Consider the following 50,872-nt stretch of genomic DNA (forward strand, 5'->3'; position numbering starts at 1 on the left):
TTCAATTTTTTGTCAAGTGTTCCAATTACCCTGTTAAATTCATGGCTTTCACACAAGAACTTCAAGTGATTTTGTTTAAACCCCAAGGAAGCATAGATTTGGAAGGCGGTAAGGCTTTGAGCGAACAGATGGCTGGAGTAGTCCCTCAAGCTTATCAACTCTGGGTTATCGACCTAGCAGAAGTTAACTTCATGGACAGTTCTGGGTTAGTTCCTTTAGTAAAAGGCTTAAAAGCTGCACGTCAGAGTGGTTGCCGCTTGGTTCTATGCAATGTACAAGCTCCTGTACGGTTGATTTTGGAACTTACCCAACTCGATACAGTGTTTGAAATTTTTCACACTTACCAAGATATTTTTACCACCGTCAAAGATAACAGTCTGGTGCTAGCAGACTAACTAATAAATCTACCTATAGAAGGATGGCGGAGTCAAGCAATATTTGCATTTTTTCACATTCTCTTAAGATAACAGTCTGGTGCTAGCAGGCTGATATTCTTTATTGTCTAGAGAAGAATGTTGAGGGAAACTCATGGCTTTGAGCTAGGCAGTATAAATTACAGATGAATGAATCTGCTTATTGGATAATCATCTACCTAAAGCAGTCAAGTTCAGAAATGACTAAAATTGGTCAAAGCAAATGCAACTGTTTGTGATACTCCCCAGCCTTTTAAAGACAGGGTTTTTCAAATTACTCTAAGCTAATTGTTTTATATACGGCGTAACTAGTGAAAGGAAGCAGGAGGTAAGAAAGGTTAGAATATGAGCTTTGACGTTATTTCTAACTCTATAGTTATTTTTGCCTCGATCTACTACTTGGATGCCTCCAAGATGCTTCGATACACCAATTTCTTACCTCTTAGATTCCACCATAATGGTAACTTTAGGCATTCTGGGGAGTTGAAATATTAGTTTGTTCGGATGCTGGGCGGGGAAAATTTGGTAAATCAATACCGCTGTGACTAGCATTGCGAGTTTTGAGTGCTAAACGGTAACTCACACTTTGCAGTTCTGCTTGCAGTTGGCGGTTTTCCCGTTGTAGCGTTGCTACCTTTTCTCTCACTGGCGTCATCCGCTCCTCAAACTTCCGACGGTAAATTTGAGGCAACTCTTGTACTACTTGCTCCAACATCCGAGTGCGATCGGTAAGTTCTTGAACTGACTGTCGCAATTGATAAATTTCGGAGTCACGAGTTGTAATTTGCTCTTGGTAAAATGCCACCTGCTGTTCTACAGCTTGCAGTTGTTCTTGTAAAGCGTGTAACTGGGTCAGATCGCGCTCAAATTCCGGCTGCTGAGGCATAAAACTAGTGTTACCCTTTACCAGCCGGAAGAGTTCTTGAGAAAGTTGTTGCACTAATTGATCGCGAAGTTGCAACTCCTGGCGTAGCTGCGATACTTCCGTCGAGAGAACTTGAATATTAGGTGTATCAGATTGGCTCACAGTAGCTTAAAGCTCCCATTCAGAATCTTGTCCACTCTTAGGTATAACTGCGGGAGTACTACCTTTGGCAAGTATTTGTTAATTTAGCATTCCCAAACAAGTCACGAAAAAAGAAAAAGACAAAATTTTATTGAATAGGGATCGGGAATTGGGGATTAGGGATTAATTATTTCTCCCTCATCTCCCTCATCTCCTCATTTCCTAAACTGTTGCAGTTGCAGGTGCAGGTGCAGCTACTTTAGTGGGCTTTTCTTTTTCCTCTTTAGGGGGTTTTTCTTCTTCAATGTCCTGCTTAATTGTCAAATAGCGAATTACTTCTTCACTCAGACGCATGGCGCGTTCAAAAGGAGCGATCGCAGTTGCAGGCGCACTGTAGTTTAATTGGATGTAAATGCCATCCCGGTGTTTTTTGATTTCGTAAGCCAGACGGCGCTTACCACGATTTTGAATTTGGATCTCCTGGGCGCCTTGATCGCGAAGCAAATTCTGATATTTTGTAACCGCTTGCTCTACCTGTTCCTCTCCGAGGTCAGGACGGAGGATGTACATTGTTTCGTAATTTGTAGTCATATTTTTCAGTTTCCTCATGGACAAAAGTGGCTGCCGATATTAATTTATACCTGACTTTTATTTAAAATGCCAGTATTAATCAACATCTGAAGCAACAAGGAACTATAATCTTACCAGTTTTCAATTTTGTTTCATTAGCCAAATCGCCAAAGTTTAGATTTTTTGGATGTCCCTAATGAAAACTAGGTTAGGAGGCAACCCCGATATTTCTTTCACAATATCTATGCTAAGGGGTATCTTTCTTTAAGGACATCTTATAGCGATCGCTTTTTTGCTCAAGGCTCAATCGGTTCGCTAAACAGCTAACTGACGATTGCTATCGGCTCACAGTTTCTAATCGCAGAAGGATATTCATCAAGATTATGGCGCAGCGCTACGTGCGAATTCAAAATCCAGAAGGACAGATTTACTATGGGTTACTACAGCTATCCCTGAATGTGCAGGTGCTAGATGCTCCACCCTGGTTACATGGACAACCCACTGATTTAACTTTGACACCAGAAAATTACCAAATTCTGGCTCCCTGCGCTCCCTCAAAAATTGTGGCAGTGGGTAAGAATTATGCAGATCATGCAGCCGAAATGGGAACTCCAGTACCTTCTGAGCCACTAATCTTTCTTAAGCCACCTACGTCGATCATTCCATCGGAAAGGGAAATTAAGTATCCTCCCCAGTCACATAGAGTTGACTACGAAGGAGAGTTAGCTTTAGTGATTGGCGATTATGCCTTTGAATGTACGCCAGAGGTAGCTCAAACCAAAATTTGGGGCTACACCATCGCCAATGACGTAACAGCGCGGGATTTACAAAAACAGGATGGTCAATGGACGCGAGCCAAAGGTTTTGATACTTTCTGTCCCTTGGGGCCTTGGATTGTCCGAGAATTAAATCCAGGAGCAAGATTGCAGACTTTTGTAAATGACGACGCTAATCCAGTCCAATCTGCCTGTATCGATCAGATGGTATTTTCCCCCGATGTTTTAGTTTCCTATATCAGTCAGGTGATGACGCTACTCCCTGGTGATTTGGTGCTTACAGGTACGCCGGAGGGTGTAAGTGCTTTGCATCCAGGCGATCGCGTCCGCGTAGAAATTGAAGGTATCGGGCGCCTGGAAAACACCGTAGCAACCCGTTAACTTCTAACGCACTTGCATATACACTGCATCGGAAATCGCTGGAATTTCTGCATAACGTCCACTCACAGACTGGATGACTGAATATGCGACTGCTCCCACTATGCCGATAAAAATGGTTGTGGATAGGGTTTGGATGGCAAAACCACCGGAGGGAACTAGTCCCACAACATCAGTTAGAATGCTAAACAAAAAGATAATGATGTCCAAAAGGATTGCTTGCATAGTGTTGAAACGAATAAAGTGACTGATTTTTTCGTTTCTTACTACCAGCAAAAATAAAGCAAAGAAAATAATCATTCCTGCATAACGCACGCCGTAGTAAATTCTTAACAATGGCAGAAGCGGTAGAAACAGTAGTTGTAATGGTGGAAACTCTGAGAGCAAATATCTACCAAATACAAAAACTTCAATTAGAGGAAGCAAATAAGGTAAGGAAGCAAAAATCCGATCTGAAACTGTTGTAGACCCGCGCCAAGACATTATGCGTTCTCCTGTGGTTAAATTTTAATAGTTACTTGAGCTTAGGATAACGCAGTTGCAGGTCTTGCTGAGAAATTCAACTATTCTATATGGGCGATGCGAAAGCCCATCATGCACTCATACTGGTCTGGCTGCTGTTGAGTAAGTTTGCGAATGGCTTGACCACAGCGCAGTCGACCCCCACGCCAACGGGGTTGACCGCTCCCGTCAGCGAGTAAACAAGACTGGCAAACTTGCTCAGGGGCAAGGATTTGCTCGTCCATTAAAATGACTAGCATCGAATCCCTCCTGTAAATCCTCATTGTCAACCCACATTTGATTCAGGGGAAGACGTGTTTTGTAGCGGTTTAAAGAGCCACTTCAGATAGATTGGATGCGTTTTGCGTGGTTAAGTGTTGTGATTTGCGATGGGCTTTGCGCCTAACTTGGGCGATCGCAGAGAACACTTAAGAGCCACATCCTACCTCTTTGTAGCAAAAATGTGGGCAATTACAATTCAATAACAATTCTCAAGTGAATTTAAATTTATTGTACGTTGTGTCTATTGCAAAATGGAAATCTTAGTAAAAAATAATACAAAATTTGTTGCACTAAGTTGAGCAAAGACAACTAACGGTATCCATTGCATCCCTGTTAATTTAGCACTAGGATGTGTCAAACTTAATATTCAGAAAACAACAAAAGCTTTACACACAAGCAACACGGCGACTTATTGAAATTCCCTTGAGGTGAGTAGTTAAAGGGTGGGAAGTCAAGTCAGTAAAATTGAGTTAACTTGATAGCCATTTAAGTGAGGCATTTCTAAAATACTGAGGTAAACTTGCAAGCAAGTTAATACACAATATTACTCAGCGGCTCGTCGGTCTGGGCATCACTTACAATGGAACACTGGCAATTTCTGATACAGAAACAAGGCGCTCGCTCGTGGCATATCCTAGAATCGCCAAATTTGGAAATTTTGGAAGGACAGTATAGAGTTTTGGCTCGTTCTAACCTTCTTAATACAGACGTGGAAGTGCGGGTAACTCACTCTTCAACTGAGGAAGTTCAACCAACGCGGCGAATTTTCAAGCGATCGCGTCGCACTAATTCAGAAGGCATAATGGCGGTAATTCCTTTTACTTACTTCCAACCGGGAGTTTGGGAGTTGCGGTGTTCCGGCGATTTGATGTCGGATTTGCTCGGTAAATCTTGGCAATACAGCGTGCAAGTTCAAGTCTTCTCGCTGTTAGCAGAGAGAGAGCCGAGGAAAAATTTAGGATCGAGTTCACCCAACGATCGCCTAGATACTGTTTCTGAAAACTTGGAATCTAATGCCCCAGCAGAAACGGCAATTACGTTATTTACGTTTGAGAAAGCGATCGCAGTTTCTGAAGGACTGGCAATTACTACAGATGGCAACCTCACTGTTGCGCCAGATGAAGAAAACCTGGAATCTCATGTCCCACCAGAAACTGTAATTGAGCTAGATAATGCGATCGCAGTTTCTGAAGGACTGGCAATTACTACAGATGGCAACCTCACTGTTGCGCCAGATGAAGAAAACCTGGAATCTCATGTCCCACCAGAAACTGTAATTGAGCTAGATAATGCGATCGCAGTTTCTGAAGAACTGGCAATTACTACAGATGGCAACCTCACTGTTGCGCCAGATGAAGAGAACTTGGAATCTAATGCCCCAGCAGAAGCTGTAATTGAGCTAGATAATGCGATCGCAGTTTCTGAAGAACTGGCAATTACTACAGATGGCAACCTTGTTACCACTGTTGCACTAGATGAAACGGAAGAAGATGAAGATATAGTTATCGATCAGCCTGTAAGTCCTGTATGGCTCAAAGGAGAGACGGCAGAGCATATTTTACAAAATTTAATAGATTTAGCTTTACCCACCTCTGAACTGTTGCCCAAAGATGAAAAGGTTACAGATTCTTCGGCAACACAACTACCGCCACCATTACTGCTAACTTTAAGTCAGGATAATTATATTGCTCGTTGGGGACAAGCTCTTATAATCAACGGGTACATAGAATTCCAAGAAAAGACAAATCTAGATTGGGATGAAACATCATCTTCAAAAAGCTTGCGGGCGCTTGAACTAGAAATTGAACTGCGATCGCCCAAAAACTTGAAAATCTTGACCAAAGTACGGCAACCCTTATCAGATAAGGAGTTGCCCTTTAGCATCAATACCTCAATTGATATTCCTGCTGATTGTGAATCCAAGCTAATTTTGGCAGATATCAGTTTGTATGGTAAATTCGCCGATGGCGGTGAAGTCATGCCGTTAGCCACCCAGTCCTTCACCATTACAGCAGATGTAACAGAATTACTGGCAATCACAGCCGCAGCAAAATCCAGTACATATTTAAATGACCTCATAGCAACATCGGACTCATCTGCTGCTTTCACAGAAACAGAGACACCTGTTAGGCTCGATTTGAAACTATTAAATCTGGTCAAGACTCCAAAAACAGACCAGTCTCAGATAGTTCATCTATCTCCAAACACACCTTTACCAGCGCAAATTAACCTGCAAGTTCTGCGAGAAGCCAACCTGCGGACATCTAAGTTCAAGAATTCAAGTATTTCGTTGCCTCAATTACCAAAACTGCCCCCTATTCAAAGTGATGCCAACATCCCCTCAGATGTTGTCGCAGAACTACAGACACCGGAGGAGCTTGTAGAAAAGGATGCTACTATAGCCGCCATCAACTTAGAGCAGTTGGTCATCAAGCAACGTCGAATGCCAATACTTGAGACTACTTTGCCATACTTGAAACGGCTACAAGCTTCGCTAGATGATGCTGAAGAAAAAGTAAAAAACAATGTTCCTCCAGATGCATTAGAAGTTCAAGCGGCTGAAGACTTGCCAAAGTTGGACGCAGGTGTGGCTGAAGATGAAAATATACCTGAATTAGTAGTAGGTGATGCACAATTCCAGGAAGAATCTGTTGCTGAAGGCGAAGCCCCACAAAATTTACAATTCCAGGAAGAATCTGTTTCTGAAGTAATAGCCTCGCAAAACGCACAATTCCAGGAAGAATCTATTGCTGAAGTAGTAGCCACCCAAAATGCACAATTAATTACAACAGGAAACCTTTATTCATCTCCTCTGCTCAGGAAGTGGATGCAGAGCCAAGGATACTCTTTGCCTGAATCTATTAACGATCTGCAACCTCAAGATGACAATAACTATGTTCCACCACAGCAGATACCCCTTCCTCCTAGTGCAGAAAATGCGAATAATGCGAATGTTGATGTTAACTTGCTGTTAGACCTAGATGCCAACCCAGAGAATAATCTGAACGAAGGTTTGAGCAGTTCACAACTTCTCCTGACTGAAACGCGCCAGGGACAAGAGACATGGGAAGAAGGTGAAGAGTTGGCTCCTGAACTGGAGAACTTTAGGGAAGATATAGACACAGCGCAGGAAATGGAACTAGGGATTGGAGAAGATACGGAAATAGAAAAATTACTAGAAGAACCAACAATCTCATCGGCTCTGTTAACACAAGTACCGCCCCCTCCCCCTCCAATAAAAATAAATATAGCGTCAGCTTGGTTGGCGCAAGAAATCGTTGTAGATGATACAGATAGCGAACTGGAAGGCGATACAACTGGAAGTTACACCTTTGAAGAAAAGGAGCAACCACTGTTATATTCATCTTCTTCCTTACCTATAATTGCGGCAGCCACTGAGCCTTTGCCAACTCCACATTTGTATGTACCAGAAGGCGAATTAATTGCTGGCAAGTCTATCATAGTGCGCGTAGTACTGCCAGAAGTACCTCTGCAAGTTGTTGTCAAGTTATGGCTTGAAGATTATCAAACTCGCTACTTACTAGATGGCCCCCATTTATTGACAAATTTACTTCCTAATGCATCAGGAGATTTGGAAGTGATGACACAATTAAACATTCCCTTTGGCTGTTTGGAAATTCGCTTAGGAGCGATCGCACTCGATCTAACAACCCAACAGGAGAGTCACAAAGTCACAATAGTGCGAACCGTGATTCCTCCAGACTTGCCAAGCTTGCAACTAGATGAACTCCTGGGTATGTAACTCAGGTATGAGGGGTATTGGGTATTGGGCACAAGAGGCAGAGGTGCAGGGGGGCAGAGGTGCAGAGGGGCAGAGGAGAAAGAACTTGGTATTTGAACTCTCCCCTGCTCCCCTGCTCCCCTGCTCCCCATCTCCCTGTGTTAAAAATATGAAAGAATTTCAAAAATTTGGCAGGAATTGCAGTAAGCTCATCTTGAATTGTAGTGTGATTTCATAGGAACCTTTACTATGGCAACTTCTTTTTTACCTACTGTCTTGGCTAGTACTTCGTACTTGTCTGCTATCTTCGTGCCCATAATTGGTTGGGTTTTGCCAGGAGCGATCTTCGCGTTTCTGTTTTTATACATTGAAAGCGATGATATCAGCGATATCAACTGATACTGATGTAGTGATTAGTCATATCATGTCCGCCAAATTACCCATAATAAAATAACCCCACCCCCAACCCCCTCCCCGCCTGCGGGGAGGGGAGACAAAGCACAGCTTTGGCGGAGTGCGGTTCTTCGGGTTTAATAAGCAATCAAGCGGACATGATATCATTAGTCATTTGCAAAAAACAAAGGACAAATGACAAATGACCAAAATTAATACCGCCCATCTCATAGAGACAGGCGGTTTTTTTAACGTTGATTTCTCAACAAATGCTAGAAAGTTCTAACTTATAGTATTCGGTTCAAACTAACTAATGTTAAATCGAAGAACCGAGTCCGGCGTAGGCACCATAAAAGAAAATGCCCAAGACTGTAATTATACCTAAACCTGCGATCGTAGCGACGACCCACAGGGGAATTCTCCCACTTCCAGACACAGCTTCTCTCCTCCCTTAACAACAAATCAACACACGTTCAATAAACAAAGACTAACAACAAGTAGTTCCAATTAGTTAAAGAAGTAACTGGAAAACAGAATCCCCAGAACGAAAACTAGTAGTAGTCCCAGGTATAGCGAAGTCCGGTTTAATTCAACCGGCTGATTATTGGGATTGGGCGATCTTTCTGCCATAGTTGCTCCTAACGTTGAATAAATTGCATTGCGGCGATCGCGCCCAAAAAGAATACAGTTGGTACACCTAAAGTGTGTACTGCCAGCCATCTAACGGTAAAAATTGGATAGGTAACTGGTTGATTGATGTTGTTTCCGCTAGTCATGATCTCAAACTACTTTCCAATAAATTCTTCAACTTGTTTTTTAGCTTCAAAACGGTTCTTCACAATGGGCACTTCCTGCCGCGCTGGTGTGAAATACTCGTTGGGACGGGGTGTACCAAAAGCATCATAAGCCAGTCCGGTGCTAACAAATAGCCAACCAGCAATAAATAATGCCGGGATGGTGATGCTGTGAATTACCCAGTAACGAACGCTAGTAATAATGTCCGAAAACGGACGTTCTCCAGTGGTACCTGACATTTAGATCCCTACCTTATACATAGAGTGTTATTGAGTTTATTATCCTACAAAGTTAAGAAAGAGTTACAAGTTGCAACGTTCTTCTCAGAAATTAGGTATGGGGCATTGGGCATTAAGCATTCTTCCCCTGCCTCCCCTGCTCCCCTGCTCCCCTGCTCCTCTGCCTCACTAAACCTAAGCCGCCTCTGGGGAAGTTGTTTCAGGGTTTGGTAGATATTTGAGTAAAACGCCGCGATCGCCAATTATAAATCCCCGCTCTGGCTCTAAGAACACAATCTTGTACAAATTAGCCGCAACTTCTTCTATGTCACGGTCTTTTTCCCAGGTTTTGCCACCGTCGGCACTGCGTAGCAAATTACCGCTACCGCCACCTACCCAAATTTCATTGGGTGTACGATATGCCAAATCCAGTAAACCCCAACTGGTCGATAACTCTGGATATTGTGCCTTTTGCCATTCTTCAGGTTTAGTTGGATCGCTAAACTGAACTTGACCTCCTCTAGCTAGCAACCACAATTGCCCATTCTCCGTAAAACCCATGTTTTCTAACCGCCGAGAACTATTGCGGTTATGAGGTACCCAAGCATCTTGCCCTGGTTCCCAAGTCGAGTAGAAACTACCCTTAGCAGAAACCGCAATATATTTACCATCAGCAGAACGTTCCAAGTTACGTACTACACCCACTGCTGATTCCACCTGGGCTTTCCAGTTTTTACCGCCGTCTGTGGTCTTATATATGGCTCCGACATTAGTAGCCATTTCAGCTGTATTATCTGCCAGTGCCTTAACTGCGATCGGACTACCTGGTAACTTTTCGCTCAGGGGGATACGCGACCAAGAAGCACCTTCATCGGTAGTGTGTAGTAACAGTCCAGGCTCTCCGGCAATCCAGCCTTCTTTGCCTGCAAAACTTACTGAGTCAAAGCGATACTTCTGCTCATCCAGTTGCAGTGTTATTGGTTTCCAGGTATTACCACCGTCATTAGTTTCCAATAGGGTGGCATTGCTACCGACTAAGTAGCCATGCTCAAGGTTATCAGTAAAGGCAATATCCAATAAATTCGAGTCTGTTGGCACAGAAATTACTTTCCAAGGGTTGTAGCTAACAGAGGGAACTTGGCTACAGCCTATGCACATCACGACTACTATTAACAAGGCAAATATTCGTTGCCAACCTTTCACAATTGAATGCATCAGTATTTCTTAGTTATTTCTAAATTTTTGTAGAAGTTGGCAGCCAGGATGCTGTAAAGTCCTGGCTTTTTCATTTTGAATTTTGTTAGCGCAGTGTAAAGCCTTTGGTAGAGAGCGTTATTTGGAATTGCTTAAAGGCTGTCATTGTAAGCCGTAAAGACTGATAAAAAACAAGAACCCAAGAGCCAAAGCACCAAAAATTAGGATATTCTTTTGGGTTGGCGTTAGGTTGTTAACACCCAAACCATAACCGAGATTTTCTTTAAAGCCGGATGCAGTACCGGCAGGGCCGATGTTAGCAAAAGCGGTCTTTTTAGCAGAACAAACTGGACAGCGCCAATTTATAGGGAGTTCTGCAAAGAGTGTCCCGGAAGGAATATCATGCTTGTCATCTCCCTTCTCAGGTTCGTAAACATAACCGCAGGCGCGACACTCGTAGCGGTCTAACACCGGAGTCTCAACAGCTGGTTCGCTCATGGCTAAGGCCTCGCAGAGAAGAAATCTTAAATATACGTTAAAAATTATGACATAATTGTTAGACTTTTCTATCACTAGCAAAAGTGAATCAAATACTTGAAGTCCGTCTGTTTCCCAGATTTCAGAAAAACCAAACAGATATAATGTAAAAGAAAGTTACGCAGTTAAGGGATTGGGCGTTGAGTAAAACAGTTCCGAGTTCCGAAAGTTCTGAGTAAAGGAGTGAGATTCCCTACTCAGCACTCAGCACTCAGCACTCAGCACTCAGCACTCAGCACTCAAAACTCACTACTTAAAATACTCCATAAGCGGTAGATACTCATTGTGTTTGTCCTCAGCGGTTACGAGTACCTTCTAGGCTTTTTCATCATCTGTAGCCTAGTACCTGCCTTAGCGCTCTCAGCTTCCAAGCTCCTACGACCCAGTGGTTACGCCCCAGAACGTCGCACCACTTATGAATCTGGTATGGAACCTATCGGGGGAGCCTGGATTCAGTTCAACATTCGCTACTACATGTTTGCTCTGGTCTTCGTCGTCTTTGATGTGGAGACTGTTTTCTTGTATCCTTGGGCGGTAGCTTTCCACCGTTTGGGGCTATTGGCTTTTATTGAAGCGCTAGTCTTTATTGCAATTCTTGTAGTCGCTTTAGTTTACGCATGGCGTAAAGGAGCTTTGGAATGGTCTTGAATTCTAACTTAACAACCCAGGGTAAAGAACGAATCATCAACCCCATTGAGCGTACCAATGTCACTCAAGACCTTTCAGAAAACGTCATTTTGACGACGGTTGATGACCTCTACGACTGGGCGCGGCTTTCTAGTTTGTGGCCGTTGTTATTTGGTACTGCTTGCTGCTTTATTGAGTTTGCAGCTTTAATTGGTTCCCGATTTGACTTTGATCGTTTTGGACTAATTCCCCGTTCTAGCCCCCGCCAAGCCGATTTAATTATTACGGCAGGGACTATTACGATGAAGATGGCTCCGCAACTGGTGCGTCTTTATGAACAAATGCCAGAACCAAAGTATGTAATTGCGATGGGTGCTTGCACAATTACTGGCGGGATGTTCAGCGTTGATTCCCCTACAGCCGTGCGCGGAGTCGATAAACTGATTCCTGTGGATGTGTACTTACCTGGTTGTCCTCCCCGTCCCGAAGCAATTATTGACGCAATCATTAAGCTGCGGAAGAAAATCTCCAATGAGTCGATGCAAGAGCGGGATAAAATTAAGCAAACTCACCGCTATTACAGCACGACTCATAATTTGAAGCCAGTAGAAGAAATCTTAACTGGTAAGTATTTGCAGTCAGCAACTCGCTCTGCACCACCGAAGGAATTGGCAGAAGCGATTGGTATGCCAATACCACCTGCACTGCTGACAGAAAAGGCGCAAAAGGAGGAACAAACCCGTGGCTGAAGAAGAATCTAAACCAGTACCAGCAGCGAAAGAAGAGGCATTGGTACAAGCGGGTAAAGTTTCCCAATGGTTAACGGAAAATGGTTTTGACCATGAGTTTTTAGCACCAGATAAGAATGGTGTAGAGATAATTAAGGTGCCGGCAGATTTCTTGCTTCCCACCGCTACAGCCCTTTATGCTTATGGGTTTAATTATCTCCAGTGTCAAGGTGGTATTGACCTTGGCCCAGGACAAGAATTGGTGAGTATGTATCACTTGATTAAAGTCGGTGATAATAGCGATCGCCCCGAAGAAGTTCGAGTTAAGGTGTTCTTACCACGGGAAAATCCTGTAGTGCCTTCTGTGTACTGGATTTGGAAAACCGCAGATTGGCAAGAGCGCGAGTCTTACGATATGTACGGCATTATCTACGAAGGACACCCAAATCTCAAGCGGCTTTTGATGCCGGAAGATTGGGTAGGTTGGCCTTTGCGGAAGGATTACATCTCGCCTGATTTCTACGAGTTGCAAGACGCTTATTAGAGATTGCTGACTAGAGACGCGATGAATCGCGTCTGTACAAGATAGTGGTTTCGGCAGTGATTAACCCCTTTCCGGTGGCGGAGAGGGGTTATGTTTTTGGTGTTTTTATATAACGTCAGTTGACACAATTTGCTGTAATTCATTAGCTGTATTTACAGTTTTAATTGCCTGTTGAATTGTTTTTAATTTCTGTAAATCCGTAATTTGAGAGATTATCGGCATCAATTCTAAACCTTGATTGCCAAACTTAATTTCTAATGCTAATTCAATTCCTGAATATAACTCTTCTTTTCTTCCTCGCAGTTCTCCGCGTGCTTCTCCTCGTTCTTCCCCTTTGCTAAAAATTTCTTGATACCAAGGCGACTGCTCTAAAAGTGCCATATCCCACCTCAGAATTTGTTGAACTATTGCACTATCTAATACAAAGGTAGCAAAAAATCCTAATACTGTTTCTAGTTGATTCAATTGTTCATCTGCACGTAATATTCGCAATGCGTCCCGAATCGTAGACTCGTTATCACCTCCTTTGAGGATAGGTACAAATGGAAGTAGTGATGGTAATGGTTGTGTAAAGGCAATGTTTACATCAACTTCCCACAGGTTAATGACACGGTAATCTTGAATAGCACGTAACCCAGCAATATTTAATGCGTAACTTGTAGGTATTTCAGCATCACTTGCCTTGAGGATATTAATTAGTACTGGATACGTTGGCAAATTATATTTTTCTTCTGCGAGTGCTGCGTAGGCACGCATCCTGCGCGGCATTTCTGGTTTATAGCGCAGTTGTAATTCGTTAAGAACGAGAAATTTTCCATACTGGGGACTTTCGACACGGATTAAAACATCACTTTCTCGACTTATCCACTGAAATTCTGAGTTGAGAATTTCGCCAGCAACAATATCAGGAATTTGCGTTACCCATTTTACCCAGTTATCAGGTGCAAGGCTAATTAAGCGTTTGGTGCTGACATCGGCGGGTTTGATCATGGGGTTGTAAAGATACTGAAAGTTATCAAATAATTGTACTTAAGACTGGATTACAGATATTTAGATTTTTGATTGGACTATTTAGGGAAAGCGTAGGCAAAGCCCGTCGTAGACATCGCACCCAATCTGAGATAATTTGAGTGCGATCGCTAAAATGCTCAGTGAGATTTCTTAGTAATCGGAATCGCTATCTCTACCGTTGTATTTATATTTGTGGGACAATTTAATCTAAATATTTAAAGTAATATGTCAGAAACACCCCAAAACGACGGCATTTGGATTGTGACGGATGAAGTGCCGCAAATATCGATTCCTGATGGTGCTAAAGGCGTGAGTACTAATACACGCAGTTGGGGAGACGAAACTATCAGGGAAAGCACTGGTAGCAAAGGGGTAGGAGATGCCGTTAAGGTTAGCGCTCAAACATTAGAGCAAAATATGAGTCACTTTCTTAAATTAGTGACAAGTTTATTTAGTCAAGCTGAACAGCAAGCAAAAGTCAACTCCAAGATGCAGCTAGATGAAATTGAGTTATCGGTAGAAATTAGTGCAGATGGGGAAGTTAAATTAATTGGCAGTGGTGTCAAAGCTGGGAGTAAAGGAGCGATTAAGCTGAAGTTTAAGCGCCAAGAACCAGGGTGAGATGGCAAAAAATTGGGCGATCGCGATCGGAATTAACCACTATGATTATCTGCAACCGCTAAACTATGCCAAGCGGGATGCACAGTTAATGCAGGAGTTTCTGGGCAATGAAGCCGGATTTGAGCGGATATTCTTCTTTTCCGATGACTCTCCTGAACTTGCTGGAAAATCGACTCGCCCAACTCGCACTAACTTGCTGCGAGTCTTGCGGCAGTTATTTGACAATTCCTTTATGGGAGCAGGAGATAATTTCTGGTTTTTCTTCAGTGGGCATGGGATAAGATACGCTGACCGTGATTATCTCATGCCCTGTGATGGCGATCCAGAGGATATTGAAAACACGGCAATTGCGATTAACTTTGTGAGTGAACGTCTGCGTCGCTGCGGTGCTGATAATGTTGTCTTGATTCTGGATGCTTGTCGCAATGAAGGTAAAAAAACAGGTGAAGGAATTGGGCGACAAACCGCAGAAGAAGCACGTCAACAAGGAGTTATCAGCATTTTTTCTTGTATTCCCCAGCAATATTCTTATGAAATTGAAGCTTTACAACAAGGTGCTTTTACTACTGCATTACTAGAAGGGTTAGGAATTCAAGGTCGATGCGCTACTGTTGAACGATTGGAGCAATATCTCAAGTTTCGTGTGCCTGAATTGGTTCGCCAGCATAAGAATACAAGGCAAACGCCTTATGTGATTGCTGAACCTGTGAATAAATCTCACCTAATACTTGTGCCACGATATGCAACTCTAGCAGATATCGCCACGTTGAAAAATGATGCTTACCAAGCAGAAGTAAACAGGAATTTAGATTTAGCAGAGCAATTATGGATTCGGGTATTAGTAGCTGCTTCAGGTCAAGATATGGAGGCGGTGAGAAGTTTACAAAGAATTGAAGGGTTGCGAAATAGTTCTGTAAATCCTGATTTACCTCAGCAAACAGTTCCAGAACAATCTAAGTCAGTCACAAATACACCTATAAGTAAACCTCCTCAAATTCCAACTCCTAAGCCAACCTCATCATCCCCTGTTATTAATACTCAAACTTCTGGTGCGGGACAATTTGCAATACCTTCAACACCATCAAAAAAATTAATATTACCTAACTGGTCACGACGACGTGTAGTTCAAACTACTGGGTTTGCAGTTGCTGGGTTGGGTTTGACAATTGCAGTACCACGTTTTTGGCCATCTAGCCTAAAAAGCTTTCAATTTGAAGTTGTCAAAGTGGATGCAAGGGGAAATATCGCCAACCGTAGTAAAAATGAAGCGAAATACTTTGTTGAAAACTTAGGGAATGGTGTCACCCTGGAAATGGTGCAGATACCAGGGGGAACCTTTATGATGGGTTCACCGGAAGGGGAAGCAGGGAGAGATAAAAATGAAAGTCTACAGCATCAGGTAAAAGTACCTGGGTTCTTCATGGGTAAATATGAAATTACCCAGGCACAGTATCAAGCAATTATGGGTAATAATCCTTCCAACTTCAAAGGTGAGAAACGACCTGTAGAACAGGTTAGTTGGGATGATGCAGTAGAATTTTATAAAAAATTGAGCCAAAAGACAGAAAAAACCTATCGATTACCCAGTGAAGCCGAATGGGAATATGCTTGTCGTGCTGGAACGAAAACCCGATTTTATTTTGGTGAAACGATTACCACAGATTTAGTTAACTACAACGGTAAATATCCTTACGGCTCTGCACCAAAGGGCGAATATCGTCAACAAACAACAGGTGTAGGAAAATTTCCGCCTAACTTTTTCGGTTTATACGATATGCATGGTAATGTATGGGAATGGTGTCAAGATGTATATAATGACAATTACCAGGGTGTGGCAAAAGATGGTGGTGCGTGGCTACCTGGTAAAGATAATAACTTTAAGCTGCTGCGTGGCGGTAGTTGGAACGACTTCGACGCTAGGTATTGCCGTTCTGCCTCTCGCGTTAGACAATCGCACGCGTATGGTGACAGCAATATTGGTTTTCGCGTGGTGGCGGTAGCTGTGGCTTGAGTACTCCCCATTGTCAGAGTTGGTAAGTGGGAATTTATCGAGCGTACACCAGGGAGTCCAGACCTGAACCACCGAGGAAGGCGACAACCTCCGAATATAAAACCGAGTCGGATAGCTTGGTAGGTTGCAAAACCGAACAGTTGTTCGACTCAATTAATTTTGCGACATTAAAAAAAAACTTCTAAAATCTAGCTCATTTTTAACCGAGTACCGTGGGTTTAAATCCCCGTCACAAAACTTAATTACGAATTACGAACTTGTACTGAGCGCAGCCGAAGTATTACAAATTACGAATTATTTAATTGTTCTAATTTTTGTCTAATCAAAATTTCCACTTCTTCAATCTCAGCATTAGATTTTGGGATATCAAAAGTCTCTGGAGACGCTTTAGATGTAAAGCGGTCAACAAAAGCACGAAACGCTGCTTTGTTGTCGGGGTGAGCAATGACGAAGGCTCTTAACTCGGTTTTGCTCATGCTGCTAAAGTCTGGCTCAATCACAAGAACCTCCAAAAACCATTGCGATAGATTTCTATCTCTATGTTATCTATAGCAGGTAAGGGGAAAATATCAAACCATCTATAGCAATCCTAAATGAGTTGTGAAAATCGAGAAACTCAGATCCCCGACTTCTCAAAGAAGTCGGGGATCTTATTGTTCACGACTGATTTAAGACTGTTTGCTTTACTACTGGACGTGGTTTCTTGCGGTCTGACCTGCGCGTTCCACCAGCCATCCCATATTCATCACTATTTTTGCCATAGCAAGATGCAACATTTAACAGCATTTGCTCAGAATAAGTATTCAACTCTCGTTCTGCTTCTATTAATGCATTGTGTGTCTTATCTACTATTGTTTGTGCTTGATTATAAGCGGCTAACTTTTCTCGTAACTCAATTACTTTAGTGTTGTAAGTAGCAATTGAAAACCCATTACTAAAGTCTAACTCAGGGTTAATTGTCTGCATTCCTTCAATCCGTCGTTCAGCTTTAGTCAGTGAGATGGAGTTTCGTTTCCGTTGCATATAGTTTTCCTATTTGGATTAATTTATAAATAACCCCGATTTGATACACTGAGTTATTTATATATCATCAAGGTACGCAATAGGCAGATGCACTAGCCACAGTGAAGTTACAGAATTATAAAAGCATTGGATGGCATTAGCCAATTAGATAGATGCGGGTATATTTGCTGAAATCCGTTGAGAAAAGCTGGTTTTGATGTCGCAAAAGCTGCTTTTGATGTCGCAAAAGCTAGTTTTAATGTCGCAAAAGCTAGTTTTGATGTCGCAAAAGCTAGTTTTAATGTCGCAAAAGCTAGTTTTAATGTCGCAAAAGCTGGTTTTGATGTCGCAAAAGCTGGTTTTGATGTCGCGGAGCTTTATTATCTCATGTAGAGACGCGATTTATCGCGTCTAAAAAATTGACGCGTTAGACAGACGCGATAAATCGCCGTCTCTACAAAGAATGTACTCGTTAATTATTCCTTGACAGACTACTAACTAATAGTAACAACAGCTACCATCGCATCGGCTGAATGGAAATGAGACGAAGCACACTAAAAATTTATTTTTATAACTAAAAATTTTATTTTATTTATATGTTAAGTAGCTTTTAGGATGTTATCTGTATAATCTATCATTCAGTTGAAATTATCGAATGTATAATCTATCATTCAGTCTGATTTATTATTGACCTCTGTTACTTATTGATAGGTTAAAACTTGGAAACTAGGGCATCTCTTTTTAAGACATAACATACCGCTCACCTAGTAGTTATTTATTAACGTAATTTGAGAAGTTATGTAAGCATACTCTATCTTAGACATGACCTAAACTTGTGCTTCAAAGATCATGAGCCATTATATGAATAGTTAGCACGTTAACAGCACCATCCAATGTCTCAAGACTTATTAAACTCCTTTCAAGAAGCATACAGTAATCTCGAACTGTTCCCGTTGATGGAACGGAACGAAATGGAAAGATTTCGAGTCGAGTATGGTGATGATTTGATTGCAGACCTGAACCAATTAGTAGAAGATAGTCCTAATGGAGATGGCAAAATTGTCTTTACAGGACATCGGGGATGTGGTAAGTCTACTTTGTTAGCTGAATTCAGCCGACAAATTCAAGATAAATATTTTGTAGTTCTCTTTTCTATTGCTGACAAAATTGAAATGTCGGCTGTTAATCATATTAATATACTGTTTGCGATCGCAGTTAATTTAATGACAGAGGCAGAAGCCCGCAAGGTTGATATTCCGCAATCTACTAAAGAAGCTCTTTATAAGTGGTTTGCTACCCGCACTCGTACTGAAGAATTAAATTTACAAGCAGAAGCTAGTATAGGTTTTGACCTCCTAAAATTGATTAGTTCTAAATTAAAAGCTGATGCAAGCGTTCGGGATGAAATTAAGCAAGAATTTGAACGCAAGTTATCAGATTTAGTTGCCAGAATTAACGAAATTGCTGCTTTAATTCAAGCTGCAACTAAACAAAACGTTTTAGTAATTATTGATGATTTAGATAAACTTGACTTAGGCAGAGTTAACGAAATTTATCGAGATAATATTAAAGCTCTCTGCCAACCTAACTTTCAAATTATCTACACCATACCGATCGCAGTCCTTCGAGAAACATTTATTAGCACAATAATTGCCACTGAAACCAACGATCAAGTTGTGGCAATGCCTGTCTTAAAAATATTTGATAAAGGTAAAAATCGCTTTCCTAATGCCCAACCTCGCCCGGAAGCAACAAAGATTCTCGGTGAAGTTTTACAAAAACGGATTCCTAGTGAATTAATTGCGCCTGAAACTGCTGAAAAAATCGTAATTTACAGTGGTGGTGTATTGCGAGAATTAATTCGGATTTCTAAGGAATGTTGTCGCATTTGTTTGCGAATGATTCGGCGAAATCCTTCAGCCGAAGTTATTATTGATGATAAAATTCTTTTGCAAGCAATCAATAAAATTCGCAATGATTTTTCGATACGGTTAGGAAAAACTGATATCGATATTTTGCAGAGTGTTTATGAGCAATTTATGCCCAATGACCCCAAACAAGCAGAGTTTTTAGATTTGTTACATGGGCTGTATGTTCTAGAATATCGCACTGATGAAACTTGGTATGATGTTCATCCAATTATTATCGAAAGCTTGAGAAGACAGGGAGCTATTAATGTTAAATGAGGAATTATTAGATGATGAAGGAGAAAATCAAGATGCGTATGATGATTTAATTGTTTCTATTGAAGCTCAAAAGCGGGGATTAAATTTACTGATTGCGGTTTGCGATGATGCTAGCTTTCGCGATCAGATTATTGCTCAATATGAAGCTGAACTACAACCCGCCTTCAGTGCATATCGAGTAACTTTAGCACGTCAAGAACCAAGCCTGAAAGCTGCTCTTAACCAACTGGTACAACAAGAAGAATATCTCCGTCAGCAGCATCCGGCGGTGATTACTGTGACGGGTGCTGAACAATTGTATTTTCTTAGGTTGGGAAATGAGCAATCAGAACAGGAGAAATTTTTTGGTTACTTACAGTGGACTAGGGAAGGATTGCGCGAATTTCCGTTTGCAATTGTACTTTGGGTAACTAACCAAATTTTAGTCAACCTGATTAAAAAAGCGCCTGATTTTTGGAGTTGGCGCAATGGTGTATTCCGGTTTGAATCTAAAAAGACAAATGCTATTCCTGGTAAAGAACTAGAAAATATCCGCTTTGTTTTTCGAGACACAGAATTAGCCAGCACAGATACTAATGAAACTAATCGCTTTTTCTTACCCATTCAAGATTTACAAAGGTTAATCGAGAAAGTAGAACAAGAACGGGGAACTAAAGACCCCACCTTGGCTACTTTGTACTCAAGATTGGGCGATATTTACCACAGCAGATTAGATCGGGGTGAATCTCAAAATTATCAAGAAGAACAAGAATTAGCAATTAAATATTGGCGTCAGGCGAGTGAGTTACAAAATGAATTGGGTTTGCAGATAGACTTAGCTAATAGCCTCAACAATTTAGCAGGAATATATCGTGCAATCGGAAACTATGCTGAAGCCGAACCCTTATATAAACAAGCTTTAGAATTGAGGAAACGCCTGTTAGGAGAAAATCATCCGGCTTTTGCCACTAGCCTGAATAATTTGGCAGGACTTTACAAATCAACTGGGCAATATAATAAAGCGGAACTTCTATATCAACAAGCTTTAGAACTGAGAAAAAGACTATGGGGAGAAAACCATGCCGATGTTGCCGTCAGTCTGAACAATTTGGCATTACTATATGATGAACAAGGACGTTATGACGAAGCAGAACCACTGTATTTGCAATCATTAGAACTTGAAAAACGTCTGGTTGGCGAAAATCATCTTTCTTTCGCTCTTATACTAAATAATTTAGCGCTACTTTATTATCATCAAGGACGTTACAGTGAAGCTGAACCTTTATCGCAACAAGCAATAGAATTAGATAAGCGATTTTTGGGAGAAGACAATCCTGATGTTGCTACAGATTTGCACAATTTAGGTTTAATATACCGCGCTCAAGGACGCTACAGTGAAGCGGAATCTTTGTTTTTAGAATCATTGGAACTCAAGGAGCGTGTATTACAAAAAGCGCATCCGCTTTTAGCAGATACTATTTACGCTTTGGGTTATATGTACAGGGAACAGGGGCGTTACAATGAAGCGGAATCCTTATGTATAAAAGCCTTAGAACTTGATAAGCACCTATTGGGAGAAAATCATCCCAATGTTGCTGAAAGCCTCAATAATTTGGCAGAAATTTATCGTGCAACTGGACGTTACGGTGAAGCAAAACCGCTTTATTTGCAAGCTTTAGATATTTGCGAACGAGTCTGGGGTGTAAATCATCACCGTAGTGTTACTGTTCGTCAAAATTTAGAGAAACTTGTCACAGCAATGCAGAATAATTAAAAGGAAGTAGCGATTTAAACAATCTGTGATGAAAAACCTAATGATAATGACTAAAAATGTTCGCAATATATAATAGGACTTACGCATACTCTACGAATTCTCGGCGCTTTTCTCTTCGAGACGCTTCGCGAAGGCGTCTTGGCGGTTCGATAAATTAAGGTTTTTAGCAATTTTTGCGTAAGTCCTATATAAGCTAAGGTAGGCAATTTATGACTCAAGCTATACCCAAATTAGTAACCTTTGAAGATTTTGCAGCCTGGCGTCCTGAAGGTGGAAGGTATGAATTACATGATGGCGTGATTCTTGAAATGGCACAACCAGCAGGAGATCATGAAGATATTGTCGGGTTTTTGGTTGAAAAAATTGCCGTTGAGTACGTTCGCAATGGTCTACCTTATTTCATCCCAAAAACAGCATTAGTTAAATCTGCTATTAGTCAGTCCTGCTATTCTCCAGACTTGCTATTACTCAACCGTCCTGCTTTAAAATTAGAGCCACTTTGGCAGAAATATTCTACGGTTGAGTTTGCCGATTCTATCCCTTTAGTGATTGAAGTTATTAGTACTAACTGGCGGGATGATTATTATAAAAAGCTAGGTGAATATGAACAAATAGGGATAAAAGAATATTGGATTGTTGATTATTTAGCTATCGGTGGTAAAAAGTTTATCGGTAATCCTAAACAACCTACTATCTCTATCTACCAATTAGTTGACGGTGAATACCGAGTTACTCAATTTAGAGGCGATGACCGCATCGTATCACCTATTTTTCCCGAACTAAACCTGATTGCTCAACAGATTCTGCAAGCTGGTAGTTCCCAGTTATAGCCGCGATCGCGCACAAGTCTATACTTTTAGATACCCGACCTCTTAAACAAGTCGGGTATCTCTAGAAAGCTTGCTCAATTGTCCTTCAAATAAATCTACTAGCGAACGCCGACAAAACCAGCTTGCTCAATTGCTCTTTGCCCTTGGTCAGTTAATAAAAGATTGGCATAAGCATTTCCAATCTGCTTTTCTGAACCTTTATTCTGCTTAATAATTACAAACAAATTAGCAATCATCGGATAGCTGCCATTTTTGATCGCCTGAGTATTTAGCTGGTTGCGCTGACGTGGACATTGCTCAGACGGCACTATTGGCTCCTGATACGGGGTAATTAGCTGACCAGAAGTGTTACCCAATGGTAAAGCCTTCACGCTACATTGAAAGACTACTGAACGGGCAGAAGCGTAATACACACCACCAGGGGTTTTACTGAGTTGGCGTACCGCTTCTGTAGCAGAGTAGACATATTGCACATTAGAGCCAAATGCTTGCCCCTTTAAGTCGCTATTGTTAGGGAATATTACTGTATCTGCGTCCTCTGGGCGTTGAGAAAAAGCTGTGATGGGTAGATTTGGCCCGCCGACTTGATTCCAATTAGTAATTTTCCCTAAATAAATCTGCTGCAATTGTTCAACAGTTAAACCAGGCACATTGAGTGATGGATTGACTACCACTGCTATCCCATCCATACCCACTTGACGTTGCTCAAGGGTGAAGCCTCGCTCTTTTGCCGTAGCTTTTTCTTCATCTGTGAGGGGACGGGAAGACTGAGCAAAGTCTAGTTTCCCATCAAGTAACATCCGAATGCCGGAGCTAGAACCAGGACTAGCATTAACAGGGTTTACATAACGTAATTGTAGTTCCGGGCGATCGCTCTGGATCTGAGAATCTACTAATTGCCGAATAGATGCCCAAGCAGTACTACCTCCGTAGTTGAATGAGGCAGGGGGAACATCAGCAACTGTCTGAAAAGTTGATTCATTAGTGGATTCATTATTAGAGATGCGATTGAAATTTTGATTAGAGGAAGAGTTAATGCTGTTGCGGGACAATAAATTTGGCTTCAATAACCACCAAAGTAATCCGCCAATAACCATAAGTGTGAGAACTTTACCAATAATCAAACCTCTGAGAAAGAGAGAGATTTCGCTGTTAATTAAAGCTTTTCTTTGATTTGTATTGTCCATATTTTTAAATTTTCTTTAATTGTATTTATCTTACAGGAATATCTAAGTATTTATCCTACAGTCATCTTGAAATATTTAAATTTACAGTAAATTTGTAATAGCTAGTTAATAGCCAGTCTGATGATTGCTGCTAGATGATTAACTTTTCTAATGTAGTGAAATTAAATTTGCTCTTTGGTAGTTTTTGCAATGGTGCAATTGCTTTGACAGATTCTTCTGTTAGGTGCTGATTTAGCTAGTAGACTACTTGTATTAGTTAACGGGAACTCAACAAATCTTTCTAGAAAACTCTTGAGTGGAGTAGGTTGGTTTGGCAGCGATGTCCCCGTATTAATAAATGTGTAGATTAAAACTATTACTATCAAACTAGTGGTTGCACCAAGACCGATGCCCAGCAGCAAAATAAAGTTTCTATAAGTTAGCAAATAGCTATCATCAGCCTTGTGGTTGATGTCAGCAGATTGTGAAGAATGTGACAACGCTACATCAGAATTAAGTGCTTGTAAAGCTTCTGTGGCAGACTGATAACGCTGGTTGTAGCGATCGCGAACCATTGTATCTAAAATATTTGCCAGAGCATCACTTACCTCTGCCTTGTCGCGCCAGATAACTTCTCCAGTACTGGGATCTTCTGGTAATTGCTCAGGTATTAGACCTGTTAAAGCTTGAATGCCAATCATCCCGACTGCATAGATATCGCTGCAAAGTTTTGGCTTTCCTTTAGCTTGTTCGCTTGGCATATAGCCAGGAGTGCCAACAGCAATTGTTAAGCCTGCTCCCAAAGCACCAATTTTCTTAATACTGCCAAAGTCAATTAGCACAATCTTTTGATCGGAGTACCGCCGCATTAAGTTTTGAGGCTTAATATCTCGGTGAATAATATCGTGTTGGTGGACGAAGGCTAACACTTCTAGGATGTCTTTTAATAAATTTAAGACTGTATTCTCTTTAAGACGCTGACCTGGGACAATTTCTTGAGTCAACGCATGACCATCAATAAATTCCTGGACTAAATAGAAATCTCCATCTTCATTAAAATGGGCAAACAGTCTCGGAATTTGATCGTGGTCGTTGCCTAGCTGATATAAAACTTCCGCTTCCCGATCGAATAGCTTTTTAGCGATGGGTAGAACAGCAGGGTTAGAATCTTTCGGGTGGAAATGTTTAACGACACAATGAGGTTGTCCTGGTAAATCCAAGTCAATAGCCAAGTAGGTATCACCAGAACCTCCGCTTCCTAAGTGTTTGACAATCTCAAAGCGATTCCGAAGTGTTTTTCTGTTGAGCGAGTATCTATGCCTGTTACGTGTAGCACCCCCTACTAAGTAAGTATCACCAGATTCTCCGCTTCCCATCACTTTGACAGTTTCAAAGCGACTTCGGAGTGTTTTTCTGACTAGAGGGTTCTGGCTCATGTGGCGTATACTACTTCTTAATTTACTGACCATTCAGAGCTTGAGTGAGGTTATGGATAACTGCTTGCTGCTAGATATACTGGTATTTGCGGCAGTTAGCCATCGCGCGACCTATGTTTGGATACTTTGTTGCTTAATTGCTTGATTGCTTTGTTTAATACTCTTATAAGTATCTTAATACAAAATTAATTTATGAAACACTTCTGTAATATTATCACTTAAGTAAATTTAACACTAGTCCACAGGATTTAAACTGTGGGCAGAGAATAATTAATATTTATGAGTCAGGATGGTTATTTATTTTTACTGTTAAGTCTGATTACTGACAAAACCTTGAACAGTGAAATTTAAAGGTACAAATACCTTTACGGTGTTCGCCACAGTTTTGTTACCAGATTTTAGTCGTTACTAACTGCGATCGCGTTGTCAGATCAATGTGAGTTTGACGAAAAAACTAAAAAATATCGGGTAAGTTTTTGAGTTAAATATCGAGTGATGGTTTTTGAAGTAAATTAGTTGTAATTTTTATTTAACTTTTTTAGGCAACCGATAAATATGCGTTATCTGTAGCCATTAGACCTCTTGCAAAAGTGCTTTTTGCAAGAGGGGGAAAAGGGTAAAGGTTAAAGGGGAAGGGGACAATACAGAACCTTTTCCCCTTCCCCCTTACCCTTTTCCCGACTTATGCAAGAAGTCTATTGTATAAGGGTAGCACTGCTACGTCTCTACAATCTTTTTCACTGATATTTTTATTCTGTTAATTAAAAAAGCCCCCTAGTGGGGGCTTATGAAGTTGTCCGCGTGGATTGAACAACTAATTAATTAATACTTACAGTAGATACAGTAATCCGAACAAAATAATCCAAATCACGTCAACGAAGTGCCAGTAGATTTCGGCTGCTTCAATACCAAAGTGCTTTTCGTTACTATAGTGACCCGGAGTGCGCGATCGCCACAACACAGCAACAATTGCCAAAACGCCGATGGTAACGTGCAATCCGTGAAAACCAGTCAAAACGTAAAATGCACTAGCAAATAAATTGGTAGTCAAACCAAATTCCAAATGGGTATATTCATATACTTGACCTATCAAGAAAATAGCACCCATTGCAGCGGTAATTGCTAACCAGATTTGCGCACCCTTTGCATCATTCTTTTTAATAGCAGTGTCGGCATTGTGCATGACAAAACTACTAGAAATTAGATTGATAGTGTTGACTCCAGGTAATAAGAGTTCTAACTCTGGAGTCCCTGCTGGTGGCCATGCAGGTAAGGTAGCACGGAAAGCCAAGTAGGCTCCGAACAGTCCCATAAAAATCATCCCTTCAGCAATCAGGAAAACATATAGTCCAAACAGGCGATGGTCTGGATGTTCTTCGTGATGACCGACAGATGCTTCTGCTGCGTGGTGATGATTCAGTTCCGTTTTAGCTGGGTCAATAGTTTGACTTTGCATGAATTTTTATAAGTGGGGAATGGGGAATGGGGAGTGAAAAGTTAGGAGTTAGGAGTTCAAAATTTTGAACTAACAACTTTATTAAAGTCATAACTCATCATTCATAACTCCTAACTCATAACTCTACTATTTCCGGTCTTCTGGATTAGCGGCAACCGCTGGATCGGGTTCTGCTCTTAATACTGAGTTTGGCCCACCAGATAAGATTGGATTGGGATCATATAAAGGTACACCTTCATTAGCATGTTCCAAACCGTAGTCGTAGGGGCCTGTAGCCAGCACTGGGGTTTGATCGAAATTTTCGATCGCAGGTGGTGAGGTAGTCATCCACTCTAAGGTAAGTGCCCTCCAAGGATTATTGCCAGCTTTCTCGCCGTACAACCAACTCCAAATCGCATTGATGATGAAGGGAAATGTCGAAATTGCCAGTATGTAAGAACCATAGGTGCAGATTTCGTTTAATGTGGTGAATTTGGGGTCATATTGGGCAATACGGCGATTCATGCCCATTAAACCCAGTTTGTGCATGGGTAAAAAGGTCATGTTTAGACCGACAATTGTCAAGGCAAAGTGAACCTTACCCCAAAATTCGTTTACCATCCGTCCCGTCATTTTCGGGAACCAGTGGTAAATAGCTGCAAAAATTCCTAATACGCTACCGCCAAATAGGACGTAGTGCAAGTGGGCAACCACAAAATAAGTATCGTGAACGTGAATATCAAAAGGCACTGCTGCCAACATCACGCCACTAATCCCGCCGATTACAAAAGTGCCGACAAAGCCGATGGCGAACAACATGGCACTATTAAGCTGGATTTTTCCACCCCACATTGTTGCTAACCAGCTGAAAATTTTAATTCCTGTGGGTACGGCAATGATCATGGTGGTGATCATAAAAAACATCCGCAACCAACCGGGGATACCGCTGGTAAACATGTGGTGCGCCCAAACAATTAGCCCCAAAAAGCTAATAGCAAGAGACGAATAAGCGATCGCTTTATAGCCAAAAATCGGCTTGCGGGAATGAATGGGGATAATTTCTGAAATTGCGCCAAAGAAGGGCAAAATCATGATATAAACCGCTGGGTGGGAGTAAAACCAGAACATGTGTTGGTATACTACTGGGTCGCCCCCGCCAGTTGGGTTAAAGAATGTTGTCCCGGCAATTAAGTCAAAGGCAAGCAGAATCAAACCTGCTGCTAAGACTGGGGTTGATACCAAAACTAGGCACGAAGTGGCGAACATCGCCCAGCAGAACAAGGGCATTTTGTGAATGTCCATGCTGGGGATACGCATCTTGATCAATGTCACCAGGAAATTTATCGACCCCAAAATTGAGGACGTACCCAGCAGCAGGACACTCATAATCCAAATGCCTTCGCCCACTTGTCCCGTTACCAAACTCAGGGGAGGGTAGGAAGTCCAGCCGGCATCTGGTGCATCGCCTACCACTAAACTGGCGATTAGCAATATACCCGCAGGGGGAATCATCCAAAAGGCAACAGCATTCAGCCGAGGGAATGCCATATCTTTTGCCCCAATCATTAGGGGAATTAGATAGTTAGCAAACCCTGCCCCGGCTGGCACAATCCACAAGAAAATCATGATCGTGGCGTGCAGTGTAAACAGACTGTTGTAGACTTCCGGGGTGACAAAATCTACCTCTGGGGTTCGCAATTCCGTGCGAACCAAATCAGCCATCACGCCGCCAATGCAGTAGAAAATAAACGAAGTGACTAGATATTGAATCCCAATCACCTTATGGTCGGTTTGAAAACCAAAGAAGTCTTGCCATTTTCTGACCCCTGGTTCCTCAAGAAGGGCAGGGATATTGGCAGTTTCTTGCAACTGAGCTTGTGTCATAGTCATTAGTCATTGGTCATTAGTCATTAGTCATTAGTCATTGGATTTTGACTAAATAACATATTGATTAATGGTGAACTTGATGGAGGATTTCTGGTTTAATTCCCATGTCCTTGGTATAAGGCGCGAGAAATTCATGTGGGGATAGATCGGCAGGGTTAACAGCGATCGCTTGATTTAGTGTTTCTTTGCTAGCAACTAGCTGTTCTTGTACCCATTTATCAAAGGCTTCTTGTGGCTCAACAACTACTGGCGCTCTCATTGCACCGTGGTAGGGGCCACAAAGTTCAGCACAGATTAGGACATAATCTCCTACTTTTTGAGGGGTGAAGCGAATCTCGCTTTGCCTACCGGGGATCGCATCTTGTTTCAGTCGGAACTCTGGAACCCAGAAGGCATGAATGACATCGTTGGCTGTCATGCTGATTTGCACTTCTCGCCCAATGGGGACGTGCATTTCACCTGTAGTTATACCAGTTTCAGGATATGTGAAAATCCAGGCATATTGTAGACCAGTGACGTTGACTTGTAATTCAGCTGGTTTACCTGCTTTTTCAGGAGTGCCGCCAATTGTCGGAGCAACACTACCTACACCTGGGGCATTCCGCAGTTGGGGAATTTGGTCAGCATTACGAACTTCTGCCGTAGCTGGGTCTTGCATTGCCTCATCAGATTTTTCTTGATTGAGGTTCGGTTCAGTGCTGGGAGGTGTATCGCTTAAAGTTGCAGCGAACGCACTTCCAGGCATTGCCATTGACTCCTGACTCATCGGTGCTTCATGGATAGAATGGGGATCAAAGCCACCGATTTCGTTGTACACATCAAAGCTGTAAACAGAAATACCGATAACGATAATTGCTGGGATCGCCGTCCAGAGAATTTCTAAAGGTATATTACCTTCAACTGGTGGGCCGTCTTCATTGTCACCTGCACGCCGACGATATCTAAATGCAGAGTAAATTAAAATACCTTCAACGAGCAGAAATATCCCTGTAGAAACGATCATCATCGCGTTGAACAGACCATCCACCAAGACGGCTTCATCAGTGGCGGCTGCTGGCAACAGACCGTGATTTTGACCGTACCAAAGGCTGGCTAGCGTTAGCACGATGCCAATGAGTAATGTCCAGATGGAACTTGGAATCTTCACGGCTTACTTAATTGAATTTACTATGTTATCTCGAAGCTACTCACTTACTAAGGTAGTCTAGGCTGTCAGACATGGGGGACAAAGGTCTGAAATTTTTATTAATTTTTTTGGCTATTTTAGTAATTTTGAGTATGAGTTTACTATCATACAACGCCAAAAATAGATGCAAACCAGTGAAAAAATTTAAGAAAAAATTTAGAATGCTTAAATTAATTGTCATTAATCAATTTTTGACATCTTGAAAAATACCTAAAGCTTCAGGCAAAACCTTGCCAGAGTGATTCAAAGTATAAGTGAGTGCTAATCTATAAACCCTTAGCCTATACGCTAGGGTGAAGATGGGACGCTAAAAGAAAATTGAAAATTTTAAGAGATCCACCAAGAGCGGGCAGAAGGTATCCTTCATGAGCGAATTTGTCCTACAACAACAAAATGAAGCGGCAGTTGAGCAGCAAAAGCCCAAGGAAATGATTCGTCGCTTGGTGTGGAAAATATGCATAGCCACCTTAATTTTGATGGCAATAGGCAGTGCCACCCGCGTGATGAATGCTGGACTTGCTTGCCCAGACTGGCCCTTATGCTATGGCGAACTCGTGCCAGCCAAGCAGATGAATCTCCAGGTATTCCTGGAGTGGTTTCACAGATTGGATGCAGCTTTAATTGGTTTAAGCGCGATCGCACTCTTCGGTTTGTCCTGGTGGCATCGTCGTTTCTTACCCTCTTGGCTGCCTTGGGCATCTACATTCGCCCTATTTCTAATCGTCTTCCAAGGCGTTTTGGGGGGACTCACCGTCACCGAACTGTTGCGGTTTGATATTGTTACCGCCCATTTAGGCACGGCGCTATTGTTTTTTAGCACCCTCTTGATTATCGGCACAGCACTCACACCCTATCAGGGGACTGGAACCGTTGGTAAGTTACCTTGGGTCAGTTTAACTGCTGCTGTTTTAGTTTACCTGCAAAGTCTGCTAGGTGCTTTGGTCGGCTCTCGCTGGGCGCTACATCAATGCCTCGGCGGTTCTCAACTTTGTACTGTAATGTACAGCCATATTGCTGGTTTAGTGCCGCCAACAGTGGCAACCTTGGCAATGGTATTTATCTGTTGGCGGACACCAGCACTACATCCAGCCTTGCGGCGACTGGCAAATATGGCTGGTGGGTTGTTGACGTTACAAATCTTGTTGGGATTTGCCACCTTCAAATTACATCTCCAAGTCGAACCTCTCACAGTCTCTCACCAAGCGATAGGAGCAGCTTTGCTGGGTACTTTGGTGGCTTTCACAGTTCTCGCATTGCGTGACTGGGCTACTAGCCGCGAGATCACAGTCTTGAGCAATGAGTGCTGAGTATGGAGTCAGAGAACAAAGGGAGTAGTGGAAGCAAGAATTCCTAACTCTTGTACAGACGCGATTAATCGTGTCTCTAACTCCTAACTGAGCACTAAATTATGGCCGCAACGGCGAGTATTGCGACCCACGCAGGTGCAGAAAATCTGTGTTTTCATTTGCCTGAAAGAGCCAGCTTGAGCGGGGGCTGCATATAAGTTGTTGAAAAATAAGGAACCAGAGCCAAAATGATCGAGACTAATGTCTCTCGCCACCACGAAACATTTTTACAGGTAGTTCAAAGCTACTACCAGCTAACGAAGCCTCGGATTATTCCGTTGCTTTTGATTACCACGGCTGGGAGTATGTGGATTGCTGCTAAGGGAGAAGTAGACCCATTGCTGTTGCTAGTAACTCTCACTGGTGGCACTTTGGCTGCTGCAAGCGCCCAGACGATTAACTGTGTCTATGACCGGGATATTGATTATGACATGGAGCGGACGCGCCATCGTCCGATACCTTCGGGTAAGGTGCAGCCACGCGATGCTCTAATTTTTGCGATCGCGCTGGCGACGATTTCCTTTACACTCCTAGCAGTATTTGCCAACCTGTTAGCCGCCCTGCTAGCCTTCTCTGGCATCGTCTTTTACATTTTGGTCTATACCCACTGGCTGAAACGCCACACCACCCAGAATATCGTTGTTGGTGGAGCGGCTGGGGCAATTCCGGCGTTAGTGGGTTGGGCTGCCGTCACGGGTACATTAAGCTGGTCAGCATGGTTAATTTTTGCCATCGTCTTTTTGTGGACACCGCCCCATTTCTGGGCTTTAGCTCTAATGATTCGGGACGATTACGCAAAGGTTGGGATACCAATGCTACCTGTGATCGAAGGTGATACGGCAACCGTGAAGCAGATTTGGTACTATACGCTGGTGACAGTATTTGCAACTGTGTTATTGGTTTATCCTTTGGGTGCAAGTGGAATTCTTTATGCTGCGATCGCTCTAAGTCTGGGAGGATTATTTATCCACAAATCTTGGCGGCTGTTGCAAAATCCAGAGGATCGCACTGTCGCTAGAGAGTTGTTTCTCTATTCCATCTCCTACATGATGCTGTTGTGTCTGGGGATGGTAGTTGATAGTCTTCCCGTTACCCATAATCTAATTAATGCAGCGATCAATCAGTTGCATTTTATAGCTTAGGGGATGGAAAATTTAGCGATCGCGTTTGGTAAAGGGACGCGATCGCATTTTTGGAAATTAAAAAATATACATAATAATTAGAGTTTGGCGGATTTGCGATTTCTACGATGGGCTACGCCTACGCGAGTATAATTTCACTCATAATCAAATTGATTAAAAAGCTCAATGAACTTGTAAAAAATCTAAATGTTGACAAATTACATTCATACAGGAATGCACAAAGCAACCTACGAGTTGCTTGAGGATGGAACTTTCTATGGCGAAATTCCAGAATGTCAGGGAGTGTGGGCAAATGCTGCAACACTAGAGGCTTGCCGGGAGGATTTGCAAGATGCTCTTGAAGGATGGATTATTTTAGGATTGCGTTTGGGTCATACTCTACCTATACTCGATGGTGTTGACCTGAATTTCACCAAAGAGGTTGCCTAATGCCACCCTTTGGATCGATTAATCGGCGGGATCTGATTCGTTATTTGAAAGATGCAGGTTTTGATGGGCCTTACCCAGGTGGTAAGCATCAATACATGGTGAAAGGTGAATCAAAATTAACAATTCCCAATCCGCATCAGGGAGACATCAGTTCAAGCTTACTAAATAAAATATTACGTCAAGCTAATATAAGCAGAGATGAATGGGAGGCGTTATAACTGTTGTAAACTTACAAAAGCGATCTCATTTCTAAAACTTCTAATTCAAAAGTGAAAATTTTTAATACCTTATGATTTCAGTAAGATTATTCGCGGACGATTTTCTTCATTAGGAAAATGGCAGTGAACTGCATTACGGATCATTCCTTTTAGTGTTTTTATATCGTCAGCCTGAGTAAAAATTGACTCGGTTAAAGCTCTAGCTGTATAACCACCATCTGGATCATCTTCAACGATAAACACAATTTCAGTCATAGCTAATCTTTCCTTAACTACTAAATTTTATAATTTACAAGCCTTGATGTAAGGGCAGAGAGTCTTTTTCTTCTTCCATCTAATCTCATACTCCATACTGCTCTGGGTAGTTGTCCTACCGGAGCAGCTAATGTAAATGATAGAAATTCATAAGGTTTCCAATTATTTTTAATCCGCCATCCTAGAGACTCACCGAAATATTTCCAGGTTTCCAAATCTAAGTCAGGTTTTCCCCCAACGCTGTCCCATATTTGCTGTTCAAAATAAGCAATCAGGCGGGGAATTTGCGGGTGTTCTCCCAAATCATACAGACGCTTCGCTTCTTGCTTAAATAACTCCGTAGCTTTTTCAAGTGCAGCCGTTCCTTCTAATTGAGGGACAAATTGCTTAATTACGCAAGGTTCGTCTATCTTATCTACATCCCTAGCTTCATAAGTTCTGCTAAATCCACCCTCACCCAAAAGTCGTATTACCCGAAAACGGTTTCTAAATAATGGTGTGAGTATTTTTCCACACTTAATACAAAACTTATTGTTATCAGGATTAAAAGGATTTGCACAACTAGAATTAGAACAGTAAAGCATATTTGGGAATATATCAGCAGATAGTGTCTATGTTCAGTTTTCCCAATTTATGCTTACTGGGTTTCACGAGTCTTGATATTTTTGAGCGGATTTACTTCTAGTGGCGGCTACAGTCTCAAGTTACTTTTGCTAGCGTAGTGATATAAGGTTTATCGATCCCCCAGTAAGTGGCTGAAAGCAAAAGGATTAATATGGCTCATTTAAATCAGCGTCGTCCCCAAAATGTCAACGGCGATTTTTATGTAGATACTACCTGTATTGATTGTGATACCTGTCGCTGGATGGCTCCTGAAGTATTTTATGATGTTGACGATCAATCGGCTGTTTATCATCAACCAACGAATGAGGCTGAAAGATTAACCGCACTGCAAGCACTTTTAGCTTGTCCTACTAGTTCCATTGGCACTGTTGAGAAACCAAAAGATATCAAAGCTGCTCAACAAAGTTTTCCAATATTAGTAACAGAAAATATTTACCACTGCGGCTATCATTCTGAAAAATCTTACGGTGCTGCTAGCTATTTAATTCGACTTCCAGAAGGTAACATTTTGGTGGATTCTCCCCGGTTTACGCCGCCTTTAGTCAAGCGTTTAGAAGAACTGGGGCCAATTCGTTATATGTATTTAACTCATAAGGATGATGTGGCAGATCATCAAAAGTTTGTCGAGCATTTTCAGTGCGATCGCATCCTCCACGTTGATGATATTACTGCGGATACTCGCAATGTAGAAATACAGCTAACTGGTTCTGAACCATTTACCTTGACTCCAGATTTATTAATTATTCCAGTTCCCGGTCACACTAAAGGACAAACAGTCCTACTTTATAAAAATAAGTTTCTCTTCACTGGCGATCATCTCGCTTGGTCAGAAAGCTTCCACCAACTAGCTGCATTCCACAATGCCTGCTGGTATTCTTGGTCAGAACAGACTAAATCAATGCGTAACTTGGCTAATTACTCTTTTGAATGGGTGCTACCAGGTCACGGGCGAAGGTTTCATGCTGATAGGGAAACCATGCACCAGCAGATGCACAAGTGTATTGAGTTAATGGAATCTTTGAATTGAGTGAAACTGTCACACTGACCGACATCCCGCCCAGAACTGAAGTTCAGGGCTGATAGCGAAAGTCCACTCAAGTGGACTGAATTGATTATTTAGTCCACTTAAGTGGACTTCAGCTATTAGACTCGGAATTCATTCCGAGGCGGGATAGAAACGCAGTGAGAGATTTATTAATAAAGATATGGCTGTGGGCTTGTGTGTACACGGTAGCTTTTAATTAGAGAGAGGTCAGACTGTATTGCATACAAACCTGAAGCGCTATAACCTGGGTTTTAGCACCCTTTTAACCAAACACGGATTATGAAAAAGCTGATCAACAAGCCGGAAGACTTTGTGCGGGAAAGTCTAGAAGGTATGGCGGCGGCTCATTCCGATTTAATTAAACTGAACCATGACCCTGCTTTTGTCTATCGAGCCGATGCACCTATACAGGGTAAAGTAGCAATTATTTCAGGTGGTGGCAGTGGACATGAACCAATGCACGCTGGCTTCGTGGGCAAAGGAATGCTTGATGCAGCTTGTCCTGGCGAGGTTTTCACTTCACCAACTCCTGACCAAATGCTAGAAGCAGCCAAACGAGTAGATGGAGGCTCTGGTATCCTTTACATCGTCAAAAATTATAGTGGCGATGTGATGAACTTTGAAATGGCAACGGAGTTAGCCCGTAGCGAGGGCATTCGATCGCTAAATATTTTGATTGATGACGATGTAGCAGTGAAAGATAGTCTCTATACCCAAGGACGTCGGGGTGTAGGAACAACAATACTAGCAGAAAAAATTTGTGGCGCGGCGGCTGAGGCTGGGTATGATTTGCCACAAATAGCAAATTTATGTCGCCGAGTAAACCTGAATGGGCGGAGTATGGGAATTGCTCTAACATCTTGTACAGTTCCCGCCAATGGAACGCCGACATTTGAATTAAGCGATCGCGAAATTGAATTAGGTATCGGTATTCACGGTGAGCCAGGGACAGAACGTACAACTATTAAATCAGTAGATGAGATTACCGAAATTTTAACGCGATCGCTCATTGAAGATGCAGCATACAGCCGCACACTGCGCGAGTGGGATGAAGACAAAGGAGAATGGTTAGATGTAGAACTAACAAATCTACCATTTGCAAAAGGCGATCGCTTATTAGCTTTCGTCAATAGTATGGGTGGAACCCCGATTTCTGAACTGTATATTGTTTACCGCAAACTCGCTCAAATCTGCGAACAGCAAGGATTGCAAATTGTGCGAAACTTGATAGGCCCTTACATCACATCTCTAGAAATGCAAGGTTGCTCCATTACCCTGCTGAAATTAGATGATGAGATGATCCGCCTATGGGATGCACCAGTCAAAACACCAAGTTGGCGCTGGGGAATTTCATAATTACGAACTTGTACTGAGTTTCGACTTCGCTCAACTACCGCGTAGCCGTAAAGCCTGCGGCATAGCTACGCTTCGGGCGCAGCCTCTCGTAGAGAAAGAAGTATTACGAATTATTTTAATATGGTGAATCAAGCGCAGATATTGCAATGGTTGCAGGCTTATGCAATCGAGATAGAGCAGAATAAAGCATATTTGACAGAATTAGATGCTGCGATCGGAGATGCTGACCACGGGATCAATATGGATCGCGGCTTTAAAAAGGTAAGCGCTCAGTTACCAACTCTTACAGACAAGGACATCAGCAGCATTCTTAAAGCTGTGAGTATGACCTTAATTTCTTCTATTGGCGGTGCTAGTGGTCCTCTTTATGGCACCTGGTTTTTACGAGCCAGTACAGCAGTAGTTGGTAAGCAAGAATTAACAGAACAAGATGTTTTAGAAATACTCCAAGCAGGCTTAGACGGCGTGGTGCAACGTGGCAAAGCGCAACTAGGAGACAAAACAATGGTGGATGTGCTGTCTCCATCTGTAGCCGCTTTTGGGCAAGCTGTAGAAGAAAGTAAGGGAACGCTGGAAGCTATGCAACAGGCTGTAGTAGCAGCTCAAAAAGGGTTGCAGGCAACTATACCAATGCAAGCGAAAAAGGGACGGGCTAGCTACCTGGGGGAACGGAGTATCGGACATCCAGACCCAGGAGGGACTTCTGCTTATTTGATGTTGAAAAGTTTGTTAGGGGTATTGGAAACCTAAACATTACAACTTATCTAATTATCTGATTCACAACAGATGTACTTTGAATACGCCATTTACTTCGTTCTCGAATCAAATCATACCGAACTCGCAAATTATCGTTAGAAGAGTTTTTAAACTGACCATTTTCATATAACTGCGTCGCTTCCTTCACCGTAGCTACCACTGCGGCACGATCTGCGAATAAATCAATTTTTTCTACAGATTCCACCTTTACGCTATGGTCGTACTTGCGGTAGCGGTTGTCAGACCTAGCTTGTTGAGCGATCGCCCGCCATTGAGACAAAGCTGAACCAGTTAAAATCTGCTCTAAGTTATCAATCTCATGATTCGGCCCTAAAGCTTCGGCTTTAGTAGATAGCCAAGTGCGAATGATTTCCTCTGCCGCTGCATTTGTTAAAGGGCCATCTAATCCTTCTGGTGGACTATTTGGAGGGGGAATAGATATTGGTGGTTGATTTATTTGTACAAACAACTGTGAAGGAGGTACAGATCGTGTCGGAAAAAACAGATTTTTTAACCATCCAAAAGTTGTTGTGGCTAACACCCAGAAAACTAAAATACTCACTAAAGAAATAAACACTCTCCATACCAGCCGTGTTTTTCCTTCGATGGTGTTAGCAAAAGTTCGCCGCCGCCGAGGACGCCGAGAATAAGGACGATTATCGGGTACACGCTCCCTGATATTAGATGGAGTAGGCTTTCTCCGCCGACGCTTTTGGTTATGAGCAGGTGTAGCACTTTTAGCTGAACCGTTCAAATGCTCCTTTGTGCCTCTGCTCGTTCGTTCAGCAGCAGGAACCTCTGATTTTACACTTCCAGATGAATTCCACATCGGTGGTGAGAAGTTTAAATGTTCTGGTGTTTCTGGTAAATCTAGGTCAGGTGTTCTGCTGTGGTTAAATTGCTTTGGAGTCCTAGTTGAATTTTTAGGGAAAGGCGAATTATTTGTCTGTGGCTGGGGAAAATTTTGGGGGTTAATTACAGCCCACTCATTAGTTGTTTCTGCATCCGTTGGCAGTGCTTCTAAATAAGCTTGTACCTGTGGGTTAGCAAAGTAATCTTTTAGAAACGCTTGCTGGTTTGCTAAATCTCGAAAATGGGGAAATACTTCGTGTTGTAACCACTGTTCTGCATATAGACACAGCCCTGGTAATAAATCTGGAGAGTCTTGAGATTTTTCGCGAATAAAAGCTAAAGCTTCATACTCCTGACTAAGTTCTAAAACACGAGTTGCTTCTTCAGTTTGTCCCAAGAGTAACGCACATAACGACTGTTCTAAATGTACATCTTGGCGCTTGCCCAGACGTATGAGCATTTGCCTTGCTTGACGAATTAAAGCCGGTTGCCGTTGAGCAAATCCCCGTGCTATCAAGGCATAAACAGCTAAGTAAGTGGCAACAGCAGAATTGCGTTTACTTTGGGCTTCAAATAACTTGTGCTGCTCGGCAACTGTTAAGTGGTTGCGTAACTGCTGGATAAACCGCAGAAAGTCATCTATGTTTAAACCAGAGTCATCATTATTCGTGCCATCAATCCCGCCACGATCTTCTAAGAGGTTTTGTAATAATTCTAAACCTTGGCTTCGTTCGGCAGTTTTCTCTTGAGGCAGTGCCAACAACTCCAAAATTCGATATGGTCGCAATTTATAAAGATCCGCCTGAATTTCTGCCTGGACACTGGCGAACAACCCTTCGCGTACTAACAGTTCTTGACCAGTTTCTAGGGATATAGCGGCATTTTCATAGTGACCTTGCTGCCACTGTTCGCGACCTAATTCTAAACAAGCAAGGGCGACAGTGAGAACAACATCAGGATGTTCAGCACTTTCGTGTATTTCTTCATCTGCTAAATTATTGCCCTTTCTTGCACTTGTAGCACTATTTTTATTTACCAGGTACGGGCGGCCTAGTTTTAATACAAGTTCGTATTCCCCCAACTCTTGCAAAAGTAATAAAGCGCCAACCAACTCGTCTTGAGTAATTTCGATACCCAGACTTTGGGTGTCACTACCCCGTTTGGTGCTTTCTGGACGATTTTCCAGTGCTACTGCGGCAGCAGCAAGGTTATCAGGGTCATAGGCGTGAGCAAGATAAAGCTGATCGTAGGTACTGCGTTGTTTTGGATCTGATAAAACCACGTAAGCTTCTTCTATGAGTTGTTTACGAGAAGAAATTGCTGCCTGAGAATACTCACGTCGCGGCAATTGTACAATGCGATCGCTGTATGCTTGTCGCAATTGTTCTTCACTTGCCGCTAACGGTAGTCCTAAAATTCGGTAGTAATCTAGCGGAATTCGCACAGCCTACTTCCCCTGCACCGTGATCAACATAATTCACCTAGAGCTTTCCAGGCCTGTAAAACCGTGCCATAAAAATGCCGTATAGAATTTACTCTACAAGTGTATATTGCAACAACTTGTTTTGTACCTTCCCGAAATTTTGAGTCACATTCTAGTACTAATTTTTTGCTTTCGCCTAGAAAGCCTCAATTGCTTGTTTTAATTCTTAGTATTTTTGTTTAACACAACTATTATCAGCCTTCGATACCACAAACCACAACTACCGCTTTTAATCACGGCATAATTATTGTTGTGGCTGGAAGAATCTATTGATGATTGATTTTTTTGGGACTTTTCCACTATATCGGTAACAAAAATACCACTATTGGGGATTTACCCTGATAACAAGAGAATGAAACTATATCATATTTTACCTTTAATTACAATTACCTATTTGGGTATTATAGATTTTTGCCTCCTTTTTTTTAAATTGTTAATGGATATGCAGAAAGCAGTCTATCTTGATTGCTAGTCTATGAAGGGGAATATTTAAGAGTGCTGAGTTTTGTTAGCGGATAGCTAAGGTTTAGCCTGTGCTGAGTTCTGAGTAAGAAGTAATGAGTAAGACGTAGTACTTGTGAATCTTTTCCTAAGTACTCACTACTCGTAACTGATTTGATGCCTAATCGGTCTAATTTTACTTTTTACTCAGCACGGGCTGAACGCCCCGCTTCCGCTAACGGTACTCAGCACTATTTTGGTGAGAGAGAAAAACCCAAAGCGGTAAATATTGCCGTTAGAGTCAAATCCTCACGGGGCATCAGCTGAAAAGTTAAAAATCAAAAATTAAAAATTCAGCTATTCCCTAAGACCCTTTTTTGGTGCATAAATAAAGTTTGTTGAGTCTTACAAACGCTAGCCTGTTAAAAGCTGAGGTGTTATCAGACCAACTTATTTAAGACCGTAAGTTTAAGTTGTACAACAGGGATACTCAAAAATAATGGTTCAAGAGCGTACTTTACCCACATTTAATCCTGCTACTACGCATATTACAAAAGAAGAAGGATTAAGGTTGTATGAGGACATGGTATTAGGGCGCTTGTTTGAAGACAAGTGCGCTGAAATGTACTACAGAGGCAAAATGTTTGGTTTTGTCCATTTGTACAACGGTCAAGAAGCCGTTTGTAGTGGTGTTGTGCAGTCAATGCGACCGGGTGAAGATTACGTTTGCAGTACTTACCGCGACCACGTTCATGCTCTGAGTGCGGGAGTACCAGCAAGGGAGGTAATGGCAGAATTATTTGGCAAAGCCACAGGTTGCAGCAAAGGGCGCGGTGGTTCCATGCACATGTTTTCTGCCGAACATCGCTTGTTGGGTGGCTATGCTTTTGTGGCTGAGGGAATTCCTGTAGCAGCTGGAGCGGCTTTTCAAAGCAAATACCGCCGCGAAGTGCTGGGAGATAAAAATGCTGACCAAGTGACAGCTTGCTTTTTTGGCGACGGTGCAGCTAACAACGGTCAGTTTTTCGAGACACTAAATATGGCAGCCCTCTGGAAACTGCCAATTCTGTTTGTGGTCGAAAATAATAAGTGGGCCATTGGGATGTCTCACGAACGAGCCACTTCCCAACCAGAGATTTATAAAAAAGCCAGTGTCTTTAACATGGTGGGCGTGGAAGTCGATGGCATGGATGTACTAGCAGTTCGAGCCGTGGCTCAAGAAGCTGTAGCCCGTGCCCGTGCCGGTGAAGGCCCAACATTAATTGAAGCGCTTACCTACCGCTTCCGGGGTCACTCCTTGGCAGACCCAGATGAAATGCGAAGCAAAGCGGAGAAAGAATTTTGGTTCGCCCGCGACCCAATTAAGAAGTTGGCAGCTTATTTGGTTGAGCAAAATCTGGCCGATGAGGGAGAAATCAAAGCAATTGATCGTAAAATTCAGGATGTAATCGACGAGGCAGTTAAATTCGCCGAAAGCAGCCCAGAACCAGACCCCAGCGAGTTATATCGTTTCGTGTTTGCAGAAGACGAATAACAAAGTTAGGAGTGAGGAGTTAGAAGTTATGAATTTTTAACTCCTAACTCACAACTCCTAACTATCCCTATACCCAGGACTAAAATTTGTGTTTAGCATTGCAGTTCAAAAGCAACAATACAAGACCTATATTCTTTCTGACGAAGCCGCTGGTTCTCAATTGGAAGTCGTACCCGAACGCGGCGGTATCATCACCCGTTGGCGCATTCAAGGGCAAGAAATTTTCTACCTGGATACTGAACGCTTTACTCATCCTGAGTTGAGCGTCAGAGGTGGAAATCCAATTTTGTTTCCTATTTGTGGCAATCTACCAGATAATACTTACACTCATAACGGTCAAAAATATACTCTCAAGCAACACGGTTTTGCTCGTGAATTGCCGTGGTCAGCAACAGAACAAGAAACTGGAGATAAAGCTAGTCTCACTGTTGTCCTTGATAGTAATGAGCAAACTAAGGCAGTTTATCCTTTTGATTTTCAACTAGCTTTCACCTACGAACTTCAAGGTAATACCCTAGAAGTCCGTCAGCAGTATAAAAACTTGTCATCTACACCAATGCCCTTTTCGGCTGGTTTCCATCCTTACTTTCTGTGTGGTGATAAAACTCAGCTAGAGGTTGAAATTCCCTCTAAGCAGTATCAAGATAATCAAACTAAGGAAATTCACTCTTTTGACGGCAATTTTGACTTTAGCCGTGATGAAATTGATTTTGCCTTTGGACAGCTAACGAGTCAATCAGCCACCGCGATAGATCGCAGCCGGAAGTTAAAACTCACCTTGGATTATGATGATTTCTCTACCTACCTGGTATTTTGGACAGTCAAAGGCAAAGAGTTCTACTGTCTAGAACCTTGGAGTGCGACTCGTAACTCTCTCAATACTGGTGATAACCTGACTGTGTTAGCGCCAGGAGCTAGCCACACCGCATCTGTAAGGTTGACGGCTAATTTTTTCTAAACCCCTTTACAAATCTACAGATGTATATGCTATGATTGCAAAGTTGCGAAATGCAGCAAAAGGGTCGCTAACTCAACGGTAGAGTACTCGGCTTTTAACCGATTAGTTCCGGGTTCGAATCCCGGGCGACCCATATAGAAGTTTATTAAATAATGTAAAGAAGCGATCGCTCATCTTTGTAATTGCAGGAAGGAAAATTTGGGATACTGGGCTACCAGAGCTACTAATTCTAGGGTAGCTAAATGTACAGCAATACAGAGCAGGTGTAGGGCATAGTACAACAGTAGAGAGCAAATATAGAACATATTTATAGTAACTATGGCGTAAAGTTTTTCAACATAGATACACCACACTAGTTATAATTTCCTATAAGTTGAAAAAACTCTTAAGATTTAGCGTAATGATTACGCTTCTCTCACACCGACTAGCTGACAACCACATTAGGAGGACTATCTATGGCGCTTGTACCACTGCGGCTGCTGTTGGATCACGCAGCTGAAAACGGTTACGGCATCCCAGCTTTCAACGTTAACAATTTGGAGCAGATTCAGGCAATCCTGAAGGCTGCTGTCGAGACAGATAGCCCCGTAATTTTACAAGCTTCACGCGGCGCTCGTAATTATGCAGGAGAAAACTTCCTTCGCCACCTGATTTTGGCAGCGGTAGAAACCTATCCTCACATTCCCATTGTCATGCACCAAGATCATGGTAATGCCCCTGCTACTTGCTACTCAGCAATTAAGAACAACTTCACCAGCGTGATGATGGATGGTTCTTTAGAAGCTGATGCGAAAACTCCCGCTAGCTTCGAGTACAACGTTAACGTTACCCGCGAAGTTGTAAATGTAGCTCATGCTTTGGGTGTCAGCGTTGAAGGTGAACTCGGTTGTTTGGGTTCTCTAGAAACTGGTGCTGGTGAAGCTGAAGATGGTCACGGGTTTGAAGGTACACTCGACCATTCTCAATTGCTAACCGACCCTGATGAAGCTGTTGAATTCGTAGAAGCAACCCAAGTAGATGCTTTGGCTGTTGCCATTGGCACAAGTCACGGTGCTTACAAGTTTACCCGCAAACCTACTGGCGAAATTTTGGCCATCAGCCGCATTGAAGAAATTCACCGCCGTCTGCCTAACACCCACTTGGTAATGCACGGTTCTTCTTCTGTACCTGAAGATTTGCTTGCACTGATTAACCAATATGGTGGTGCAATTCCTGAAACCTACGGTGTACCTGTAGAAGAAATCCAAAAAGGCATCAAGAGTGGTGTACGTAAAGTAAACATAGACACCGACAACCGTTTGGCTATTACTGCTGCTGTACGTGAAGCTTTGGCTAAAAAACCAGAGGAGTTTGACCCCCGTCACTTCCTCAAGCCTTCTATTACATACATGCAGAAGGTTTGTGCTGAACGCTATCAGCAATTTGGCACAGCTGGCAACGCCAGCAAGATTAAGCAAATTTCTTTGGAAGATTTTGCTGCTAAGTATGCCAAGGGTGAACTCAACGTTGTTACCAAATCAGCGGCTAAAGTTTAATTTTGATGACAAATAAATAGGAGCATAGTTTTGCTATGCTCCTAAAAAACTGAGGATTTTAATGTTGTCAGAAACCGGGTAAACACCCGGTTTTTTGTTTTGTTCATAAGGGCTAGGAATGGGGAATGGGGCATTGGGCATTAGGAGTGCTGTTAGCGGAAAGCTAAGGTTTAGCCCGTGCTGAGTTAAGAGTTAGGAGTTTTGTTTATCTCCTTGTCTCCCTTGTCTCCCCTGCCTCCCTTGTCTCCCTTGTCTCCCTTGTTTCCCCTGCCTCCCCTGCTCTCTACTCCCTAGAACACCCGATGCTGTAAAGAGGGCATTTGACGACGGACTTGTTCGAGCCTAGTAGGTTTGATTTCTGCGATCGCAATTCCCGGTTTTTCCCCAGCATCAGCTAAAATTACACCCCAAGGGTCGATAATGACCGCGTGACCGTGGGTTAGACGACGGGCGTAGTTATTCCCCGTTTGGGCAGGAGCAATGACGTAGGCGGTATTTTCGATGGCTCTGGCTTGTAGTAGTACTTGCCAGTGGTCTTTACCTGTAAAGGCGGTAAAAGCGGCAGGAATAAATATAACATCGGCTCCCTTATTTGCCAGATGACGATACAGTTCCGGGAATCGGACATCATAACAAATAGAAAGCCCTAGATTACCGAGTTTTTCAGAAAAATAGACGGGGGGTAGTTGTGTGCCAGCCACAACCGTGCTGGATTCACGATAGGTATTGCCGTCGGGAACATCAACATCAAATAAGTGTACTTTGTAGTAGCGGGCAAGCTCTTGACCGCTGGGGTCGATGAGTAGAGTTGTGTTATAAACTTTGCCTGTATTATCTACAGGAAGTGGAAAGCTGCCGCCCAAGATCGTAACTTGAAAGCGTTGAGCCATTTTTTTGAGAAATTTTTCACTTTCAAGAGCGATCGCATCACCTTGTGCGAGTTTATCTTTTTCTTCTCCCATATAGGAAAAGTTTTCTGGCAAACCTACCAATTCAGCACCTTGACGCACGGCAAGCTCTATTAATTCTTCTGCCTGTGCCAAATTTTTATGTAAATCGGGCACACTGGTCAATTGAATAGCGGCGGCTAAATAAGACTTCATAGATTCAACAACGAACAGTTGATTTATGGAAGATAGATTATCAAAATATATCGCTACTTCAAAATCTGTGGAACTTAATTAGAAATCCATCAGGGTTCCTTTTCTTTAACAGACTTGTTTTATTGCTGCTCTTAATCTTCCTCTGGGTTCTAGCGAACTGAATAATATTGCGATGAGTTGCGATCAAACCCTGATAAAAGCAGCCTGATAAGAATATTTCTGTATTACAGAGCAACTAAATTTATTTATTGGGGATTGTTACACCAAATTCTATACGAATCATGTTTGATTTTGTTAATTTGAATTCGGAGCGTATCCCTTTCTTAAACAAGTTACGCACAGTCTCTTGTAGACAATCAATCTACGTAACTTAGCTTTTGGTTTTTTTTGTTGGCGGCGAATTCGGCAGTTGTTTTTCAGGTAGAAAACTCCTAAAAATATTCTGAAAGTGTATACAAATGTAAACAAGTTTGATAGACAGCAAATTTGCGCCTCTCAAACTTGTTTATGAAAATTAACTTAAAGTTAGAAAAAAATGGATAACTCAAGAGGGTTTTATTGCCGATTGAGTTTCAAAGATGCTTTTCGAGAGTGGAAGCTAATGTAGTTTTAGGCACGGCGCCTACCACCATATCCACTTTTTGTCCACCCTTAAAAATCATTAATGTGGGAATGCTGCGGATGCCATATTGACTAGCAACATTAGGATTTTCATCTGTGTTGACTTTTACGACCTTGATTTGACCTTTGTACTGTTCGGAGATTTCATCGACAACAGGAGCTACCATACGGCATGGTCCGCACCAGGGTGCCCAAAAGTCAACTAAAACTGGTACATCGCTGTCGAGTACTTCTTGCTTGAAACTAGAATCGGTAACTTGTGCGGCTGTTGACATGCCTAAAACCTTCGCCAATAATATCTGAACTTGGTGAAAATTCTACCATAGCAAAAACCTCAGCTTGGGAGTGCGAGGATGTACATTTGCAAAGAAGCTCTCTTATTTTATTTACAAACATAAGGAACCGCCCGAACAGTAGTCCGGGCGGAGTGTGGTGTGAGGAGTGAACGGAAACATGCGTCTCCGCTATCTCTATTGTAAGCGACATATCGGATTTTTCCAGCAATTGTTTAGGGGCCAGAAAAATTTATTGAAGGATTATTGGGGATTAGGGATTAGGAATTAGGATTAAAATAACTCTTTTTCATTACCCAGTCCCCAGTTCCCAGTCGCCAATTTTATTTCCCCATACCTAATTGTTGAGCTTTTTGGTAAACTTTGCCTTCGGTTAATAAAGAAGGTGCAATCACAACTTCCACCTGCTGCATTTCTTTAATATTTTTCGCTCCCAAAGTGCCCATACTGGTCTTTAAGGCTCCTAAAAGATTGTGAGTACCATCATCTAGCCCTGCAGGGCCAATGAGTATTTGCTCTAAGCTACCAGTCGTAGCAACGCGAATGCGGGTGCCACGGGGCAAGACTGGGCTAGGAGTCGCCATACCCCAATGATAACCTCGTCCTGGGGCTTCTGCGGCTCTGGCAAAGGGGGAGCCAATCATCACACCATCAGCACCACAGGCGATGCATTTGCAAATGTCGCCACCGGTGATTAAACCGCCATCAGCAATAATGGGGATATAGTTGCCAGTTTCCTTGTAGTAATCATCTCGTGCTGCGGCACAATCGGCGATCGCAGTTGCCTGTGGCACACCCACACCCAATACCCCACGAGAAGTACAAGCCGCGCCAGGCCCAATTCCCACCAGTACCCCAGCCGCGCCAGCTTTCAACAAATTCAACGTGACTTCGTAAGTTACGCAATTCCCCAACACCACAGGGATGGGCATGGAACGGCAAAATTCTGCTAAATCGAGTGGTACTAAAGACTCTGGTGACAGATGTGCAGTAGAAACTACCGTAGCTTGGACAAAAAATAAATCTGCCCCAGCTTTGGCCACTGCCTCACCATATTTACTTGCACCGGCTGGAGTCGCACTCACCGCTGCAATGCCACCTTGTTGTTTAATTTCCTGAATACGTTGTTCAATTAATTCCGGTTTTATTGGTTCGGCATAGAGTTCTTGCATGAGGGCAACAAATTCATCTTTCCCCACAGAGGCAATCCGATCTAATATTGGCTCTGGGTCAGCATAGCGAGTTTGAATCCCCTCTAAATTGAGGACACCTAATGCTCCTAACTGTGACAAACGTACAGCCATACGAACATCTACTACGCCATCCATAGCACTAGCAATTATCGGGATTTCTCGCTCAATATTGCCAATACGCCACTTAGTATCTGCCAAACTGGGGTCTAGTGTTCTATTACCAGGGGCTAGAGCAATTTCATCTATTCCGTAAGCTCTGCGAGCTGTTTTTCCCCGCCCAAGTTGAATTTCCACGCTTTAACTTTACTCAAATCTGTTTAAGCTAGGGTATCAAATTGTGGGGAAATTTGGGGTGTTTTTTTCCCGAACCATATAAGTGACTAGTGACGGTTGTCATTAGTCATTTGGATTTTGATCGATTAAAAATCCAAAATTAGTTGGATTTACCGTTTATTTTTAGCGGCATCCACACCAGTGTAACCAGTTGCTAACCAAATTATCGCTCTAGCTCCATCACGAACCGATTTTTCGATAGATTCAGGGGGTTTTTCGGAAGGAACTGGCACTGGTTTTAAATAAATACCCCGACTGCCCAAAATAATTTCGCCGATGACACAAGCCCGGCGCATGTGGAAGTCGGAAGTAATCAAATAAACGCTCTTAATGCCGCGAGCTTGCAAATCATCTACCAAAGTAGTAAAATTAGTAACTGTATCTACTGCTTCATAATCCAAGTGTAAACGTTGAGGATCAACACCAGCTTTGGTAAACACTCTTTGAGTGAATGTACGTGGACTGCCACCTGTAATCCAAATCGGTATATTTGGATGCTCGCGAACGAATTTTGCTGTAAATTTTTCTCGCTCTAAATGTCTCGTTGAACCACCTAACACTACAACTGCTTGCGGCTGCACAAATTGGTTTTGTACTTCTTTGTATCCCCACCACATAAATATTGGCAGGACAAAAGCCATAAAACGAAAAGATTTATTTGTAAAGAGTAGCTTATTCAAGGCTCAATAACTTAATTTGCTTAGTACACAATTTTCTCTGGCTATAAGAAAAAATAATTGATAGTAGAGTAGCAAACTTCCCAAGAATCTGCCCAAATTCTGACCAAATATAATATTTGGTTGGTTTTCGTATAGCAGCGCGATTAAACGTGCCTGGAGTTTTTCCTCTAATTGATGGATTATCCTAACCGATATCGGACGATTCATCAAAGGGTTTTAACCACTTTATATAGTAGTTCTCAATTGCACAGAATCAGCAGCCAGTTGCGTGGACGGATATCCCGACTTGGGCGAACAGGCGTACCACTGTTAGGCGCACAGCAATGCTATTACCATATTAATTGCTGTATATATGAATTGTCTGAAGATAACGGGACTGGTGCGACTTGAACGCACGACCTGACGCTTAGGAGGCGTCCGCTCTATCCAACTGAGCTACAACCCCAACTGCGAAGCATATATAATTATAGCAGTAGTTTTAGGGAGACTGCCAAATGTTATCCCAAGAGCCGCCGCCTACTTCTAAACCACAAAGAAAACTTTCGGCTTTTAGAATTATTTTAGATTTTCTGCCATTTAGTTCTCGTAACTCTAAATTTAGTTTTCCTTGCATGGTGTCTCGGCAACAGTATCTTAAACCTTCTGCTGTCGGCGCACGTAGAGGTGTACCAGGTAAATCTGTGGTTCCTGTTAATTCAATTTCATAATTAGAGTTGCTAGCTTTCATTTGCCATCTGCCCCAAGGCTGAATTTCCCACTCTACTTGTGAATTCCAGGGAACAAATTCATAAAACTTGCCTTGATAGTGCAGTCCAATCATCGCTACAGATTCCATCCACCACAGCACACCCCGTCGTCCACCACCAGCAGTTAATGCTAAGTCGGGTTCGCCCTCGAAGCAATTACAATTTATCCAAAACCATTTCTGAGGAAAAGCACCACCCCAATTTTTCTCGCCGTAGGCTGGGGCGTTAGTGAATTCGTAGATTTTGCCATTCCAGTCAATTTTCCCACTGGCTAAACCGTGAGCCATCAAAATTTGCCATCCAGGTTCAAAAATCTGCAAGAATGACAGCCAGCCAGCGGTTGATTGCTGAATGCTATTTTGATTGCCCCAACCGTATACTGGTTGAATTTCATACTGCCAACGACAATAATTATTGGTGGCGCGATCGCGAATTATTCCCTGATTCAAAGTGGCAGTAGCTTGATATCCTTCTTGGACATGATACTCAAACTCTGCTGGCAGGAGGTATAGAGGAGAAACTTGCAAATTATTTTTACCCCAATGACCTAAACCTAAAACATCCCGACTACCCCAAAATTTGTTGACATCTGGAAAAGTACGGCAGAGGTACTCATCATCCGGGCCGAGGATTTGGGCTGCACCACCACTGTAAGGTTTACCGCCGATGGGATCTTCAATGGAGTACATAAAGGCGAATGTTTGCCCAATTTCTGGTAACGTGACGCGGTAATACCAGCCTTCAAAGAAGCGACGGCTACTGCCATCCCAGTGATAACCAGAATGGGGCGTTTGGAGAGAATTTAGGGGAATAGTTAACATAGGTTTAGATAGTTGCCGATTTTTTCAGTATGCGCGATCGCTTCGATATCAATGATGCTTATGAAATTCTTGGGCTAAAACCCGGTGCGTCTCAGGCACAGGTGAAGCGAACTTACCGTAAACTGGTGAAAATTTGGCATCCCGATCGCTTTGTCGATCAAAGGCAAAAACAGGAAGCTGAGGAAAAAATCAAATCAATCAACGCAGCTTACAACAGGCTCAAATCTGAAAATCCATCTGAGCCTCCTATTCCTGAAAATCCATCTTCATCTTCGCCTAAAAATCCCCCAAAAATATCTGTCAATCGTTGGGATGCAGAAACTTTCTACACTTTAGGGGTAGAAAATGCTACTCAAGGAAGATATGAGGATGCGATCGCAGATTTTACCCACGCCATTCGTCTCAATCCTCACTATATTGACGCGTATAAATATCGTGGGCTAGTTTGCTCACAATTGGGATACGAATATAGAGCCGCTTCAGATTTAAATAAAGCTGCACAAATAGAAGAAGAGTTAAGAAATCCGGGGAGTACGCGTAGATCGCGATCGCCTAGATATGTATCAAAACCTAAACCTCTGGTAGAAAGATTTTGTCAGAGGATAAAAAGTTTACTGCGGCTAAATCGGCGTTGGAGATAAGCAGCGAATATAGTTGAAGACACTAGAGATGGAGATAGATAATACTTATACTTGGGAATACTAAGTGTAGTAAGACTTGGTGCTGATTTCTTAGTATGAGCGATCGCTTCGATATAAATCATATTTACAATATCTTTGGGTTAAAACCAGGTGCATCTGCTGATGAGGTCAAGCAAGCTTACCGCCAGATGGCTAAGACTTGGCATCCAGATTGTTTTATTGAACCGCAGCAAAAGCTAGAAGCGGAAGAAAAAATCAAAGAAATCAATCAAGCTTATGCAAGGTTAAAGTCTTCTCAGCCAAGTCAGACAAATCAATCTGCTTCTACTACCAAAATTGATTTAACTCCATCCAATGCTGAAAGTTTTTATAACCTGGCTATGGAGAAAGCTCAAAGAGGAAAATATAGTGAAGCAATTGAAGACTTTACCCAAGCAATTCGTCTCAACCCCAACTACTTTGAAGCCTACAAATACCGAGGGCTTGCTTGCTCGAAACTAGGATATGAAAATAGAGCCAAGTCAGATTTGAAAAATGCCAAAGAACTGGAACTGAAACAGACAAAAGCACCGCCAAAGTCACCAACGCCGCCACCACCCAAATCTACATCGCCACCGCCAAAGCCACCAACGTCACCACCACCCCAACCTACATCGCAACCGCCAAAGCCACCAACGCCGCCACCTGAATCACAGTCTCAACCTTCACCGTGGAAATGTGTTCACACCCTGACTCATCTGAACTGGGTTTTTACAACTGCAATTAGTCCAGATGGGCAAACTTTGGCTAGTGGAAGTAGTGATAATACTATCAAGATTTGGCATCTCGACACAGGTAAATTACTACATACTCTCACTAGTCATACCAAATGGGTAAGATGCCTAGCCTTTAGTCCAGATAGCCAAACTCTGGTTAGTGGCAGTGATGATAGCAGCATAATGATTTGGCAAGTATCTACAGGTAAATTACTCAAGACACTTAAAGTACATTCAACCCCTGTTTTTTCTGTAATCATTAGTCCAGATGGTCAGACTATCCTGAGTGGCGGTACAGACACTACTATCAAGGTTTCCCATATAGACATGGGGCAGTTACTGCAAGTTCTCAAAGGTCATTCTTCCTTCATTTATTCCCTTACCACTTGCCCAAAACACCAGATTTTTGTAAGTGGCGGTGCGGATAATAGGGAGCATCCAGTTTTGGAAGATTTATCATTTATGGGAAAATGTAAAGGGAAAT

53 protein-coding genes, 2 tRNA genes and 1 pseudogene are annotated in these 50,872 nt (G+C 42.4%); 28 read left to right on the forward strand and 28 right to left on the reverse strand.

The features are described 5' to 3' along the window. The first annotated feature begins 41 nt into the window (after positions 1-41). A complete protein-coding gene (locus RMX69_RS19710) occupies positions 42-395 on the forward strand; it encodes an STAS domain-containing protein (protein WP_094348023.1) in 354 nt (117 codons plus the stop codon). A gap of 484 nt (positions 396-879) precedes the next feature. On the opposite strand, the gene RMX69_RS19715 is transcribed toward RMX69_RS19710, so the two are convergent. Continuing rightward, on the reverse strand, positions 880-1,440 hold the full coding sequence (locus tag RMX69_RS19715) for an Npun_F5560 family protein (RefSeq protein WP_094348024.1): 561 nt from the start codon (positions 1,438-1,440) through the stop codon (positions 880-882). A 201-nt stretch (positions 1,441-1,641) separates the two neighbouring features. After that, the gene (gene rpsF, locus RMX69_RS19720; protein WP_289799482.1) at positions 1,642-2,010 is read right to left on the reverse strand and encodes a 30S ribosomal protein S6; all 369 of its coding nucleotides are present in this window, start codon (positions 2,008-2,010) and stop codon (positions 1,642-1,644) included. Positions 2,011-2,372: 362 nt separating this feature from the next. Here rpsF and RMX69_RS19725 point away from each other — a divergent pair, with 362 nt between their 5' ends. Beyond that, positions 2,373-3,146 carry a fumarylacetoacetate hydrolase family protein gene (locus RMX69_RS19725; protein WP_322638462.1) on the forward strand — a complete coding sequence of 258 codons (774 nt, stop codon included), beginning with the start codon at positions 2,373-2,375 and terminating at the stop codon, positions 3,144-3,146. Positions 3,147-3,149: 3 nt separating this feature from the next. Here the strand turns inward: RMX69_RS19725 and RMX69_RS19730 are convergent, their stop codons facing one another. Both RMX69_RS19730 and RMX69_RS19735 read right to left on the reverse strand, forming a co-directional pair. Beyond that, complete coding sequence (locus RMX69_RS19730) at positions 3,150-3,626, reverse strand: Tic20 family protein (RefSeq protein WP_094348027.1); 477 nt, start codon at positions 3,624-3,626, stop codon at positions 3,150-3,152. An 80-nt stretch (positions 3,627-3,706) separates the two neighbouring features. After that, on the reverse strand, positions 3,707-3,904 hold the full coding sequence (locus RMX69_RS19735) for a hypothetical protein (protein WP_289799484.1): 198 nt from the start codon (positions 3,902-3,904) through the stop codon (positions 3,707-3,709). 602 nt (positions 3,905-4,506) lie between these two features. On the opposite strand from RMX69_RS19735, the gene RMX69_RS19745 reads away from it, so the two are divergent. Continuing rightward, positions 4,507-7,689 carry a hypothetical protein gene (locus RMX69_RS19745; protein ID WP_416211624.1) on the forward strand — a complete coding sequence of 1,061 codons (3,183 nt, stop codon included), beginning with the start codon at positions 4,507-4,509 and terminating at the stop codon, positions 7,687-7,689. Positions 7,690-7,917: 228 nt separating this feature from the next. Then, on the forward strand, positions 7,918-8,067 hold the full coding sequence (locus RMX69_RS19750; protein WP_289799485.1) for a photosystem I reaction center subunit VIII: 150 nt from the start codon (positions 7,918-7,920) through the stop codon (positions 8,065-8,067). A 310-nt stretch (positions 8,068-8,377) separates the two neighbouring features. Here RMX69_RS19750 and RMX69_RS19755 read toward each other — a convergent pair whose 3' ends face one another. From RMX69_RS19755 to RMX69_RS19780, 6 genes are all read right to left on the reverse strand, one after another. After that, positions 8,378-8,497 (reverse strand): photosystem II reaction center protein J, encoded by a 120-nt coding sequence (locus tag RMX69_RS19755; RefSeq protein ID WP_012411803.1) that lies wholly within the window; start codon positions 8,495-8,497, stop codon positions 8,378-8,380. Between the two features lie 71 nt (positions 8,498-8,568). Continuing rightward, entirely contained in the window at positions 8,569-8,691 is a 123-nt protein-coding gene (locus tag RMX69_RS19760; protein ID WP_094332364.1) for a photosystem II reaction center protein L, read from the reverse strand. 8 nt (positions 8,692-8,699) lie between these two features. After that, on the reverse strand, positions 8,700-8,837 hold the full coding sequence (gene psbF / locus RMX69_RS19765) for a cytochrome b559 subunit beta (protein WP_015115279.1): 138 nt from the start codon (positions 8,835-8,837) through the stop codon (positions 8,700-8,702). 9 nt (positions 8,838-8,846) lie between these two features. Next, complete coding sequence (gene psbE / locus RMX69_RS19770; protein WP_094348030.1) at positions 8,847-9,095, reverse strand: cytochrome b559 subunit alpha; 249 nt, start codon at positions 9,093-9,095, stop codon at positions 8,847-8,849. Between the two features lie 174 nt (positions 9,096-9,269). Then, entirely contained in the window at positions 9,270-10,289 is a 1,020-nt protein-coding gene (locus tag RMX69_RS19775; protein ID WP_289799487.1) for a photosynthesis system II assembly factor Ycf48, read from the reverse strand. A 141-nt stretch (positions 10,290-10,430) separates the two neighbouring features. Beyond that, complete coding sequence (locus tag RMX69_RS19780) at positions 10,431-10,766, reverse strand: rubredoxin (RefSeq protein ID WP_069071324.1); 336 nt, start codon at positions 10,764-10,766, stop codon at positions 10,431-10,433. A 324-nt stretch (positions 10,767-11,090) separates the two neighbouring features. On the opposite strand from RMX69_RS19780, the gene ndhC reads away from it, so the two are divergent. Genes ndhC through RMX69_RS19795 form a run of 3 tightly spaced genes read left to right on the forward strand, consistent with a single transcriptional unit; the run spans position 11,091 to position 12,704 of the window. Then, a complete protein-coding gene (ndhC, locus tag RMX69_RS19785) occupies positions 11,091-11,453 on the forward strand; it encodes a photosynthetic/respiratory NAD(P)H-quinone oxidoreductase subunit C (RefSeq protein WP_012411797.1) in 363 nt (120 codons plus the stop codon). Beyond that, positions 11,444-12,181, forward strand: coding sequence for a photosynthetic/respiratory NAD(P)H-quinone oxidoreductase subunit K (gene ndhK / locus RMX69_RS19790; RefSeq protein WP_292779064.1), 738 nt, complete (start codon positions 11,444-11,446; stop codon positions 12,179-12,181). Before ndhC ends, ndhK begins: the two co-directional genes overlap by 10 nt. Further along, the gene (locus RMX69_RS19795) at positions 12,174-12,704 is read left to right on the forward strand and encodes an NAD(P)H-quinone oxidoreductase subunit J (RefSeq protein WP_322638465.1); all 531 of its coding nucleotides are present in this window, start codon (positions 12,174-12,176) and stop codon (positions 12,702-12,704) included. The genes ndhK and RMX69_RS19795 overlap by 8 nt, the downstream gene beginning before the upstream one ends. Positions 12,705-12,809: 105 nt before the next feature. Here the strand turns inward: RMX69_RS19795 and RMX69_RS19800 are convergent, their stop codons facing one another. Then, a complete protein-coding gene (locus RMX69_RS19800; RefSeq protein ID WP_322638466.1) occupies positions 12,810-13,694 on the reverse strand; it encodes an Rpn family recombination-promoting nuclease/putative transposase in 885 nt (294 codons plus the stop codon). Positions 13,695-13,940: 246 nt separating this feature from the next. On the opposite strand from RMX69_RS19800, the gene RMX69_RS19805 reads away from it, so the two are divergent. Both RMX69_RS19805 and RMX69_RS19810 read left to right on the forward strand, forming a co-directional pair. Next, entirely contained in the window at positions 13,941-14,336 is a 396-nt protein-coding gene (locus RMX69_RS19805; RefSeq protein ID WP_289799492.1) for a hypothetical protein, read from the forward strand. Position 14,337: 1 nt separating this feature from the next. Beyond that, positions 14,338-16,347: an SUMF1/EgtB/PvdO family nonheme iron enzyme gene (locus tag RMX69_RS19810; protein WP_322638467.1), complete on the forward strand. Its 2,010-nt coding sequence runs from the start codon at positions 14,338-14,340 to the stop codon at positions 16,345-16,347. A 287-nt stretch (positions 16,348-16,634) separates the two neighbouring features. Here the strand turns inward: RMX69_RS19810 and RMX69_RS19815 are convergent, their stop codons facing one another. After that, positions 16,635-16,847 carry a DUF6887 family protein gene (locus RMX69_RS19815; RefSeq protein ID WP_322638468.1) on the reverse strand — a complete coding sequence of 71 codons (213 nt, stop codon included), beginning with the start codon at positions 16,845-16,847 and terminating at the stop codon, positions 16,635-16,637. Positions 16,848-17,004: 157 nt separating this feature from the next. Then, the gene (locus RMX69_RS19820) at positions 17,005-17,370 is read right to left on the reverse strand and encodes a hypothetical protein (RefSeq protein WP_322638469.1); all 366 of its coding nucleotides are present in this window, start codon (positions 17,368-17,370) and stop codon (positions 17,005-17,007) included. Between the two features lie 177 nt (positions 17,371-17,547). Here RMX69_RS19820 and RMX69_RS19825 point away from each other — a divergent pair, with 177 nt between their 5' ends. From RMX69_RS19825 to RMX69_RS19840, 4 genes are all read left to right on the forward strand, one after another. Then, entirely contained in the window at positions 17,548-17,742 is a 195-nt protein-coding gene (locus RMX69_RS19825) for a hypothetical protein (RefSeq protein ID WP_322638470.1), read from the forward strand. 500 nt (positions 17,743-18,242) lie between these two features. Then, entirely contained in the window at positions 18,243-19,535 is a 1,293-nt protein-coding gene (locus tag RMX69_RS19830; protein ID WP_289799497.1) for an ATP-binding protein, read from the forward strand. After that, positions 19,525-21,288, forward strand: coding sequence for a tetratricopeptide repeat protein (locus RMX69_RS19835; protein WP_322638471.1), 1,764 nt, complete (start codon positions 19,525-19,527; stop codon positions 21,286-21,288). Before RMX69_RS19830 ends, RMX69_RS19835 begins: the two co-directional genes overlap by 11 nt. A 209-nt stretch (positions 21,289-21,497) precedes the next feature. Beyond that, positions 21,498-22,118: a Uma2 family endonuclease gene (locus RMX69_RS19840; RefSeq protein WP_322638472.1), complete on the forward strand. Its 621-nt coding sequence runs from the start codon at positions 21,498-21,500 to the stop codon at positions 22,116-22,118. A gap of 98 nt (positions 22,119-22,216) precedes the next feature. Here RMX69_RS19840 and RMX69_RS19845 read toward each other — a convergent pair whose 3' ends face one another. From RMX69_RS19845 to RMX69_RS19865, 5 genes are all read right to left on the reverse strand, one after another. Then, complete coding sequence (locus RMX69_RS19845; RefSeq protein WP_322638473.1) at positions 22,217-23,305, reverse strand: PstS family phosphate ABC transporter substrate-binding protein; 1,089 nt, start codon at positions 23,303-23,305, stop codon at positions 22,217-22,219. Positions 23,306-23,466: 161 nt separating this feature from the next. After that, the gene (locus RMX69_RS19850) at positions 23,467-24,720 is read right to left on the reverse strand and encodes a serine/threonine-protein kinase (protein ID WP_289799501.1); all 1,254 of its coding nucleotides are present in this window, start codon (positions 24,718-24,720) and stop codon (positions 23,467-23,469) included. Between the two features lie 829 nt (positions 24,721-25,549). Then, positions 25,550-26,176: a cytochrome c oxidase subunit 3 gene (locus RMX69_RS19855; RefSeq protein ID WP_289799502.1), complete on the reverse strand. Its 627-nt coding sequence runs from the start codon at positions 26,174-26,176 to the stop codon at positions 25,550-25,552. A 126-nt stretch (positions 26,177-26,302) separates the two neighbouring features. Beyond that, entirely contained in the window at positions 26,303-28,039 is a 1,737-nt protein-coding gene (ctaD, locus tag RMX69_RS19860; protein ID WP_322638487.1) for a cytochrome c oxidase subunit I, read from the reverse strand. Positions 28,040-28,106: 67 nt separating this feature from the next. After that, the gene (locus tag RMX69_RS19865; RefSeq protein WP_322638474.1) at positions 28,107-29,189 is read right to left on the reverse strand and encodes a cytochrome c oxidase subunit II; all 1,083 of its coding nucleotides are present in this window, start codon (positions 29,187-29,189) and stop codon (positions 28,107-28,109) included. A 404-nt stretch (positions 29,190-29,593) separates the two neighbouring features. On the opposite strand from RMX69_RS19865, the gene RMX69_RS19870 reads away from it, so the two are divergent. The 4 genes from RMX69_RS19870 to RMX69_RS19885 all read left to right on the forward strand — a co-directional run bounded on the left by RMX69_RS19870 (position 29,594) and on the right by RMX69_RS19885 (position 32,363). Continuing rightward, the gene (locus tag RMX69_RS19870) at positions 29,594-30,535 is read left to right on the forward strand and encodes a COX15/CtaA family protein (protein WP_069071819.1); all 942 of its coding nucleotides are present in this window, start codon (positions 29,594-29,596) and stop codon (positions 30,533-30,535) included. A gap of 227 nt (positions 30,536-30,762) precedes the next feature. Beyond that, entirely contained in the window at positions 30,763-31,716 is a 954-nt protein-coding gene (locus RMX69_RS19875; RefSeq protein WP_289799504.1) for a heme o synthase, read from the forward strand. Between the two features lie 186 nt (positions 31,717-31,902). Then, the gene (locus tag RMX69_RS19880; RefSeq protein ID WP_322638475.1) at positions 31,903-32,145 is read left to right on the forward strand and encodes a type II toxin-antitoxin system HicB family antitoxin; all 243 of its coding nucleotides are present in this window, start codon (positions 31,903-31,905) and stop codon (positions 32,143-32,145) included. Further along, positions 32,145-32,363, forward strand: coding sequence for a type II toxin-antitoxin system HicA family toxin (locus RMX69_RS19885; RefSeq protein ID WP_289799506.1), 219 nt, complete (start codon positions 32,145-32,147; stop codon positions 32,361-32,363). The genes RMX69_RS19880 and RMX69_RS19885 overlap by 1 nt, the downstream gene beginning before the upstream one ends. Before the next feature lie 69 nt (positions 32,364-32,432). On the opposite strand, the gene RMX69_RS19890 is transcribed toward RMX69_RS19885, so the two are convergent. The 3 genes and pseudogenes from RMX69_RS19890 to RMX69_RS19900 all read right to left on the reverse strand — a co-directional run. After that, complete coding sequence (locus RMX69_RS19890) at positions 32,433-32,618, reverse strand: 2-oxoisovalerate dehydrogenase E1 subunit beta (protein WP_289799507.1); 186 nt, start codon at positions 32,616-32,618, stop codon at positions 32,433-32,435. A 20-nt stretch (positions 32,619-32,638) separates the two neighbouring features. Then, complete coding sequence (locus RMX69_RS19895) at positions 32,639-32,893, reverse strand: GUN4 domain-containing protein (protein WP_322638488.1); 255 nt, start codon at positions 32,891-32,893, stop codon at positions 32,639-32,641. Further along, positions 32,873-33,202 (reverse strand): annotated as a pseudogene (locus tag RMX69_RS19900) (4-Cys prefix domain-containing protein); the annotation flags it as partial. The gene RMX69_RS19895 and the pseudogene RMX69_RS19900, both read right to left, overlap by 21 nt. A 191-nt stretch (positions 33,203-33,393) precedes the next feature. On the opposite strand from RMX69_RS19900, the gene RMX69_RS19905 reads away from it, so the two are divergent. From RMX69_RS19905 to dhaL, 3 genes are all read left to right on the forward strand, one after another. Further along, the gene (locus tag RMX69_RS19905; RefSeq protein ID WP_322638476.1) at positions 33,394-34,269 is read left to right on the forward strand and encodes an MBL fold metallo-hydrolase; all 876 of its coding nucleotides are present in this window, start codon (positions 33,394-33,396) and stop codon (positions 34,267-34,269) included. Between the two features lie 297 nt (positions 34,270-34,566). After that, positions 34,567-35,643 carry a dihydroxyacetone kinase subunit DhaK gene (gene dhaK / locus RMX69_RS19910; RefSeq protein WP_322638477.1) on the forward strand — a complete coding sequence of 359 codons (1,077 nt, stop codon included), beginning with the start codon at positions 34,567-34,569 and terminating at the stop codon, positions 35,641-35,643. Between the two features lie 120 nt (positions 35,644-35,763). Beyond that, positions 35,764-36,393 (forward strand): dihydroxyacetone kinase subunit DhaL, encoded by a 630-nt coding sequence (gene dhaL / locus RMX69_RS19915; protein WP_322638478.1) that lies wholly within the window; start codon positions 35,764-35,766, stop codon positions 36,391-36,393. Between the two features lie 10 nt (positions 36,394-36,403). On the opposite strand, the gene RMX69_RS19920 is transcribed toward dhaL, so the two are convergent. Continuing rightward, a complete protein-coding gene (locus tag RMX69_RS19920) occupies positions 36,404-38,695 on the reverse strand; it encodes an IMS domain-containing protein (protein ID WP_322638479.1) in 2,292 nt (763 codons plus the stop codon). Positions 38,696-39,352: 657 nt separating this feature from the next. Here RMX69_RS19920 and RMX69_RS19925 point away from each other — a divergent pair. From RMX69_RS19925 to fba, 5 genes are all read left to right on the forward strand, one after another. Beyond that, the gene (locus RMX69_RS19925; RefSeq protein WP_322638480.1) at positions 39,353-39,502 is read left to right on the forward strand and encodes a hypothetical protein; all 150 of its coding nucleotides are present in this window, start codon (positions 39,353-39,355) and stop codon (positions 39,500-39,502) included. 172 nt (positions 39,503-39,674) lie between these two features. Further along, a complete protein-coding gene (gene pdhA, locus RMX69_RS19930; protein ID WP_069072716.1) occupies positions 39,675-40,709 on the forward strand; it encodes a pyruvate dehydrogenase (acetyl-transferring) E1 component subunit alpha in 1,035 nt (344 codons plus the stop codon). Positions 40,710-40,797: 88 nt separating this feature from the next. Continuing rightward, on the forward strand, positions 40,798-41,667 hold the full coding sequence (locus RMX69_RS19935; protein ID WP_322638481.1) for an aldose epimerase: 870 nt from the start codon (positions 40,798-40,800) through the stop codon (positions 41,665-41,667). Positions 41,668-41,728: 61 nt separating this feature from the next. Then, a tRNA-Lys gene (locus tag RMX69_RS19940) sits at positions 41,729-41,800 on the forward strand. A gap of 322 nt (positions 41,801-42,122) precedes the next feature. Further along, a complete protein-coding gene (gene fba / locus RMX69_RS19945) occupies positions 42,123-43,202 on the forward strand; it encodes a class II fructose-bisphosphate aldolase (protein ID WP_190940262.1) in 1,080 nt (359 codons plus the stop codon). A gap of 290 nt (positions 43,203-43,492) precedes the next feature. Here the strand turns inward: fba and RMX69_RS19950 are convergent, their stop codons facing one another. The 4 genes from RMX69_RS19950 to RMX69_RS19965 form a co-directional block, all read right to left on the reverse strand. Further along, a complete protein-coding gene (locus RMX69_RS19950; RefSeq protein WP_289799516.1) occupies positions 43,493-44,305 on the reverse strand; it encodes a carbon-nitrogen hydrolase family protein in 813 nt (270 codons plus the stop codon). Positions 44,306-44,877: 572 nt separating this feature from the next. Next, the gene (gene trxA / locus RMX69_RS19955; RefSeq protein ID WP_104909616.1) at positions 44,878-45,201 is read right to left on the reverse strand and encodes a thioredoxin; all 324 of its coding nucleotides are present in this window, start codon (positions 45,199-45,201) and stop codon (positions 44,878-44,880) included. A gap of 341 nt (positions 45,202-45,542) precedes the next feature. Beyond that, positions 45,543-46,706 carry a GuaB3 family IMP dehydrogenase-related protein gene (locus tag RMX69_RS19960; protein WP_322638483.1) on the reverse strand — a complete coding sequence of 388 codons (1,164 nt, stop codon included), beginning with the start codon at positions 46,704-46,706 and terminating at the stop codon, positions 45,543-45,545. A 149-nt stretch (positions 46,707-46,855) separates the two neighbouring features. Next, positions 46,856-47,386, reverse strand: a complete 531-nt coding sequence (locus tag RMX69_RS19965; RefSeq protein ID WP_099101842.1) for a YdcF family protein — start codon at positions 47,384-47,386, stop codon at positions 46,856-46,858. A 213-nt stretch (positions 47,387-47,599) separates the two neighbouring features. Here RMX69_RS19965 and RMX69_RS19970 point away from each other — a divergent pair, with 213 nt between their 5' ends. Then, a complete protein-coding gene (locus RMX69_RS19970; protein WP_289799518.1) occupies positions 47,600-47,815 on the forward strand; it encodes a hypothetical protein in 216 nt (71 codons plus the stop codon). Here the strand turns inward: RMX69_RS19970 and RMX69_RS19975 are convergent. Both RMX69_RS19975 and RMX69_RS19980 read right to left on the reverse strand, forming a co-directional pair. Continuing rightward, positions 47,797-47,870 (reverse strand) — tRNA-Arg (locus RMX69_RS19975). The two genes, RMX69_RS19970 and RMX69_RS19975, sit on opposite strands and share 19 nt — an antisense overlap. Before the next feature lie 33 nt (positions 47,871-47,903). After that, positions 47,904-48,992, reverse strand: coding sequence for a tocopherol cyclase family protein (locus RMX69_RS19980; protein WP_322638484.1), 1,089 nt, complete (start codon positions 48,990-48,992; stop codon positions 47,904-47,906). Positions 48,993-49,021: 29 nt separating this feature from the next. Here RMX69_RS19980 and RMX69_RS19985 point away from each other — a divergent pair, with 29 nt between their 5' ends. Next, positions 49,022-49,633, forward strand: a complete 612-nt coding sequence (locus tag RMX69_RS19985) for a DnaJ domain-containing protein (protein ID WP_289799520.1) — start codon at positions 49,022-49,024, stop codon at positions 49,631-49,633. Between the two features lie 95 nt (positions 49,634-49,728). Further along, positions 49,729-50,872: DnaJ domain-containing protein (locus RMX69_RS19990; protein WP_322638485.1), on the forward strand; the 1,144-nt coding region annotated here is incomplete at its 3' end.

This window comes from Nostoc sp. EspVER01, assembly GCF_034530635.1.
Lineage (GTDB): Bacteria > Cyanobacteriota > Cyanobacteriia > Cyanobacteriales > Nostocaceae > Nostoc.

Excerpts from the sequence above, each read along its gene's own strand:
- psbF (WP_015115279.1), bottom strand. The coding sequence starts at position 8,837 with ATGACTAGCGGAAACAACATCAATCAACCAGTTACCTATCCAATTTTT.
- ctaD (WP_322638487.1), bottom strand. The coding sequence starts at position 28,039 with ATGACACAAGCTCAGTTGCAAGAAACTGCCAATATCCCTGCCCTTCTT.
- RMX69_RS19965 (WP_099101842.1), bottom strand. The coding sequence starts at position 47,386 with ATGGCTTTTGTCCTGCCAATATTTATGTGGTGGGGATACAAAGAAGTA.
- rpsF (WP_289799482.1), bottom strand. The coding sequence starts at position 2,010 with ATGACTACAAATTACGAAACAATGTACATCCTCCGTCCTGACCTCGGA.
- RMX69_RS19780 (WP_069071324.1), bottom strand. The coding sequence starts at position 10,766 with ATGAGCGAACCAGCTGTTGAGACTCCGGTGTTAGACCGCTACGAGTGT.
- RMX69_RS19800 (WP_322638466.1), bottom strand. The coding sequence starts at position 13,694 with ATGATCAAACCCGCCGATGTCAGCACCAAACGCTTAATTAGCCTTGCA.
- RMX69_RS19950 (WP_289799516.1), bottom strand. The coding sequence starts at position 44,305 with ATGAAGTCTTATTTAGCCGCCGCTATTCAATTGACCAGTGTGCCCGAT.
- RMX69_RS19980 (WP_322638484.1), bottom strand. The coding sequence starts at position 48,992 with ATGTTAACTATTCCCCTAAATTCTCTCCAAACGCCCCATTCTGGTTAT.
- fba (WP_190940262.1), top strand. The coding sequence starts at position 42,123 with ATGGCGCTTGTACCACTGCGGCTGCTGTTGGATCACGCAGCTGAAAAC.
- RMX69_RS19985 (WP_289799520.1), top strand. The coding sequence starts at position 49,022 with ATGCGCGATCGCTTCGATATCAATGATGCTTATGAAATTCTTGGGCTA.
- ndhK (WP_292779064.1), top strand. The coding sequence starts at position 11,444 with ATGGTCTTGAATTCTAACTTAACAACCCAGGGTAAAGAACGAATCATC.
- RMX69_RS19735 (WP_289799484.1), bottom strand. The coding sequence starts at position 3,904 with ATGCTAGTCATTTTAATGGACGAGCAAATCCTTGCCCCTGAGCAAGTT.
- RMX69_RS19775 (WP_289799487.1), bottom strand. The coding sequence starts at position 10,289 with ATGCATTCAATTGTGAAAGGTTGGCAACGAATATTTGCCTTGTTAATA.
- RMX69_RS19750 (WP_289799485.1), top strand. The coding sequence starts at position 7,918 with ATGGCAACTTCTTTTTTACCTACTGTCTTGGCTAGTACTTCGTACTTG.
- RMX69_RS19760 (WP_094332364.1), bottom strand. The coding sequence starts at position 8,691 with ATGGCAGAAAGATCGCCCAATCCCAATAATCAGCCGGTTGAATTAAAC.
- RMX69_RS19810 (WP_322638467.1), top strand. The coding sequence starts at position 14,338 with ATGGCAAAAAATTGGGCGATCGCGATCGGAATTAACCACTATGATTAT.
- RMX69_RS19725 (WP_322638462.1), top strand. The coding sequence starts at position 2,373 with ATGGCGCAGCGCTACGTGCGAATTCAAAATCCAGAAGGACAGATTTAC.
- RMX69_RS19710 (WP_094348023.1), top strand. The coding sequence starts at position 42 with ATGGCTTTCACACAAGAACTTCAAGTGATTTTGTTTAAACCCCAAGGA.
- RMX69_RS19820 (WP_322638469.1), bottom strand. The coding sequence starts at position 17,370 with ATGCAACGGAAACGAAACTCCATCTCACTGACTAAAGCTGAACGACGG.
- dhaL (WP_322638478.1), top strand. The coding sequence starts at position 35,764 with ATGGTGAATCAAGCGCAGATATTGCAATGGTTGCAGGCTTATGCAATC.
- RMX69_RS19885 (WP_289799506.1), top strand. The coding sequence starts at position 32,145 with ATGCCACCCTTTGGATCGATTAATCGGCGGGATCTGATTCGTTATTTG.
- trxA (WP_104909616.1), bottom strand. The coding sequence starts at position 45,201 with ATGTCAACAGCCGCACAAGTTACCGATTCTAGTTTCAAGCAAGAAGTA.
- RMX69_RS19845 (WP_322638473.1), bottom strand. The coding sequence starts at position 23,305 with ATGGACAATACAAATCAAAGAAAAGCTTTAATTAACAGCGAAATCTCT.
- RMX69_RS19745 (WP_416211624.1), top strand. The coding sequence starts at position 4,507 with ATGGAACACTGGCAATTTCTGATACAGAAACAAGGCGCTCGCTCGTGG.
- RMX69_RS19875 (WP_289799504.1), top strand. The coding sequence starts at position 30,763 with ATGATCGAGACTAATGTCTCTCGCCACCACGAAACATTTTTACAGGTA.
- pdhA (WP_069072716.1), top strand. The coding sequence starts at position 39,675 with ATGGTTCAAGAGCGTACTTTACCCACATTTAATCCTGCTACTACGCAT.
- psbE (WP_094348030.1), bottom strand. The coding sequence starts at position 9,095 with ATGTCAGGTACCACTGGAGAACGTCCGTTTTCGGACATTATTACTAGC.
- RMX69_RS19840 (WP_322638472.1), top strand. The coding sequence starts at position 21,498 with ATGACTCAAGCTATACCCAAATTAGTAACCTTTGAAGATTTTGCAGCC.
- dhaK (WP_322638477.1), top strand. The coding sequence starts at position 34,567 with ATGAAAAAGCTGATCAACAAGCCGGAAGACTTTGTGCGGGAAAGTCTA.
- RMX69_RS19835 (WP_322638471.1), top strand. The coding sequence starts at position 19,525 with ATGTTAAATGAGGAATTATTAGATGATGAAGGAGAAAATCAAGATGCG.
- RMX69_RS19880 (WP_322638475.1), top strand. The coding sequence starts at position 31,903 with ATGTTGACAAATTACATTCATACAGGAATGCACAAAGCAACCTACGAG.
- RMX69_RS19890 (WP_289799507.1), bottom strand. The coding sequence starts at position 32,618 with ATGACTGAAATTGTGTTTATCGTTGAAGATGATCCAGATGGTGGTTAT.
- RMX69_RS19730 (WP_094348027.1), bottom strand. The coding sequence starts at position 3,626 with ATGTCTTGGCGCGGGTCTACAACAGTTTCAGATCGGATTTTTGCTTCC.
- RMX69_RS19855 (WP_289799502.1), bottom strand. The coding sequence starts at position 26,176 with ATGCAAAGTCAAACTATTGACCCAGCTAAAACGGAACTGAATCATCAC.
- RMX69_RS19905 (WP_322638476.1), top strand. The coding sequence starts at position 33,394 with ATGGCTCATTTAAATCAGCGTCGTCCCCAAAATGTCAACGGCGATTTT.
- RMX69_RS19805 (WP_289799492.1), top strand. The coding sequence starts at position 13,941 with ATGTCAGAAACACCCCAAAACGACGGCATTTGGATTGTGACGGATGAA.
- RMX69_RS19830 (WP_289799497.1), top strand. The coding sequence starts at position 18,243 with ATGTCTCAAGACTTATTAAACTCCTTTCAAGAAGCATACAGTAATCTC.
- RMX69_RS19925 (WP_322638480.1), top strand. The coding sequence starts at position 39,353 with ATGCCTAATCGGTCTAATTTTACTTTTTACTCAGCACGGGCTGAACGC.
- RMX69_RS19850 (WP_289799501.1), bottom strand. The coding sequence starts at position 24,720 with ATGAGCCAGAACCCTCTAGTCAGAAAAACACTCCGAAGTCGCTTTGAA.
- RMX69_RS19870 (WP_069071819.1), top strand. The coding sequence starts at position 29,594 with ATGAGCGAATTTGTCCTACAACAACAAAATGAAGCGGCAGTTGAGCAG.
- RMX69_RS19970 (WP_289799518.1), top strand. The coding sequence starts at position 47,600 with ATGGATTATCCTAACCGATATCGGACGATTCATCAAAGGGTTTTAACC.